Consider the following 56,057-nt stretch of genomic DNA (forward strand, 5'->3'; position numbering starts at 1 on the left):
AGTGGAACGTCTTCTTCATCTTCTCGGCGCTGTTCCTCTTCGGGCACTACGCGGAGATCGGGGTGTCCTCCCTGGACTCTCCGTTCCTGGCCGTCCTGTTGCTGGTGTGCCTGGTCGCCGTGCCGGCGCTGGGGAACGCCAAGCCGCACCTGGTGTCGTTCCTGCCCGCGATGCGCTATTACGCCGGGAACTGGGCTACCAGCACCTGGTGCTTTCGCAGGGGGACAGAGGAGAAGCTGAACGCGCACATCACCAAGGCCGCCGGTATGGCCAAGGATCAGCTCGTCACAATCTACGGAGAGGATCTCGCCGAGCTGATGCTGCACAAGGGCATGGCCTGGCGTTCGATGCACACACACGGCCGGGCGCTCAACGGCCTGCTTCCCCGCGCCCTGGACGACACGGAGGCCTACGACCTGCGCGACGGCGAGTATGTGGCGGGCGGGATCCTGGGCTGGAACTTTGGCGAAGGCCACCTGCACAACGAACAACTCCTGGAGGCGGTACAGGAGCGTTGCGGTTTCGAGAAGGGCGAGCTGCGCGTCATCATTCTTGAATCACAGCCCCTGCACAGGCAGCGCCAGCATTACCGCATCGTGGATGCCGCAACCGGCCGGATCGAGGAGGGGTACGTGGACGTCAAGGACATGGTCACCCGGCAGCCGTGGCTTGCCGACGACGATGCCTCGATACCCGTGCGCACCGTCGACGCCGGCGCGCGGCCCGTGGACGCACAGGCGGAGACCGTGCATGAGTGACGCGATCGTGGTGGGGGCCGGCCCGAACGGGCTGGCCGCCGCCGTGGCCCTCGCCCAGCAGGGGATGGCGGTCACGGTTGTGGAGGCCGCCGAGGAGATCGGCGGCGGAGCCAGGAGCAGCGAGCTGACCGTGCCCGGCGTGCTGCACGACCACTGCTCCGCCGTACACCCGATGGCTGTCGCCTCCCCGTATCTGCAGTCTCTTGCTCTGGAGCGGTACGGCCTTCAGTGGCTGTGGCCCGAGGTGGATCTCGCGCATCCCCTGGCCTCGGGGCGGGCGGGGGTGATGGTCCGCTCGATCGAGGAGACCGTCGGCTCGCTCGGCGCGGACGGCGCGGCCTGGCGCAGCCTGTTCGGCCCGCTGGCGTCGGGGTTCGACGCGCTGGCCGAGGACCTCTTCAGGCCGATCGTGCATGTGCCCGCGCACCCGGCTCACCTCCTACGGTTCGGCCTGCGGGCGCTGTTGCCCGCTACCGCCATCGCTCGCCGCTGGCGGAGCGAGGAGGCGCGTGCCCTGTTCGCCGGGGTGGCGGCGCACGCCTTTCACCCGCTGACCCGACCCACCAGCGCTGCTGTGGGACTGATGCTCACCGCCGCCGGGCACCGGTACGGCTGGCCGGTGGTCCGTGGGGGCTCCCGCAACCTTGCCCAGGCGCTGGCCGCACTGCTCAAGGAGCGCGGCGGCACGATCGAGACCGGGGTGCGGGTGCGTTCCCTCGACGAGCTGCCCCCGGCGAGGGCGGTTGTGCTCGACGTCGCTCCGGGTGCCGCCGCCGACATCTGCGGGGACCGCATGCCCTCCCGCGTGGGGCGCGCCTACCGGAAGTGGCGCCACGGCCCGGGGGCGTTCAAGGTCGACCTTGCCGTCGAGGGCGGGGTGCCGTGGAGCAACGAGGCTTGCCGCCGGGCCGGTACCGTGCACCTGGGCGGCACCCTGGAGGAGGTCGTCCACGCCGAGCGGGAGGTCGGCCTGGGCCGCATGCCGCAGCGCCCGTTCGTGCTGCTCTCCCAGCAGTACCTCGCCGACCCCGGCCGCTCGGCCGGAAACGTCCACCCCATCTATGCGTACGCGCATGTGCCGCACGGCTACACAGGCGACGCAACGGAAGCCATCCTGGACCGCATTGAGCAGTTCGCCCCGGGATTCCGCGAGCGTATCGTCGGCCGCTTCGTCCGCCAGACCGCCGAACTGCCGCTCTACAATCCGAACTACGTCGGGGGCGACATCGTGACCGGCGCCAACACAGCCCTGCAGGTGGCGCTGCGGCCCCGCGTGGCCCTCGACCCGTACAGCACCGGCATCCCCGGCGTCTTCCTGTGCTCGGCGGCCACCCCGCCCGGCCCCGGAACCCACGGCATGGGAGGCTTCAACGCCGCAAAGTCCGCCTTGCGGTTTCTCACCCGGTGAGCGGGCAGGAAAGGAGCGCCGACGTGAGCACGCCTTCGGACCCGGTCGCGCGGGTGGCGCTCGCCGTACTGCCCCAGCGCGAGGAACTCATTGCCACGCTCATCGCCATCATCGAGCGGGAAATCGCGGTCCTCGACCACGACGAGCGGCTGCACAGCCTGCTCGAAGCGAGCGTCACGGAGAATGTCGTCACCGCCCTGCACGTCATGAGCAACGGCATCGACCCGCGGACGGTGGACGCACCGCCCTCGGCCGTCTCCTACGCCCGCCGGCTCGCACAGCGCGACGTCCCCATGTCGGCGCTGCTGCGCGCCTACCGGCTGGGCCAGGCGCGCTCCCTCGACCTTGTTCTCGACAAGGCCATGAGTCTGCCGGGCGCGAACACCGCGAGCACGGTCATCTCGCTGGTCGGCATAGCCGCGGCGTACGTCGACAGGGTGTCCGAACAGGTCGCCCGGGCCTACGAGGACGAACGCGAACGCTGGGTGAGCAGCAGAGGTGCGCTACGCCAGCACTGGGTCGGTCAGCTGTTGCACGCTGCGTCTCCCAACGTCGAACAGGCCGAGGCCGCCCTCGGCTACCGGATGGCCGGGACCCACCTCGCGGTGGAAGGGTGGGTCAACCGCGGGGCTGGGCCGGTCGATGCCATGGGCATCCTGGAGCGCCTGAGTTCCCTCCTGCAGCGGGAGTTCCACGCGCGGGACGAACCTCTGCTTGTGCCGACTGACGAGATGGACGTGCGCATCTGGTTCCCGGTGAAGGCCGCCTGCCCGGCTGTCGACCCCGACGCGGTGGCGATGGCACTGGGGCGGGCGAAGCTGCCGGTGCGCGTTGCCATCGGCAACGCCCGCCCCGGCCTGGAGGGCTTTCGCCGCAGTGCCCGCAGCGCCTCGCGGGCCAAGGCGGTCGCGCTGGCAGCGGGCGACGCCGCGCCCCGTGCGGTCTCCTTCGCTCAGGTGGCTCCACTGGCCCTGCTGGCCGACGAGCCTGACGAGCTGGCGGACTTCGTCGCCGACACCCTCGGCGGCCTGTCGGTGGACGATCCGTGGCGAAATTCCCTGCGCGAGACTCTGCGGGTCTTTCTTGCGACCAACCGCAGCTACGCCGCCACGGCCGAGCAGTTGACGGTGCATCGCAACACGGTTCACTACCGCGTCCAGCAGGCCGTCGAGAAGTACGGCGTTCTTGTGGAGGACAACGCGTTCGAGCTCCAGCTCGCCCTGGCCATCTGCCACTGGCACGGTGCCACCGTCCTGCGCCCGGCTGTCCAGTGAAGCGCCACGAGCCTGGCATCCTCCTGGGGGTTACCAGGCGCGTTGCGCCCTCCGGTCTGCGGTGCCTCACCACCGGCGCCGCGGTCGCATACGGCTCAGACGAAGGCGCTTTCGCCGGTGATCGCCTTGCCGACGATGAGGGTGTTCATCTCGCGGGTCCCCTCGAAGGAGTAGATCGCCTCGGCGTCGGCGAAGAACCGCGCGACGTCGTAGTCCAGCACGATGCCGTTACCGCCGAAGATCTCCCTGCTCCACGACACGACCTCCCGCATCCGTGAGGTCACGAACGCCTTGGCGAGCGCGGAGTGCTCGTCGCGGAAGATACCGGCGTCCTGCAGACGGGCCAGCTGCACGAGCATGCCCCAGCAGGCTGTGACGTTGCCCAGGCTCTTGACCAGGAGATCCTGCACCATCTGGAACCGTGCGATCGGTCGGCCGAACTGCCGCCGCTCCTTGGCGTACTCCAGCGCCAGCTCGTAGGCGCCGATCATCACACCGAGAGCCTGCCACGCCACCCCGCTGCGGGTCGCGCTGAGGATCTCCGCCACGTCCCGGAAGGAGTTGATCCGCTGGAGGCGGTTGGCCTCCGGCACTTTGACCTCGGTCAGGGTGATCTCCGCGTTCTCCACGATCCGGAACGCGATCTTGTTCTCGATCTTGACGGGGGAGAACCCTGGGGTGCCCTTCTCCACGACGAATCCTTTGACCTTGCCGTCGTCCTCGTCGCGCGCCCAGACCACGACCAGGTCGGCGAAGGTCGCATTGCCGATCCACTTCTTGGCACCGTTCAGGACCCAGTTCTCGCCGTCCCACTTGGCGGTGGTGCGCATTCCGCCGGCCACATCGGAGCCGCCGAGCGGTTCGGTCATCGCGAAGGCTCCGATCTTGTCCAGTGCGGCCATCGCGGGCAGCCAACGGTCCTGCTGCTGCTGATCGCCGCCCCGGTAGATGCTGTACATCCCCAGACCGTTGTGCACGCCGAAGAAGGTCGCGGACGAGGCGTCGGTGCGGGTGTACTCCATCGAGAGCATGCCGATCAGGAGGTTGCTCCCGGCGGGCAGCGGGCTCCCGTACCCCTCGTAGGGCACGCCCGCGAGCCCCAGTCCGCGGAACTTGTCCACCAGTTGATGAGGGAACTCTCCCTTGGCCCAGTACTCGTTGACCAGGGGCTTGACCTCGGTACGCATGAAGGCCCTCGCCTTGAGGAGTAACTTGCGCTCTTCCGGCGGCAGCAGGTCCTCGTAGCGGTAGAAGTCGGCGCTGAGGGCGTCGTCGGAGCGTTCCTTCTCGGCGGGCTCGGCAAGCGGGGTGGTCATGACCTGTTCTCCTCAACGTTCCTGGATGTGTTGTCCAGGGCGGACAGCACGGCGAGCTGCTTGCGGTCGCGCTCCTGGGCGAGTTCGGCGTACGAGCGGGAGCCGTAGGAGTTCTCCACGGCTTGGATCAGCCTTTCCCTCTGCTCGGGTCCCTGCTCGGGGTGGCCCAGCACGTCCCACATCGTCTGCATCGACATGCCGATGTGCTCGGCCATGTGCCGGTAGCCGCCGGGGCCTCCCCCCAGATGGGCCCCGAGGAAGGGGCCCACCGTCGCCCACCGCAGCCCGAGCGAGTTCACCACCACGGTGTCCAGCTCGTCCGGCCCGATGACACCCTGCTCGACCAGGTAGATGGCCTCCCGGCTCAGCGCGTTCTGCAGGCGGTTGCCGACGAAGCCTGGAATCTCCTTGCGTTCCACCACCGGAACCCGGCCGACGAAACGGTAGAAGTCCACCGCCCGGGCCACCGAGTCCGCACCGGTGCGCTCGCCGGGCACCACTTCCACCAGCGGAACCAGGTGCGGCGGGTTGAACGGGTGACCGATCAGGATGCGCGCGGCGTCCTCGAGTTCCTCGGTGAACGCCGTGGCGCAGATGGCCGAAGACGAACTCAGCAGCAAAGCGTGGGCCGGAGCCTCGCGCACCAGGGTGGTGAACAGCTCGCGTTTGAAGGCGACGTTCTCCGGACCGTTCTCCTGCACGATGTCGGCGCCGCGTACGGCGTCAGCGACGTCGGATGCCAGGTGGACCCGGCCGGCCATGTCCCGCACGTCCAGCCCTTGCTGGGCCAGCTGCGGGGCCGACTCGGCCAGTGCTGTGTCGACGGCCTCGGCGAGGTCGGGACGCGGGTCGCTGACCCGTACGCTCAGGCCGTGGGCGGCGAACAGGGCGGTCCATGACAGCCCGATGGTTCCGGCGCCGACCACCGCCGCGGTGGTGAACGACTCAGTCATCAAAGGTCTTCTTTCTGCGTCGTCGGATCACTGCTCATCGGTTCAGCGCGCGAGGTAGTCGTGCACCGGCTTGACCGGAGCGAGCGTGAGGTCGGTGAGGATGTGACTCGCGGAGACGATCTCGCGCACCGGCAGGTCGGCCATCGGGGCGAGCACGTGCGCGAACAGCTGGAGTCGCGCCGGGCCGGTCCAGGCCCCCTTCACTACGACGTCGGTGATCTCGGTGCGTACCAGCTGCGCCACCTGCGGCGCGCCGTCGAAGCCGGGGACCATCTTGAGCATGTACGTCGGGACGGTGATCTGCGCCGTCGCCTCGTCCGGGTCCAGGTCGTGGTGCTTGTAGCCCATCGTCGCGGTCGCCACGCGCTGCGTGCCGAAGTCGAGAACGCCGACGAGGGCGCCGTGGTCCACATACAGGGCGGGCGATCCGACCGTCTTCGGGAACGCGCCGGCCTCCCGACCGGAGGCGGTGGCCGGGAAGTTGTCCAGGTACATGGCGTGCAGGTACTCGCCCCGCTCGCCTTCATACCGGACCTCGATGGCCTGACCGGACTCGGTGTAGGGCCCGTACCCGGTGACGTCGCCCATCCGCATGATCTCGAAGCGCACCAGCGGATCGTCGATCTCCAGTGGCTCGGGTACCACGGCGCGCAGCGCTTCGGCGTCGGTGCGGTAGACGATGTTGAGGTACTCGCGGTCGGTGAACCGTGGAACGACCGGCGGGTATGCCGGGTTCACCAGCGGGGTGGCGATGCGCCGGGATACGTCCTGCTGCTTCATGATCTTGTCCTTCCTGAAGCTAGTTGCCCTGCCAGACCGGGGTACGGTGCTCCGCGAACGCGGTCATGCCCTCCCGCACATCGGCGGAGGCCATGAGGCCGGTCAGCTCACGGGCCTGTGCGGCGAACGCGTCGGACTCGGGTGCGCCGTCGGCGGCACGGACGATCTTCTTGACGGCGGCGAGCGCTAGCGGGGCGTTCTCCGCGAGCTGCTCCGCCCACTGCAGCGCGGCTGCGGCGGCGTCGCCGGCGGGCACGACCCGGTTGACGATGCCGAGCCGTGCGGCCCTTTCCCCGGAAATCGGCTCGCCGCTCAGCAGCAGTTCCATGGCGAGGTGGTGCGGGACCCGTTTGGGCAGCCGGATCACACCGCCACCGGCCGCGATCAGACCCCGCTTGACCTCCGGCAGGCCGAACTTCGCGTCTGCCGCCGCGACGATGAGGTCGCAGCCAAGGGCCAGCTCGAAGCCGCCGCCCATCGCCCAGCCCTCCACGGCGGCGATCAACGGCTTGGTGGTCTCGGCCTGGGTCAGGCCGCCGAACCCGCGCCCCGGAACCTCCGGTGATTCCCCGGCCAGTGCGGCCTTGAGGTCCATTCCGGCGCTGAACACGCCCTGGGCGCCGGTCAGCACACCGATCCGCAGATCGGGCACGGCCTCCAACTCATCCAGCGCAGCGGCGAGTCCGGTGGCCACGGCCGCGTTGACCGCATTGCGCGCGGTGGGCCGGTCGATGGTGATGAGCAGGCACGCGCCGATGGTCTCGGTGCGCACCTGAGCGGTGGGATTCATGTGCGGCTCCTTTCTTTCAAGTCGGTGGGTGTCAGCGCCGCGTGGCGAGCTCACGGAAGACCTCGTCGGTGTGCTGGCCGGGAAGCGGGGCGAGGCGGCGGATCGAGCCGGGAGTGGCGGAGAAACGCACCGGGATGCCGACCGTGTGGATGGCGCCCTCGCTCGGGTGCTCGACGACATCGAGCAAATGGCCTTCCCTCACGTACGGGTCCTCACCCGCACGGTCCAGTTCCAGCACCGGTGCCATCGGGATGCTGTGCTTGGCGCAGATGCGCTCCCACTCCTCGCTGGTGAAGACGGGCGAGCACTCCTCGACGAGATCCATGAGCGCGTCGATATCGGCATCGGCGATCGCCTCGCCGTTCACCCGCGGGTCCTTGGCGAGGTCGGTACGGCCTGCGGAGGTGAAGAAGTCGCGGAAGTTCTGCGGACCGTAGGGGATCACACAGGCAAGGCCGTCCCTGGTGGGCACCGCCCGGTGGCCCTTGGCCATCGAGAGTGGGAACCCGGTGGAGCCCACCGGCGGCTCGAAGACATGGCCCGCGAGGTGCTCCACGAGGTTGAACGCGAGGACTGTGTCGGTCATTGGGATCTCGACGTGCTGGCCGGTACCCGCCTTGCTCTGGTGAAGCAGCGCGGCGAGCACCGAGTAGACGATGGTCAGTGCCGAAACCTTGTCGCCGAGAATCGTCGGCAGGTAGACCGGCCTGCCGATCGCCCGGTTCGCCACGTCCACCAGGCCGGAGGCAGCCTGCACCGTCTCGTCGTAGGCGGCGTTGCCGGCGCGCTCGGAGTCGCTGCGGAAACCCTGCGCGTGCGCGTAGACCAGGCGCGGGTTGCGTGCGGCGATCTCGGAGTATGCGAGACCGAGGCGGTCCAGCGCGCCGTGGCGCATGTTGGTGATCAGCACGTCCGCGGTGTCGATGAGCTTGAGCGCCTGCTCGCGACCGGCCTCGTCCTTCAGATTCAGCGACACGCTTCGCTTGTTGCGGTTGACGTTGAGGTTAAGCGGCGTCATCCCGCGGGTGTTGCGGTACTCACCCAGCCGTATGGTGTCCGACGGTGACTCGATCTTGATCACGTCCGCGCCGAGATCGCCCAGGATCTGCGCGGCGTAGGGCCCCATCACCACAGTCGACAGGTCGATCACCCGGACTCCGTCCAGGGGGCCGGTGGTCTTCTCGGCCGTGCTGTCCATCATTACTCCTGCTCTCGCGGCACTGCATTTTGACCGTTCGTCATCGACGTTAGCGTCGAAATGGAGAGCAGGGAATGATCATGTAAAGAACAATGGCATGACCGCAGCGGTCATGCCATTGTCGTTATGGTGGAAGGGTATTGACGGCTTGCTCAGATGGAAATCGCGTCGCCGAAAATCTGCCGGGCGCTGGTGATGAGGCCTTCGAGGTCTGCGCCCTCGGCTGCCCGGTCCTTACGGAACAACAGCCCGGTGACCAGGTCAGGTTGGAAGTCCTCGACTGGCATGACGACCACGTTGTCCAACCGGTAGAGGTGCATAGGGCTTTCCGGGGAAAGCATCGTCATCGAGAACGCGATGCCACTGGAGATCAATTCGGAAGTGCCAGAATAGTCGGCCATGTTGATTCGGATTCTCTTCTTGACTCCAGCGGAATGCAGTCGGGTGTCGATCTCCTCGAAGTATGCCGGCGTGGCGTCATAAGGTGTGGCCACATATGACAGATCCACCAGATCATCCAGTGTGACTGAATTCCGGCCGAGGAACCGGTCGGCCGGGACTGCGGCGCCAAGTTGTTCCCTCATGACCTCGATGATCTCGAGCGCGGGTTCGGCGACCGGCAGTCGCGCCAGAGCGAGCGCCAGCCTGCCCTCACGGACGGCGGTCACCAGGCTCGCTGTGGTGCCGGGCCAGCGCTTGACCTCGGACATCTCCCGGCAGGCATCCTCGAGCAGACGGACGCGGCTGCGCAGAATGGGGTGCACCCCGGGCGGCATACCCATGAACACCGTGCGGCGCTGGCGCCGGACGGCCTCGCGCAGCCGCCATGGTATCGAGTTGACTCGTTCGAGAACGTCGCGCGCCATCGGCAGCAATGCAGCGCCGGCGGGCGTCAGTTCAACCCGGTGCGTGGTGCGCTCGAACAGCACTTGGTCGAGCTCGCGCTCAAGATCTTTGATCCGCTGGCTCAGGGGAGAGGGTGCCATGTGCAGCTTGCGCGCCGCCTGTGAAAAGTTGAGCTCTTCGGCGACGGCCACGAAATAGCGCAGGTGCAGCATCTCCACGCGGTAACACTACCTGCGGCCCCGCCCGGACAACTCAGGCGGCTTCGCAACCACTTGTGGCCAGCCTCTCCCCGCATCGGCGTCCGCGTACCGAAGGACTTGCTCAGCGGTATTCACCGCCCGACGCGGCGCCGGCGGGCCTGCCCCTCCCGCGTGGAGAGCAGGGCGGCCGGCATCGGGGGGGGCACACGTCCGGGAAACGATAAGGCCGGTCTGCGGAACCGAACCCGACGGAGGTCGAGCTGCGGTCTGGCTGCACCTGGGACCTGCGTAGGCTCGGCCACCACGGCGGCGGCGACCTGGGGACACGCATCGGCTCGGCGGCTGACGTCCACGCTGCGAGCGAACTCTTCCGCGAGAGCTTCGATGCTGTGTAGGTCAACGTGGCGCTGCCGCGTCACGTGGCAGCGGTGCTCTCCGGGGTCGCCCGGGCGAGGGTGACGTTCGCCGTCGAATGACCTCGCTGCGAGACCGCTCATCACCGCTCGGTATGTATCGCGTGACCGACGATTCACCGGTCGTGTCGAACGGATGTGCTGAAGCGGCCTCGTGGCCACGGTCATCTCACGATCACGCCGCCCTGGCCGCGAAACCCGGCCCGGTAAAGTCGGATCGTCGGCAGATGACGGGAAAAGTACAGGTGAACCGCCCTTGGTCACGGGTGGGAGTGCGCCTGTAAACGAGCACATCTGGCCCACAAGGCGTATATGTGAAGCCATTGGAAGTGCAAACATGGTGCGGTAAGGCAAACCGTGTGGGTGCTCCGTTCCTTCCGGGCCGTGAGCACGGCCCGGCAGCAGGAGATGCACTGTGAAAGTCCTGCAACCCACGCTGGCGAAGGTGCCGTGGATGCTCGCGGCGCTGGCCCTCGTGGCTGGCGTCCTGCTGGACCTTTTCGCGCCCCAGCCGTACACGGGACTCCCGCTGCTGGCCGCCGCACCGCTCGTCGCGGGCGCCACGCTCTCCTTCCGCTCCGCCCTCGCCGTCGTGTGTGTCACGTGCGTGGTCTCGGTGGCGGTGGATATCGAACGCGGACGTCCGGCGACGCCATTGTTTGTCGATCTGGCCGTGGTCGGCTTGATCGGCGTGCTGGCTCTCGCGGTCAACCGGCTCATTGTGCGGCAAGGGCGCGATCTGGCGATGGCCAGGGATGTCGCGGAGGCAGTCCAGCGGGCGGTGCTCCCGGACCCGCCGAGGGAGGTCGGGCCGCTGGCCGTGGCTGCGGGGTATACGGCGGCGCAGGCCGAGGCGCGGATCGGCGGTGATCTCTTCGCGGTGCAGGAGACGCCGTTCGGGGTACGGATGATCATCGGAGATGTGCGGGGCAAAGGTATTGCGGCCGTCGCCGCCGTGTCGGTCGCGATCGGAGCGTTCCGTCAGGAGGCCGAGTACGCTCCCACCTTGGTCACGTTGGGACAGCGGATGGACGAGGCGCTGGCCAGGGCAGCGGCCCGGAGCGGCCCGGTGATCTCCACGGAGGGCTTCACCACCGCTGTGCTGGCCGAGGTCTCCGCCGACGGCGAGGTGCTGAGCCTGGTGAACCGCGGACATCCGCCCCCGTACCTGGTTCACGACGGACAGTTCGTACGGCTCGACCCGACCACCCCACAGCTGCCGCTCGGGGTGGGGCTGGGCGATATCACTCCTGTCGGCTCCGTGCCCGTCGATGTGGTGCGGCTGCCCCCGGGGGCCTCGCTGCTGCTGGTGACTGACGGTGTCACCGAGGCGCGGGACAAGCGGGGGACTTTCTATGATCCGGTCTCCTCAGGGCGCATGCGCAGGCGGTTCAGGGACCCCGATGCACTGGTGGATGCGCTCACCAAAGACGTCGGCCGCTGGACCGAGGGCGAACACGAGGACGACATGGCCATCCTGGTGGTTACCCGACGCCGCCCTCCCCGCGCCGCCTGATCAGGAAGCGAGCCCCCACGGCGCTGCCTCGCCCACGGCTCCGCTACGGGAACATGACTGCGAGGGGCGTGCTGCGGCAGGGGCGCGATGGTCAGCGGCTGGTCCGGTGGGCGGTGCGAGGATTCCCCCAGCAAGTGGCGCGGATGTACGCGGCGCGTTCAATCTGGCTGCCGAGCCGACCGTGGTCGCCACGGTGCTCGGTGAGCTCCTGGGCGCCAGGGTCGTACGCCTCAGTGGCCTGGCAGATGCGGCTGGTCCCGGCCTCACCGCATCAGGGCAGTGGCGAAGCTACCCCACTGCTCGCGGGCATCTGCTGGACATCGTCAGGGCCGAGCTTCAAAAAAGAGAGGTAGGTGCCACGCCCCGGGGGGTGGGCGTGGCACCTGCCTTCCTGTTGTTGAACGTGCTGCTGGACGGGACGGTCAGCTACCGCCGAGCACGTTCTGATGGTTCGTCATCAGTGTGTGGGCGTGGCGGAGTTCGGGCGAGGTGGAGGCGTCTTGGCTGGACATTCTCGGTGCGGGGTAAGCAATGGTCTTGGTCATATGGCCTTGAGGGTGCGTCTGATGACATGCACACGGCAACGAACCCGGAGCACCGGCTCCGTGTGGAGCACGACCAGCTCACTCTTCTGATCCACCTCAGCGACGAGGACGGTCACGGGTGGACGACCATCGCGGTCGATCACGGGACGCGCCAGTGGGCTGTCGCCCGCACACCTGCCAATCGGAGACGGGCCGCATCGCCTACGAGAGCGTGTACGGCACGGAGGCCGGATGAGACCGGGCTCGCCCAGCCTGCGTGTCAGCCTGCGCCGCCCGGGGTGACCAGGCCTGTCTCGTACGCCACCACCACGGCCTGCGCCCTGCTACCCAGGTCCAGCTTGGTCATGGTGCGGTTGAGGTGCGTCTTGACGGTCGCCTCGCTGATGAACAGCTCTCCGGCGATCTCCAGATTGGACAGGCCACGCGCGGTCAGCCTCGGCACCTCTACCTCCCGGGACGTCAACGCTCCCAGATCGGGCGGCGGTTCGTCCGTCGCTGGGAGAACCAGTCCCGCACATCGTCGTCGCTGTGCGCACGGTGCACGGTCGGCAGCGCAGCGGCGAAAGAACGCAGCCACACGTCGGCTATGTCGGCCGCGTCAGAGCCATCCGCACGCCGAAAGATAAGCTCAGCAGTGTTCCCGGCGCGCGCCTATCGGAGATCGGTGATCCTGACGCATCCGGATTCGTGATCGCTGTCCATCAACGATCATCATCCGAGCCGATTGCCTCCGCTGAGCCAGCTCGGACTGAGTTTTCGCGCGGCACCATGTCCAGGGGGGAGGGACGGAAACGTCCCCTGCCCAAGAGAGAGTGGTGCGCGATGAGATTGGTACTGCAGGAGTTCCTGTCGCTGGACGGCGTCTGCCAGGGCCCGGGGTCCCCGGACGAGGACACCAGTGACGGGTTCACCCAGGGCGGCTGGTTCGTGCCGCACATGGACGAGGAGCTCGAACGGCAGGCCGGCATCTGGCTCGGCACGGCGGACGCGTTCCTGTTCGGCCGCCGTACCTACATGAACTTCGCGCGGGACTGGCCGAAGATGACCGAACATCCGTTCGCCAGCGTCTTGAACGGCCTGCCGAAGTACGTCGCCTCCCACAGCCTGGCCAAGGCCGAGTGGGACCCGACCACGATCCTGTCCGGCGACATCCCCGCCCAGGTCGCCGAACTGAAGCGGCAGCCCGGCCGCGAGCTGCAGATCCACGGCAGCGCCCGGCTGACCCAGTCCCTGCTGGCCGCCGGCCTGATCGACGAACTGCGCCTCGTGATCGCCCCGGTGGTCGTGGGCAGGGGGCGCCGCCTGTTCCCGGACGGCGGTGCCCCAGCTGGCCTGCGGCTCCTGAGCAATGAGACGACATCGGGCGGACTGGCGATTCACGTATACGAATCGACAGGACTTCCGGAGTACGGGACGTACGGGGTCGACGCGTAGGCACTCCGGGCCGAACTGATCCCGACGGCCTGCAGCGATCGCCGGTCGTGCCCTGACCACCTCGCCCGGCGATCACGTCTCGTTCTCACGACCGATGATGTCCGGTGCTCAACGCCGTCGAGGGCCGGGAGCGTGGCAGCCATGGAGACGACGTCGCCCATCGGGCCAGGCGGCCGGTTCGTTCAGCCGGTGGCGGCATCTTGCCCGGCTGCGGTCCGGGACCTGGTGCCGGCGAGCCCGTAGGATCCGGTGCCGGTCTCTAGGCCGATGGCGAGCCCACCGCAGTTCCCCAGGAGCCTGCCCCTGCGGCGCAGGCCTCCGTCGAAACCGCCCAGGACCCTGCCCAAGGCGAACCTCTATTCCTCCCCTCTGAGCCGATCCTTGAGGAACGGCTCATCGGCGGATCCAACAGGCTGGAACTGTCCCAGCCGGACTCGTTCCTTCGTTTCCGCCCCCTCTTCGGCCACTCCGGCGCGGACAACGCGGTGCGGCTGTGGGACCCCGCCACCCGACAGCGCACCCAGCTGAAAAGGCGTGATGGTGGGTTGCCCTCGGGATGCTCGGTCGGCGCGATGTGACCGTCACGGTTCGCGCGACCCCTGGGCGGCGGCTGCCGGGCTCGCCGGGGTCCTCCATGCGGTGTGGAGGCAGGGGGTCAGCAGCTGCTCGGCGCCGGCCCTTCGGCGGCTGGCCCGACACGAAAGAGGACCAGGCCCAGGGCGACGACACCGACCGGCACGAGTAGTCGCTGGTGGGCGTTCCTGGGGACGTGGCCCAACGGGCATCAATGGGTGCCCGGCCGCGGCCTGACGCGGCGTGAGGCACGGCGGTCACTCCGGAGGCAGGTAGGCCGCCGAAGTGACCGCAGCGCACGAAATTGTTGGCGTCAGCGGGCGAGCCGCTCCACGATCCAGTCGGCCAGCGTCTCGGTGACCTGGCTGTGCTCGGTGTTCTTGGTGTCGCACTTGAACTCGTCGAGCATGCTCTTCTCGGCGGGCAGCGACTCGATGTCCTCGTAAGGGTTCACGTTCCATGTGACCGGGTCGAAGTCCAGCGCTACCGCGCTCACCGCCGGGACGAAGCAGCCGCTGCGGTATTCCTGCGGGATCTCGGCCTTGAGCGCGTCGGCGGTCATGCCGAAGGAGGCGAGGCTGCCGCCGGGCGCGCCGTCGAGGGCGGGTACGTGGGAGGTGTTGCCGCGGCGCACCTGGCCCAGTGCCTTCATTTCGCCGATCGGCTGGTGCTCGCCGCCGTTGGGCTGGAAGCGGGCCGTTGCAGCGGCGACCAGCGGCAGCCGCCAGTCGAACACCGTCTTGCCGGGCGGCAGGTCGCGGCCGGTGCCGGTTCCGGTGCCGTTGGCCACACCTAGCTTGCGGGGCCGCATCGGGAACTGGCCGTACTGCTCCAGCTCCGCCAGGAACTGCTTGCGCAGTTCGCTGGTGGTGGCGACCGGGCCGGAGTATTTGGCATTTTCGACCCAGGCCCACAGCAGCTGCTGGGCTGCGGGGCTCCTGATCAGGTCGGCCTGCTTGGGCGCGTCGGGGTTGCCGGTGGGGAAGGACTCGAAGAAGTAGGCCATCTGCTGGAGCACCAGCGGGATCCACGCCCCGTTGTGGGGGGTGTCCCAGGAGATGTAGGTCTCCGTCTGGTGGTCCATGCTGTGGTGTTCCATCTCGGCGAGGGCATAGCGGGTGATCATGCCGCCCATGCTCACTCCGCCCACGATCAGCGGGTTGTTGCCCTGCCGCTCCTCGATGGCCTGCTGGATGGCGCTGATCACCACACCGGCGTTCGCCTGGATGTAGGTGTGACGCTGATCGAAGCCCACCAGGACGACGTCGATGCCTGCGGCGAGCAGCTGGTCGAGGAAGCCGGGCTTGCCCTTCTTGTAGGGCGCGTTGAAGTGCTCCCACAGGCCCGGCAGATCACTGGGGCCGTAGTTGAAGCCGTCCGCGAAGATGAACGGCCGCTCCAGGCTGTTGTGCCCGTCGGCCAAGTAGACCGCCGCCGTGCCGGTCGCCACCTCGCGGCGGTACGGCCGGGCGGACCGCAGCTCCCAGATCCTTGGCTTCCGGTCCTCGGCGCGTGCCGTCCGCGCCGGGCTCGCGAACCATACGCCTGGCTCCAGCGCCCCGGCGAGCGTCGCCGACGCCTCGGCCGGGGGCTTTCCTTCATCCTGCTTCGCCGTCAACTCGACGTCGATCCTGGCTTCCTGCGCCATGACTACCGCCTCTGCTTGGGTGCTTCTCATGGACGTGCCAATGGACGTGCACAGCGGTTGCACCGCGCCCACATGCGATTGGGCAGGGCAGTGCATTGGAGTTGCCGCCAACCGCGGCACGTACTCAGGGCTCCATCCCCGTATGGTGACTGAGTGTAACAGTTTTGTAACTCAGCGTGCCATCAGGCGGGTGTGTCGTCGGGAGTCCCCGGGCGGACACCGGTTCGGTCTCGCCCGGGACTGCCGACTCCGAACGCCGGCGTCATCGCCACCGCCCACGGCACCGTCGCCGGAGTCGGCGTCACGGGCGCTGAGTGCTCCGCTGTTCTGGAACCTGTGGACGGCAGCCGTGTCGCCGTGTGCTGGCCGTCGCCGGACACCGACGACCCCGCTATGCCGGTACGAGGCGAGCAGGTCCTGGTGGTCGGCCTGATCTGGCCCCGCACCGACGACCGGTTGTGCTCACCGCGTGAGCCCGCCCCTACGCACGGGATCGCGACAGCCGAGCCCGCCGGCTGGGTGTGAACCTGCGGAGCCTGCAGAGCTTCCCCAACCTGCACGGCCTGGCCCCCACATCCATCCCACCACCGGGATGCGGGGGAGGGGGTACCGCTTGTGGGTGCCCCGTCCTGCGCGCGTAGACGGCGCGGCAACCAACCCCTAAAAGATCTTTACGAGGGGCGTAAGTTTCCCTATCGCCACTCCCTCGGAAACGACAGCGACCCGGCACTCTGACGCGTACGGGGCCACCGCTTGGGCCGGGCCGCCTGCCGGCCTCAGTCCTGGCGCCAGACGTCGTCGATGGCCTCTTGGACATCCTCGGTGCGGGTGACCTTGAAGACGGACGCCATCAGGTTCTCTTTGCCGTAGATGGAGTGCAGGCCGCAGGCGAGGAGGTTGAGGTACTCGACGCCGATGAAGGGCTCGTCCTGGTCGGTGTTGAGGTGCTCGGCCCCGGAGTCGCCGGGGTTGACGCCGACCGCCCGCAGGAGCTGCGCGGGGTTGCCGGTGACGTACTGGTCGTCCCAGCCGTCAGCGGAGAGGTGGGACTGCCCAGGGACATGGGCGAGGTACTTGCCGTAGTTCTCAGCCGAATGCATCTCACAGACGGCGGTGATGCGGGCCTCGGGGTGAGCCTTGACCTGGGCATCAAGCACGGCGTCGAGGTTGGTGGAGAGGATGCCGTCCTCACCGAAGGCCGGGTCGCTGATCTGGACGATGTTGCCCCAGCATCCGACGGTGACGTAGTCGAGGTCAACCATGTGCCGGGGGTGGCCCATGTCCCGACGGAGCGTGGGCTCGAGTTCTTCGGCGACGGTGGCGACGGTGGAGAGTTCGGCGACGACAGCGCGGGCGCGGACCGGGTCGTGGGCCGGCGCGTGGCGGATGGTGTGCTGGTCGTAGGGGGCGCGGTAGGGCGGGTGGACGCGGGTGATCTGGAGGGTGGCCTGCCGCCAGGCGATAGGGGGGTTCGGGCTCATGGGGGGGGGAGCCTAGGCCGGGACACCGTCAGGCAACGATCGGCGTGTCGATCCCCAAAGTCCTTGGTTCATCGAGGAGTTGCAGCCCTTGGGTTGGGTTTGGCGGTGTCATGTCACGGGGACTCACACCGCCCCGTACCTGTCCCATGGCCGCCACGAGCAGGGACAAAGGGTTTGAAAGCGATACGTTTACGCGTCAGGGCGCGTCTGGCTTCCGCTGCGGATGTCGTCGCGGCAGTGGGCCTTGTCCTCACCGGGGTTCCCGGCCTGACCGGCGAGGCGGGCGCGGCTCCCAGGCCGCCGAAGCCGCTGGACCCGGGCATGCCGTGCAAGGACTATTACGACCTTGCCGACGACATCCAGGCCATCGCCGAACTCCCGGAGTTCGACGCCTCCCGGGCCAAGTCCCAGTGGGACACGTACGAGTACGAGAATCCGGGTAAGAAGTGGGACGGCCTCGGCCCGCCCAGCCAGGCCGACATCGACCGGCTGGAGAACCTGGAGAAGCAGCCGCCGAAGTCCAAGCCGATCGACCGCGTCTACTGGACGTGGCTCCAGGCACGCAAGTCCAACGCGAACGCGTGGGGTGACTGGTCCCACTGGCGCGATATCCGTCTGATCCGCAACGCCGGCAACGACCCGCGCGGCAAGGCGTTCGAGAAGAAGGTCATCAAGGACCACGGGCTGACCGGCCCGGAGTGGATCTGCCAGAAGGAGGTGGAATTCAAGGCCGGACACCGGCATAACCCACCGCAGGTAGCTCGACGCCTACAACACCAAGACCGGGCAGATCCTGGAGATCAAGACCAACGGGAAGCCCGAGCGCACGCAGATCCCCAAGGACAGCGCGTGGTCCAAGGCCAAGAACTGGCGCCATACGTCCATGAAGTACATCTACGCCGAGAAGCAGGAAAAATCGGCGATCGACCTGAAGGAAGAGCTGCGTAAGAACGCGGGCGCCAACCGGGTCACGGAGTACAACTACCGCTCCGACAAGGTCGAGAAGGCCCCGAGCGGCGGCGTGCGTGCGAAGTCGACCAACATGCAGCTCCCCGGCAGGCCCGCCACCACGGGCGGCGGCGCGAACGACCTGATCCGCGAGTCCCGCCCCAATCCCAAGAGCATGGGCGAGTTCCTGAACCGGAAGAACGCCGACGCCCCCAACCGGCTCTCCCCGCGGGGTCCGGGCGGCGTGGACTTCACCACCCTCGAACTTCGCTACGTCGGCAAGCCCGTCAAGGGCAAGGGCCTGGACTACGGCTTCTCCGCCAAGGAAGACCCCGAGGAGAAGTCCGGCTGGGGCGGCAAGGAGAAGGCGCAGCTCATCTCGGACGCCTTCCTGACGTGGCTGGCGCTGACTCCGGACAAGTTCTGGGTGAACCTCAACCCGGACGAGCCCAACAGGGTCATGGACGCCCAGTTCGGGAAGACGGACGCCGGCCGGGTCCTCCTCGAAGCCGATCTCCAGATGAAGCACGACTTCTTCAAGACGGTGGACCCCAAGACCGATCTCGGCAAGCGGTTCTGGGCGTCCCTGCCCAAGGTGAACGGCCGCCCGTGCTTCACCGGGATCCGCAACTGGATCGAGCCGGAGACCGCGACGGTACTCGAGCAGGACGGCGGCATCTACATCCTTGACGCCCCCCTGAAGCTGAAGTCCACCCCACAGGACTTCGCCACCGACCCCGGCGGGGGAGCGGATCTGCAACCCGACCGAGGTCGAAAGGGATGAGGCACAGCGGGTCATCGACCGGATGATCGTCCCCGAGGTCGAGAAGACCATCAACACCGCCCCGCAGTACGCGGATCTGCGTCGCGTGTACACCGCCCGCGTGGCTGCCGACTGGATCCGCCTCCAGGACGCGAAGACGCCCACCGACTACCGCAAGATCATCAACAGCAACGACAGCAGCCCAAGCGCAACATCACCAAGACCCGGTTCACCGTCGAGCACCGTCACCTTCCCCGCCAGAGCCAGAGCCAGACCCAGACCCAGACCTCGGTGAAGACCCTCACCGACAACGCCAAGGACAACGACAGCAACCTGCTGCTCCTGGGCGGCAACACCGCCTCCACCGACACCGGCGGAGGCGGTGACGCGCCGGGACCGGACCCGACGCCGACCAAGCAGGGCGAGCCGACCGACAAGCCGACCACCCCCGAGCCTGACCCGTCCACGCCGCCGGCCACGGGCGGCAACACCGGCGGCCAGAACGACCCGGATCCGGACGGCGATCTCGCCGACACTGGCTCCGACACCCCCATCGGCCTGATCGCGGGCATCGCCGCGCTCGCGGCCCTGGGCGGCGGACTGATCTGGTGGAAGCGCCGCCAGACGGCCGCACAGGAATAGCCTGACCGATCCCGCAAAATGCTCCGGCCCCGCACCCGATGGTGCGGAGTGCTGCCGCCCGAAACCACCTGAGCCCGGAAGGGCCGCGGCGCGCCGCCTTCGGTGAAGGGTGCTCTCCGCCGATCTCTACCCGTAGCGATCTGGCCATGAGCGACATAGTGGGTAGATGTCAGATCGCCGCGGTAGGGCGGATTGCCGCGCCTCGTGAGACGACGCGCCGAACCCTCATGCTGTATTGGTCCCTTGGTGCCCGGGCGGATCAGCGTCTGCGGCTCCGGCCGGACCAGCCGCTCCCAATTCCCGCGACGTGCAGGGCCAGCAGTGTCAGCCCGATCAGCATGACGTTGCTGGAAGTGAAGACGTCGTTGGTCGAGATGTCCGCGGCGTTGATGAGGAACGCGATGAAAAACAGCACGGCTGCTGCGATGCCAAGCATGAGATTCTCCCCTCGATCAGGTGAGGACCTTGTGCCCTGCACCGCGCGGTTGAGACATGCCGACGGCCGGAGAATTCGACCCATCGGGAGTTGGGCCTCGGCTGCACCAGCGGCTACATCAGGGATGGGAGAGTTCGGCGGCGCCGCACTTCGTGCACACCCTCGTGCCTGGCTGCCTGACCACGGTCAGCGCTTGGTCGAGGTCGAGGATGTCGCCGTCGTCCGCGTCTTCGCAGTCATGGACGTGCACCACGTTCCATCCAGGCCGGCCACGCTCACGCGGGAGCCGCTCGATTCTCCACGCTCCCGCGCCCTCCACGGCCTCCACGACGGGGGTGGCAGCGGGCACCGGCTCCAGCCGCTGCGTCGGCGCGTCGACGGCCGGCGCCAACCCCTGTGCCGGAACGGCGTCGTAGACGATGCCTTCCAGCAGGCGGACATAGTCGGCCGGCACCCAGACCATGTACTGGGCGGGCTCCACCCATTCGTCCGCCGTCGCCTGCCACGTCGGCAGGCTGACCTGGTACATCCACGCCCGCTGCGTCTGCAGCCGTGCGTGGAGGAGGCCGTTGAGCTCCTGGCCGTCGGGGAGAACCACCAGAACCGGCGGAAGCGGGGTTGTATTCATCTCACCACCACAAGACGTCGCCTCGGTCGGCGAGCCGGAGGTCCCTGCTCCGACCCGTGCTTCCCCGTCTGCTCCGGGTTCAGACCCTCAACCCCTTCGCCACGGTGGCGTTCACGACAGCTCGATGCCCGAGGAGGGCCCCGCCCCCACCGTCTCGCCGCGACGAGGCTGTTCAACGACCAATTCGGCGGACGCGTCCAGAAGCAGCCGCGGACGGCTTCCCAGTCTGTCGTCCGCGCCTCCTCCAGGCCACCTGAGGCGGAAGGAGTCGCTTGCTTATCGATCAACCCGCGCTCTGATTAAGGTCATTCTCCTCAGGATCAGGGGCGGCGGGCGAAGCGCGCGCCAGGAACGATCCAAAGTGGTGTGGTAGGCGACTCAACTGACCAGAAGTGGTCAGTTCGAGCGTTTTGCTGATTTGTCGACAACATTGCGAGATGCTAATGGAGAGCTAATTTTTTGTGATGAACCCTTTCTTCAGCTAGAGGATCACCGAGTTCGCTAACTCCGGCCGAGCAGGTGGTGGTTGCTGCGCTAAGCTCACGCCACATGAATTCGTTATATGCCGCCCTGTGGGGGCTTGGTGGCAGTGCAGCGGCTGAAGCACTGCAGATCTACCTTGCGATGAGGGTTCCAGGTGACTCGCGCGGATTCCGCGCTCCTTGGTCAAACCGGAGACAGCGCAAGTATTTCATCGGAGCTTTTGCTCTGAGGCTCTTTCTTGGCGTTCTGCCACCGGCAGCGATCACTGCCTCGTCCGGTGTCTTCACGCCCCTGAACGCGATGGTGACGGGAATGACGGCGCCATTGCTTATCGCCCGGTTGGCGCAGACCCAGGCCTCCGCTCCTAATGAGGCGAGCGAGTCTAAGGAGGGTGTACGGAAATCGACTGAGCCGGTACGCGGGAGTCAAGGCGGGGCGGGCACACCCGCCCTGAACGGGCGTACGGACGGTCCGAGACAGGTCCCTGGCGCTCGACGGGCAATGCCCACTCCGCCGGCCGTCACGATTCCTTCGATACCTATCCCGCCCATGGAACAGCACCGCCCTGTACCGGACAGTGCTCCGGCCGGTGAGGCACTCGTGGGTGTCGGGGAACCCTCGGCGGCCGTCGCCGAGCCAGGTGAGACAGCCGAGGAAGGTGCAGAGGAGAATCTGCCGACATCCAACGGCGCGGGTGAACGCCTGAGAGGTGAACCCGAGGCGCACGACCAAGACCTTCCCGCCGATCCGGCCAACCGCTCCTGAAGATCGTGAGGAGATCCATGTTCTACAAGAATTTCCGTGAACGATTTGTCGATGCCCTCGCGCTCTATCAAAATCCCTGTAGCGATCAGTTCTCTGCGGATGCCACCTTCGTCGAGTATCTGGCACTCACCCCCAACCGGACGGGAGCCCGTGCCACTCAACGGCGCAAACGCTCCTACCGGCCACGGCTGCACCAGCCGACGCCTGCATTCGTGCTGCCGCTCGTCATAATCTTCACCGCGGCAGCTGCGTTCACAGCTGGATGGACACTGCGCATCCCTGCGGACGTACATCGGGAATCTCCGCTCGAGCCGGTCACCGCAGAGGCCAACATTAAGCGGACCTACGACGTAGGATCCAGCCCTGTACTGGGCATCGCATACAGCCCAAACGGTCACTGGCTGGCGGCTACTACCTCTGACGGCGCGGTCGTTGTTAAGGACGCCGAGCGCGGAGTCGAGTTGAACAAGCGCTTCACACCTGAAGCTACTGGAGCGGCGACCGGCGTCGTGTTCGCACCCGACGGAAATTCCTTGGCCGTCAGCACGAGTAGCGGCTCAGTCCTGCTGTGGGACGTGCACGGCAAGAGCCATCCCGCCACGCTCTCGCCGCCAGTCGGAAGGAAGAGCGCCGTGACCGGAACCACCTACCGTCACGACGGGAAGGTCCTCGCCGTTGCCAATTCCCAAGGCATCGTGAAACTGTGGGACGTCTCCCGCCCCCAGGAACCCGTCGTCCTGGCAGCACCGGGCCGTCTCCACTCGGTAACCGGCATCGACTTCAATCCGCAAGGCACCACCCTGGCCGTGGGGAGCATCGACGGGACCGTCCAGTTATGGGACGTGATAGATCCCAAACGTCCCGAGGTTCTTTCAACGTCCGATCGCGGAAAATCTGTCACAACGGTGGTCTACAACCCGGACGGATCCGCGTTGGCTGTTGGCAGCAGTGACGGGACGACTCAGCTGTGGAACGTCGAGCGACCCAATGCCCCGCGGGTGGTATTCACCCCAAGCCAGCGCATAATCCCTGCCGACGTCGGATCCATCACGGGGCTGGCCTTCAAAGACAGCCGACACCTAGCAGCCAGTACAGCGGGCGGGTACGTGCAACTGTGGGACACCGTATACCCCAAACGTCCAAGGGTGTTGCAACCTCGAACACAGACGCAAGCCTTCACCAGCCTGTCCTACAGCAGAGGACGTGACACCCTCGCCATCGGCGTCACCAACGGCACGGTCCAGGTCTGGGAGACCGATACCCCCTGACGGTGTGCTGCCACTGCGGACCATCCCGGCGAAGCGATCCGCGCGTCGACGGTCGCCCAGCTCACGCACACCGCAGTGCCGGCCAACCACGTCCTGGAGGTGTTCGAAGACCTGGAGGTCTTCCTCGACGACCGACCGGACTCACTCCAGGTCTGGTGCGACACGCCACCTTGCCATCCTCGCGCCGGGCGTCCGCGTGGAGTTGAACGCGTGGATCACGGTCCTGCGGCACGGCACACCACGTCGACGCCCCCGGGCCCGATCGACGATGATCACCAACCTCAGTGCAATCCTGCCGTTCCTGACCGAGTACGCGACGAAGCACACAACTCTGAGACAGGTCGCCCGCGTTGGCGTCATCGACTGGCTCGCAGACCGCCCCTTTCGGACGCGGGACGCCAGTGCCTCGCGGAGCCTATTCCGCACGCTCAAGTTGAGACCACGGTGGCATGATCACCGCCATGGTGAACACCAGCTTGCAAGCCGTCGACGGCGTCGAGGCACACGTCCGGGCGTTCTTTGCCGGTCACACGGTCGAAGCGATCAACCACGACCTGGGTCCCGGCCGACGTGAAGCCGTGCCGGACCTACGGATCCTGGTCGTTGGACCGGGGCCGCGCGCTGGATGCTGGGCCTATGTGACGGCCGGCTGCTGGCCCGTGACCCAGAAGGCTGGGCACGGTCTCGAATTCGTGATGACCGCTCAGGTCCGCGACCAGCAATTCATCGACTGGACAGCCATGGTCGCCCACTACCACCGCGGGCACCAGCTAGATCTTGAGCACAGCATGCCGCTTGGGGAACCTTGGGTACCGAACTCCACTTGCGATCACCTACTGGTCAGCCTGCCCTACCTGCACGGTCCCGACCTTGAGCACTGCCCGCTGCCCGCTGCCCGATGGCCATGCCCGCTTGTTGTGGACCCTTCCTGTGACCTCCGCCGAGATCGCGTTCCGCCGTCAAAACGGCCACGAAGCACTTGAGCGACTCTTCGACGAGGCCGAGATCGACCCCACTGACCCCTTCCGGGCCTCAGTCGTCTAGAGCGCCCGCAGCGCGTTGCCGAGGTCAGGGCCGTAGTTGCCCCAGCACTGGATGTCCCCGGCATCGGAGACAAGGTCGCCGAGATACCAGTCGCCGTCGTCGTCCTGCACCGCGCAGAGCCCCTTCAGATTGATCGCGTAGGCGGCTTGGAGGTGCTCGCCGTGCAGGGTCACTTTGCCGAGGGTAGTGAGCAGCTGGGCCTGTGGGCAGCCGGTGACGTGCAGGATGTCGGCCAGGGTCCAGGGCTCGGGCAGGCGCTCGTCGCGGGGCTCGGTGGCGGGGAGCGGTTCCGCCACGGCGTGGCCGATGCGCGGCCGGATCCATTCACCGTCGCGTTCTATGCCGAGCACTCCGCCGAGGAAAGCCATCTCGAATGTGCCGGTGGGCGTCTCCCAGCGGAACGGGACGCGGGAGACGTGCGAGGGGAAGTCGCCCTCGTCGGTTGTTCCCGGGCCGAACAACTGCTTGGGGGACGGTCCGTCGTCGGTGTATCGGTGGGCGAAGAAAGCGGTGATCCAGCCCGTGACCCGATCGCCGCCGGACGCCGACTCCCACTTGTAGAGCGAACGCCAAAACTCCTGGTCGATACCCCACCCCGAGGCCGTCGCGCTGATCGCGTCCAGCACCGGGTGCAGTGCTGCGAACCACGGCCGTAGGCCTTCGAACCACCCTTCCAGCTCCCGCACCCGGGCCGCCAGCAGGCGCCAGTCCCGGTCCGTGCCCTCCAGCCGGATCCGGGGAATGCCGCAGAGCGAGATCCATCGGAAGCGGTAGTACGGGCTGACCACGTCCATCAGCGCAACCAGCGCGGCTGTGGCGTCGGTGGGGGTGGTGGTCGAGAAGGCGGGCTGGAACAGGTCGGCCACCTCTTCGCCGATACGGGCGCGCAGGGGCTGTTGGACCAGGTTGATCGAGCGCTCCCAGTCCAGCGGGGCCAGGTCGTCGCGGACGGCGATGGTCTGCCGGTGCCCGGGCGTTTCGGTGAAGAGTCCCGCGTATATGCCGGAGTTCAGGCGGACGTGGACGGCTACCTCGTGCACGACGGCGTACCAGAGCAGGTCGGGTGAGAGGCTCAATGGCAGGTGGGCCGTGAAGCACAGGTGGATGGCGCGCAGCAGGAGGCTGGAGGTGGGCTCGGTGATCTCCGGAGCGTCGGTGGACCAGCCGACGAGGCGGTCGGTGCTGCGGTGGTGGACGCGCGCCTGGTCGCGGAGTACCGCCCGCAGGAAGCGCTCGTTGCCGAGTTCGGTGAGCTCGGAAGCGAGCCGAGCGGCGTCGGCGTCTTCGCCGAGCGGCAGGACTACCTCGAAATCCATCCGTATCCCCCAGAAACAGTGATCGGCTCCGATCCTAGGAGACCGATGAGATCTTGGGTTCTGTCCCACTGCTCGGACGACGAGCCCAGCACCCAAGAGGCAAGCCGCGTCTGTCAGCTTTCCTCACTCCCCACCACAAGATCAATTGTGAGACACGGCGAAGCGCAGACGAGATCACGTCCGTCAGCTCACGGAACCCGTCCCTGTCTTGCAGCAGAGCGGAGCGAGCCTTGTGGGTTCGCTCTACTGACCCTTCAGTTTTCCTGAACCCGCGGAGGTTCGGATTCACTCCGTTCTACTGCGAGCGGGGCCTGCGCGGCGCCCACGAGAAGGGTGGAGTCGAAGGTCAGGTCGGCTACTTCCGCCGCAACTACCTCACTCCGGTGCCACAGGTGGACAGCCTGGACGAACTCAACGGCCGGTTAGCCGAGTTCGAGTCGAAGGAGAACGAGCGGCGGATCGGGCCGAGGATGCGGACCATCGCGCAGGAATTCGCCCGCGAGGCCGGCCATCTGCTGCCCCTGCCGGACGATCCGTTCGCCACCGGGATCAGCCTCACTCCACGCGTCGACCAACGAGGCATTCACCGGCTGGAGCAGGACCTTCACCGATCCGCGGCTCTGCGCAGCGATCGTGGACCGGCTCACCTTCAACGCCTCCATCATCGAGACCGGCACTGAGTCATATCGCCTGGCTCGCTCCAAAGCCCAGAAGAACACAGCCGCAGGGTGACACGCTCTGGTCAGTCTTCCAGGCGAAGCTCCGCCTGGTTCAAGCGGAGGCTGAGCCGGCCTCCCAGCTCGCGAAACCCCAGCGCCCGTGCGACGTTACGGGAGGCCATCGGGCGGGCACGCCATTGCGGGAGCAGACCGTCGGCGAGTGCCTGCGCCACCGCCGCAGAAGCGACCTGCCGCGCCAACCCGCGGCCTCTTTCCCCTGGTGCGGTGAGCACGCACAGATGGGCGGTTGCCGCGGGCCAGGCTTGAAACCCCGCCGCGGCCACCACGTCCGCGCCTTTGCGCACCACGAACGCAGTGGAGGCGATCTCGTCCATCCCGCTCTCACCGGCGTCCTCTGGCGGCACCGACTTCACCAACGTCATCAGATCCTGATGTCCGGGGGCAAGCCGTTCAACGGAACGGTCAGCCGGCACCGGGCGGAAGCCGTCACGTGACACGTATCCCAAGACCGCCGGACCCAGCACCTCATTCACGGGCAATACGGCCCGAACCGCTTCTGGAGACGTGAGTGAGCTGGTCGGCATCCTGACCAGGGTCCGATGCAGAACCTTCGCAGCTCTGTCGGTCGGTGCCGTGATGATCGCCGAGTTACCCAGCACCACAATCCCGGCCCACGACGGCGGAGCCATCTGCGAGGCGGGCGACGTGACCACGTTCAAGCCCCCCGCCGGGGGAAACGACACCGGCACAGCAGCCAGCGTTTCCCATACGCCTTGGGCCTGCTTCAGCAACGGATCAACAGCCATCAGCCGATCCTGCCACCCCGAGATCACAGACGCCGAGGGATTCCGCTGGCCGCCACAGTGACAAGACGCCTCAGGTGGTCCCAACGCAAGCCATTCCCCGGGGCCACTTCAGGACGTCCGCAAGCCTCGAAGTCCCCACCAACTGGGGCCGCTCGAAGCCAACATGCTGGGGCCGCTGAACAACGTCACAGCCAGTTCCGGTCCGTGATCAGGTGAGTCTTCGATCCAAACTTGCTGCGGTCGGTCGGATTCGGTCCTGTCAGTGGCCCCCTGTTGCGGCCCGGAGGTTGACGGAGTCGATCGCGCACCGCGACCAGTCCCGCTCACCGCGGGCACCGAGTTCGTCGAGGATGACGCGGTGGAACCGGGCCCAGACACGCTGCCGGCTCCACCGGGCAAAGTGCCGGTAGACCGTCTGCCAGCTCGGGCCGAACACCGGCGGGAGCTGCCGCCACGTGCAGCCCGAGGTGGCCACGAGGATGATCGCGGCCAGGGCCTCGCGGTCACCCGCCCGCCGCCGGCCTCCGCCTTGGGGACGCTTCACCTCCGTGGGCGGCACTCCCCCCCCCGGAACAGCACCCACAACTCGTCCGGCACCAACCGCTCAACCAGATCAGCCATGAACTGGTCAACGGCCGCCAGCCCCAATAGAAACGACGCCCAAGTCACCGGTGTACCCGGCGTTCTCCCTCTCGAGGGAGACTTTCGGCCTCAGGAAACCCGTTTGATCGTCCAGGTGTTGGGGTCGTGGCTGGGCACTGCTGAGTACTGGCAGGCGCCGCTGTAGAAGCGGTTCACCTGCACCCAGCCCGCCGGGGGCAGTGTGGAGGAGCAGGCGTTCACGGTGGAACCGATGGGCATGCCGGAGACCTGCTGGATTTTCTTCATATTGGGGTTGAACGTGATGCCGCACGCCCAGCTGTTCCACCACTGCACATCGACCCAGCCGGACGGCGTCAAGGAGCTCGAGCACATGGTCGCGGTGTCGCCGGGGGAGGCCGAGGCCGATGACCCGGGGAGCGCGACGCATGCGGCAGCGGTCAGCAGGGCCAGCGAGGCCGAACGGAGACGGACCATGGTGGGACCTCCAGATTCATCGTTCTCTCTGCGTGAACTCCACAATTCATACCGTTCCTCCATACATGAACGTAGTCAGTTATCGGACTGAGCTCATCGTGACCGAATAATGAGTGCCGCCCACGATTTCTGGCTCCGCCTCCTCCCGCGCCAGGTGTGCAGCCTCACGAGGTATGCGTGGTCTGCGAGATGGGCATTCCTCCTGGGCTGCAGGGATGCAGTGGGACTGTTGATGGTCGCCGACGTCCTCGACATCGCCGTCGGCGTGCTGGCGGTCCTCGTCGTGCGCAGCCTCACCGGGATGCGGATGCGGATGCGGATGCGGATGCGGAGGGCGGCTTGGACTGGGCCCGGCCATGACAGCCCGGCCGAGGCTTCCGGACAGCCCGCGTGAGGTGCTCGGCGCACCGTGACCGGCGAACGCCCGCTTGTTGCTTCCCGGTGGTGGATGTGACGCAGCGTTCCGCTCACGCCGTCAGGTCGTGGCAGACCGGCGCGAGCGCGCCGTGTACTCACCGGCGTCTGAGTACGGGAGCGGTGCTGCCCGGCGCCATCCGCCTGCTGGGATGGGCCCATGACGTCGACCTCCTCTCCCGCCACGCACTCCCCGGACCCCGCGCCGCTCCGCCGACGCCGCACAGGGGCACTGATCGTGGGCGGTGCGGCGACGGTGCTGCTCGTCGCGGCACTCGCTCAGGGCTGCGCGTGGGTGGCGGGCGGCCGGGTGATGTCGGAAGCGGCGTTCCGCGAGCACCTGAGGCTCACGCAGGAGGCGGGTGAGGACGCGGTGCGGCGGCTGGGGATGGACCCCGCGTCGCTGGTGGACCAGCAGGAGATGGCCAACGCCTCCTGCAAGGACGACCTCGGCCTCGACTCCGAGGGCGTCATCCGTGACCAGCCGTCCGTCACTTGGGCGCCCGACTTCGCGAGCCGCGCCGCATACGAGGCAGCGGTCGACACGCTCCGCGAGGAATGGTCCGCGCAGGGCCTGACGGTGGAGGACGTCCCCGCCCCCGGACGGGGCAAGCCGGGAGCCGGCCTGCCGGGGGTGCGGGCGAAGGATGACCACGGCATCGAGTTGTCGCTGCGTCCCGACTGGTACTCGGGGAAGCCGACGCTGGTCGCCGACGGGGGATGCGTACGGCACCGGGGGTACCTGGTCGGGTGGGAGTAGGACGTCGTTTCTTTTGGGGTTGGCGGCCGTTGAACCGTTCATGGCTGATCTGGTTGAGCGGCTGTTGCCGGACGAGTTGTGGGTGCTGTTCCGTCGGGTGGTGCCGCCCACGGAGGTGAAGCCGCAGCACTCACCGGCTACCGTCGACTCATCAAATGAAACGACGCCTTGCTGTGGTGAGGGGACGTGCGCGGAGGCAATCGGCTGCCGAGGTACACAAGTCAAGGGGCAGCCGTTGTGTCTGGCGCACCTCGCACCCGCCGGCCGACAAGACCTCACCAGCTCGGGCACGTACTGTGGACGGTCGCGTAATTCCCCTGCCTGAAGATCACGGAATGCGAAACAGCACCCGCCCCACCGAGGGCGCTGAATCTGCTGTCGGTTGGGCCCCGAACGGCATAGGGAGGGCCGGTAGCGTTAAGCCTCCCAGATGGTCTCAGGGCCTGATCGGCTCGGGGGCCGGGAAGTTCATCACGGGCTGGCCCTTGAGCGCTTCCGACATGTAGGTCTGCCAGATCTCGGACGGGAACGACGCACCGTGGATCTTGTCCTGGCCACCGGTGCCGTACATCTCCAGGAATTCGTGCTTCTTGCTCTTCTCGTTGTCGTCGAGCCGGTACATGTCGATGGCGGTCGACAGCTGGGGCGTGTAGCCGACGAACCAGGCCGACTTGTTGCCGTCGGTCGTACCGGTCTTTCCGGCGACCTGCCGGCCGGGGAGCCGGACGTTCTTGCCGGTGCCCTCCGGCTCGTCCACAACCGAGCGGAGCACATCGGTCACATTGCTCGCGACGGCGCTGGAGAAGGCCTGCTCGGGCTTGTCCTCGTGCGCGAAGACCTTCCGGCCCGCGTACGTGACCTCCCTGACGGAGAACGGGTCACGCTGCTTGCCGTTCGCCGCGAACGTCCCATAGGCGGCGGCCATGCGGATGGCGCTGGGGGAAGAAATACCGATCGAGAAGGACGGAACGTTCGACTTGTTCAGGCTGGATTCCAGCAGACCGGCGTCGATGGCCGACTGCCTGACCTCCGGGATGCCGATGTCCATGCCCAGCTGCACGAAGGGCGAGTTGGCGGAGTGGACCATGGCTTCACGCAAGGTGATGTCCTTGAACGACTCGCCGCCGTCGTTGCTCTGCAGCCACTCCTCTCCCTTCTCGTTCTGCCAGACGGAGCCGTCGTAGTTTTTGATCTTCAGCTTGTTCTCGCCGCTGTACCGGCTCTTGTCCGGGTCGACGATCTTGCGCTCGGTCTTGTCCTGCTCCGGCCCGAGCTTGGGGTCGCGCACGCCGTCCCGCACGGCCGCGGCCAGGACGAACGGCTTGAAGGCCGACCCCACCTGGGCGCCGGTCTCATCGGCGCCGTTGGTGAAGTGCTTGGTCGAGTCCTCGCCGCCGTAGATGGCGACAATCTCTCCGGTTTCCGGATTGACCGAGGCACCACCGAACTGGACGTGCGTGTCCGTGTCAGGACGCTTCTTCGGATCGATTCTCACATCTTTGATGCGGTTGACCGCGGCCGTCAGCTTCTGGATCTTCCTCCTGTCAAAGGTCGTGTGGATCTCGTAGCCGCCATGCGCGAGATCGTCGGCGCCGATGCCCTTGTCGTTGGTGCTGAGGAAGTAGGACTTGGCGAGGTCTACCAGATAGCCGATCTGCCCGCTGAGCTGCCCGTTCTTGGCGGCGCTTCTCGGCATCGGGAAATTCTTGTACTTGACCCGCTCCGCGGCAGGGAGGTGACCGTCTTTGAGCATCTCGTCGAGGATCCAGTTCCAGCGCTCGGTGACACGGGCGGTGTTGGCCTCGGGCGTTGCGGCGGGATCGATGTCGACCGACCCGGCCGGGTCGAAGTGCACGGTGTCCTTCAGGAGCGAGGCCAGGAATGCACACTGCCCCGTGTTGAGGTTCTTGGCGTCGATTCCGTAGTACGTGCGGGCCGCCGCCTGGAGACCGTACGCGTCACGTCCGTAGTACGAGGTGTTCAGATAGCCGGCCATGATCTCCGGCTTGCCCATATTGGCGCCTACCTTGACGGAGACAATCAGCTCCTTGAACTTGCCGCTGAAGGTCTGCGACTGGTCGCCCAGCCGTGCGTTCTTCACATACTGCTGGGTGATCGTGGAGCCACCCTGGGGCTGCCCACCCTTGGCCATGTTCACCAGAGCCCGGCCGATACCCATCGGGTCGACACCCGAGTCCGTCCTGAACGTCTTGTTCTCTGCCGAGATCACCGCGTTCTGCATGTCCTCGGGGATCTGCGAGATCGGGATAATCTGCCGGTTGATCTCGCCACCGGTGGCGGCCATCTGCGTGCCGTCCGCCCAGTAGTAGACGTTGTTCTGCGCCTCGGCCGTTTTGATCGGGTCCGGGACCTCCACCATCGCGTAGGCAATGGTGGCAGCCGCCATCAGGCTGCCGATGAAGCCCAGACAGAGGCCGGTGACCAGCTTCCACGACGGCACCCCGCGCCGCCATCCGTACTTGTTGTGACGCGGATAGTCGATGCGACGGGCTCTGCCAGGGTCTCCGTCGCGGCCGTTGCCCGAGCCCTTGCCTCCGTCGCCTCCCCGGCCACCATCACTTCCGTCGTCGCCGGTGTTCGCCTCCTCGTGCAGGCCGTGACCGCCACGCTGGGTGGTACGACCGTCCTCGGCGTCTTCGCCGTTCGGATGCCGGCCCTCGTGCGAATCGGAAGGAGTCTGCGGGGTGGTGTCCCGGGAAGGGGCTGAGCGGTTGGACTGCTCGGCGGCACTGCTTGCCGCGGAAGGCTCGTCGCCCTGGGAATGCGGTGGCTTGGGACGGTGCTCGCTCATCGAACGACAACTCCTCGGGCAGGCAGGACGTCCGGAGGCGGCCGTCGCGCAACGGTCAGTTACTGCAATGCTGTTGGGCGCCAGGACATCGAAGATTGACGCGGCACAGCGTAACCGCTGGCCAAGGGGTCTGGATCTTGTATCGATGCGCGGGGCTTGCTCGTCGACGGGCGGGCCTCTGGCAGTTGGCGCCGGCAATGTCAGGATCAAACAGTGACGCGAACACGTCAAAACGGTGCAGAGTGGACACTGATCCGATCCGGGTTCGATGGAGACTCTAGGGTGTGACTGTGACCTGGTGTTCTGTGTTCTGCTGGTGGTAGGTGGCTTCGTATTCGGCGGGCGGGACGGGGCCGATCTCACCGGGTAGTCGGGCGAGGCGCGCGAGATGCACATCAGGGCCCCGGTGAAAGAGCTCTACAAGGCGGGCAAGACAAGCTGCAACCGGTGTTGGCACCGTTCGCAAACTCCGTATCGCCGCAGCCGTCGGCGGACAGAGTCGGCAACTCCTTGCAGCACTTCCAGGGAGAGCTTCAGCATCAACCCACGGACTATTGAGCTGCCGACGGACTTGGCGACGTCAGTACGGCCGCGGAATCTCGTGCGCTTCCAAGGCGGCGACGTAGCGCGTCAGCAGCGCGTCGAGGTCGGCCAGGAGGAGGACGGCGGTTTCCCGCGCCACGGCCAGGTCACCCTGGTCGAAGGCTTCCACCGCTTCAGCAAGGTCGCTGCGGAGGATGGAGAGGGAGTCACCCTGGATCAGAACGCCGGGGAACCGGCGGCCCGGCAGGCGCACCACTGCGTCGTTCCCGCCCTCGGTGAACAGCTCAGCCTCGACACGTTCCATGGAGCCATCCAACCTGACATCGCCATCTGACCTCAACGGCAGCAGACAGTACCGGCGTTGAGTGGTCGAGAGCAGGCGGGTCTCGCACGGCCAGGTGCTCTGCAAGGCACGAACGGCCAACCGGGAAGTTAGGGCGGTGGCCAACGACGGGGACAGTTCATGAGGCTCGTTGAATCTGGCTCTGATCGGGTCATGGATCTACCACGGAGCTGGTCACAAGCCGCGTGGAGAAACCTGGTTGCGAGGCAGGTGACCGGCCTCGAGATACGCGACCCATGGTTCTTGCGAGAGATGCCGAGGAGGTGACGCAACCGCTAACCCTCCCCGACGACGGCAAACCGACGGAATTCGCTGACCTGCAAGGACACGCGCGCTGCCTGGTGAGGGTCCCGCCTAGAGGTGTGGAGATTCCCGGTGAACTTCCGTACGCAGAGGTCGTCGGTCTCGGGGGTCCGGGCGGGTTCCAGATGGGGAACCGGCTGATGGCGAAGACTTCGAGAGTGGTGAGGAAGACCGCAAAGGGCGCCGGGACGCCCCGTCCGAAGCGCCCGCCGATCCGGCTCGGGGGATCAAGGCCGGTCGGATCGTGAATCGTCTTCGAGAGCTGCACCACCTGGGCGGAGACCCGGCGTACGAGCGGTTCCCAGGATCGGAGGAGCTGTTCCTCGTACGGAGCACGCGCAGACGTGGGCCGGGAAGCTGAAGCAGCCGAAGGACAGCCCGGTCAACGTGGTTGGCGAGGCCGCGGTGCTGCGGGCGACGTTGTGGCAGTGCCTGGGCGAGCAGGCTGACGCCGGACAGTTGGCAGCGATCGAGGACGGCCGGGCAGTTGGCAGCGATCGAGGACGGCCGGGCAGTCGGCGTGCCGTGGCACCACTTCGCCGAAGCGCTGTGTGTGACCAGCAGGGCACGTACCAGAAGGTCGGCGGCTGAAGGCCGAGCAGGTCCGCGAGCTCGGCGAGCGTCACCTACGCCTACAGCAAGACCAACGGCAGCGTCGGACACAAGACAAACGTGACCACCGCGGTCACCCTCTTGACCGGCCCCGCCAGACCCCAACTTCCCGGTCTTGGGATAAAGCCAGCCGGAGCGTCGGGCGGCATCTGCCGGTAACGCTGTGCTGATTCTCCCGGGCAGCCCGCTCGCCGCCTTGCTGGCTGTCCCATCTCATCGAACCTTGACCGACGTCACCGAACTCTGACCGAGTCTGATCATCTTGTCAGTGAGGCCGGGTGCTCTGCTCAGAAGACCAGCTCGCCGACACCCAGCAGGTTCCCCTCACTGTCACGGAACCAGGCGGCGCGTTCACCCCGTGCGCCCTTGCTCGGATAGTTCCCGTCGATCTCTGCGATCCCATCCCTCGTCCGGAGCCCAGGCACTTCGACCTCCTCGAACACCACGCCGCGCTGCTTGAGCTCCGCCACAACTGCCTCGATGCCGTCGACCTCCCACCCCATCTGAGTGAAGGTGCCGGGAGAGGCTCCCGTCGACATGAACAGCGCGAACTCCACACCCCCACACCGGTACAACAGCCCGCCGGGCCGCTCATCGACGGGTTCCAGACCGAGCAGCTCGGAGTAGAAACGCCGTGCCCGGTCCAGGTCCTGCGCGGGAAGCCTGGTCGCCACGCGTCCCCGGGCCAGAAGGTTCCTCTCGTCTGCGTTCATGCCTCCACTGTGCCGTGAGCAGTGGCCAGAGTGCGCGAAACCGGTGCGTAAAGCGCTCGAGTGGCTCTCCCGATGCCGCAGTGGCATCCGCGCATCCGCCACTCAAACTTCCCTACGTTCTTCCCCGGGACCGGGCGAGCCCTTCGTATGGTTGGCCCACCCAGGGGGCGTCGGGTGTGGCTTTCAACCTTCTGCCGCTTGTGGCTGGCATCGATTGGCCGCCCGACGCCCCACGACGACTCGGCTGCCAGTTAGGAATTGCGAATGATCGCTCCGTAGGGAATCGACAGCGAGGTCGTCCGTCGGGAGGCATCAGCACACCGCACCGCACGGAGGCACCATGGCCGCGATCTGGGCCGGCATCGACGCAGGCAAGACCCATCACCATTGCGTCGCGATCGACGAGAGCGGCCACCGGCTGCTGTCACGACGCGTCGCCAACGACGAGCCCGAGCTCCTCGAACTCCTCGCCGACGTCATGGCCCTGGGCGACGGGGTGACCTGGGGCATCGACCTGGCCGACGGCGGAGCCGCCCTGGCCATCGCGGTCCTCCTCAACCACGACCAGCCGCTGAACTACATCTCCGGCCGGGCCATCCACCGTGCCTCCGAGAGCTACCGCGGCGAGGCTGCTGCTGGAGAAGATGGAGCTGATGGGGGGACCGTTGCCCCTGCTGCCCGCTGGTGACCGGCCGAGTGAGGGGCGCGTACGCGTTGAGGCTCTGACCGTCTCACTGATCTGCTTCCGGCGTAGACGTCTCCAGATACTTGATCGCGGAGCGCAACCGTTCGGGGTCGTCCTTGAAGTGCCCGATGCCGAGATTGCAGGCGTGGCAGAGCAGACCCCTGACCTGCCCAGTCGAGTGGGAGTGGTCGACGCACGGGGTGAGGTCGCGTACGTCCGGATCGAAGGTCACCGCGCAGATCTCACAAGCGAAGTTCTGTGCTGTCAGCAGGGCCTCGAAGTCCTCCAGAGCCATCCCGTAGCTCACCCGCAGCCACCGTTTACGCTCCTTCTCCGCGAAGCATTTCCGGCAGACCCGCGCTTCTCCGTTGAAGTACCAGCCGACCCCGGCGTATAGGTGGCCGTTCACACACTTCAGGGTGTCCTCCCAGGACTTACGGCGTCTCCACTCATGCTCGCTGGGATCCTTGCCCTGCCGCCGCATGTGCGACGCGGCTTGACAGATGCGGCAGCTGCGGCGGCGGTTGGGGTCGATGTACAGGTTCTCGTCGGTCCACTCGTGCCCGTTCGCGCAGCGTTCGAGATCATCCTCTCGCCGTTGCCTCCCCTTGTACTGCCCCGCCTCACCGAGGGGCGCACGTCCTGGGCGCGGTTGGGATGTGGAGAGGTGCGCTGGAGACAGGCAGCGCTTGTTCCGGCACGTCTGCTTGACCTGCTGTCCCTTGCGCAGTGCCTCCCCGACATGGTGCTCGTACATCCAGCGGTGCAGCAGGATCTGCCGCGCTTTCCCTTCTTCCCGCCAGAGTTTGCGGTCCGTGGTCTGTGGCCGCCCCTCCTTGTTCACGGTGCCGGTCCACAGCAGACATTCCCCGGATTCGGTGCACTTCTTGAGCACGAAGGCGAGGGTGATGTCTTCGACCTCCTCGCGCTTGTACTCGGTCGACCCGTAGCGCGCGTTCCGCCGGTAGCAGGGCTGGCACTTGCCGTAACGCAGCGGGGAGTACTTCTTGCCGCATGCCTCGCACGTCTTCTCCACCGTGGCAGGGATATGACTCTGACGGACCATTCGCGAACCGTAGTCGTCGGCACTGACAGCCGTGGCCGCGGCAATGAAGTCAGGAACCCGCTGATGATCTCCCCTGACGCCGACCAAGGGCCAGAGCTGCACCCACGGCCATACCGACCGTGACGGTGTTGAGCACCACCCACTCCGCCAAGCCGAACCCATCACCGATCGGCAGCACGCCCATCAGCGCGCCGACCACCCACGAGACTTTGATCAGCAAGTACGGCGACAACGCCAGCCGCCCCATACGCCGCGCTCCGCCCGACCCGATCCCAGCGCTCCACCCGAACTCTCCTTCCATCAGCAGGAATCCAAGCCTCCGGCCTTACCCGCCCGGCCACATCCCCCGCCGGACGCATCCACCTCCCCCCACCCGGGGGAGGCGACGGGCGGCAACTGAGTACCGAAAGACCACCACGACGAGTCCTCCCGCACAGTGCGGTGAGCGAGCACTACGAGGAGTGCAGCCTCGCCATGTGAAGGGACTGAGCGCACGACTCGCCAACTCGGGGGGCACTCAGCCACCTCACCCGTAACCATCAGTTACCGGACAGCTCTTACGACCTTCCCCGCGATTGGGGTCGGGGCATGCTGGCGTGATGTGGGTCGGACGGTTCAGTAGTCTGCGGGGAAGGCGGGTACGAGTTCGGTGCCGGGCCGGTGGCGGGCGGCTCGTTTGGCGGCGCGATCGGAGACCAGGCCGGGGATCGCGCAGTGAGTCTCGGCGTAGTCCTGGCGGCGTCCTGTCCAGCGCTGCAGGGGGCGCCATTGACGCAGTTCGGCGTTTGCGTGTTCGACGTGGATCCGCTGGGAGGACTGGCGGCGCTTGGCCTGCCGCCAGCCGTACTGTTCGGTGATCGCTCCTTCGCCGAGGTTCTTCGGCTTGCCGGGCGGAGCGCTCGCCTGGTCGGGGAACTCGTTGGTAGGTCCCCGGTAGCCTTCGTCGACCTCGGCTTTCACGCGTGGGTAGAGCCGGAGCTGTTCAGCGATGCCCTCGGTGCGCATCGCAGTCTGGTCGTGCATCCGGCCCGGCCGCACCGCCCCGCACCACAGGGTGCGACCTTGGCCGTCGCTTATGGTGGTGGTCTTGATCGTGTTCTGCTTGTGCCTGCCGGAGACGAAGGCGGCCCGTCCCGGGCGTCCGGCCTTCGGCCGACGGACCTGGGTTTCGGTGCCGTTGATGCGCAGTGTGACGTTTTCGGCCTCGGCGTAGGCGAACATGTCGCCCAGGGTGGGCAGGCGCAGACCTGGTCGTTGCGGGGCGGCGAACCCGCGTTCGGCCAGCAGGCCTGATCTCGCCGATTGCCCGGCCGATCGTGGAGGACCCGACCTGGTAGATCACGCCGAGGGCCTCGTGGGTCAAACCGGTGCGCAAGTGGACCAGGGTGACCAGCAGTCGGTCGGTGAAGACCAACTCGTATTTTGGCCCAGCGCCGGCCTGGCGCCTCCGGTCGCCGCGGCGCCGCTGGCGGCGTCCGGACTCGCATTGCGCCTCCCACCGCGGCGCGAGTTCGGTGACAAGCTCGCCAAGGTGTGCCCGTGACAGCCCGCGGAAGGCGTAAATGGGACATGGCCGCGCGGGCCTGACCAAGGTTCACGCCTCGACAACCTAGTGGGCCACCAGCACGTCACTGCCTGCGTGAAGACGCGGTCAGGCGGGCTGCCACAGCTCGACCCGATTGCCCTCAGGATCGGTGACCCAGCCGAATCGACCGACACCCTCCATGTCCTGCGTTTCTTTGGCCACGTCCGCTCCCTTGGCGCGCAATTGCGCGAGCATCGCATCCAGGTCGCGGACCCGGAAGTTGAGCATGGTCTGCTGGGTGCGGGACCCGAAGTAGTCGGTCTCGGACTCGAACGTCGCGAACACCGTCAGCCCGGCTCCCTGACGCCACAGGCCGTTCTCATCGGCGTCCAGGCCTAGGCAATCGCGATACCACGCGCCCAGGGCCGTCGGGTCGGCGGCTCGCATGAAGTATCCACCGATTCCAAGCACACGTTCCATGCCGCTATCTTGCCAGGACGGCGATCGGGCGTGGTGGCACCACACCATCGCCCGCTTCACCCCCCGTCTCAATCGCGGGGGAACTCGTTAGTGGTGCTTCGTGAGGTCTACCGGTCTTGGCTGGTCGGGGGCATCGTGGAGGGATGATTCTTGGGGAGGTGGAACGGCTCCGGGTTGAGTTATCGGAGTTCGTTGCTGGTGTTCGCGCCGCTTCCGCGGCGGGATCAGCGTCGGTGGGGTGGGTGTTATCTGCGGGGTCTGATGCTGGATGGGCGGCATAAGTCGATCCAGCCGATGACGGAACGGTTGCCGGACGGGAACATGCAGGCCCTGCAGCAGTCCGTGAACCAGTCTCCGTGGGATCCGCTGCCGGTGCGGCGGCGGATCGCTGATGGCCCGCCCGGCAGCGGGCCCGCCACCGACCCAACGAAGCACAATTAGATGATGGCCCATCAAGTTACTGCTGTCTCCCCCGCACATGGCGGCGGAGCCCGTCCACGGACATAGCTGTTCCCAGTACGAGTGGCAGCGAGCATCAGGGGGTGCCCATGACGCGCTGTATCGAGTGCGAGGACACCGCCACGAAGCGCGGACGCTGCGAGACGCACCACGCCGAGTACGAGAACCGTCCGGCGGTACGTGCTCGGCGCAAGCGCCGCGCGATCCTCGCTCGAGGGGACTCGGCTGCTGCTCGGCTCCGCGGTCTCGTCCGCTCGGCAGGTGGGGCACGGTGTGCCCGGTGCGGGTCGCTCGCCTTCGCGGACGTGGACCACATGTAGCAGCTCGCACTCGGGGGCGAGGACACAGACGGAAGCGTTCAACCGCTCTGCCATGCGTGTCACCACGGGAAGACCAGCGAGGACTTTGGGGACACTCCGTCCGCGTTCTGACGTGCGTTCATCGCGTTGTGATCCACGCCGTGAACGCTGATCCGCCGCAGGTCACCAGGACCGTTAAGAGGCGCATTGGGACACGCTGAACAGTCATGCGGAACCCACCGATACGGATGTCCACTGCGAGGCTGTTGTGACTGGTCTTCATGGGCTGACCCTCCCTCAAGGTTTCCATGTTCCGTGCGAGCCGTCGCGGAGCGTAACGCGGGTGGTGGGCTGCCCGTCCACCACGATGCCGCTGGTAGACCCGAGATCCTGGATCGTCGAGCCTGGGACTCAGTCTGCATGACGCTCACGGAAATGCCGCAATACGGACATTGCGTTGTGGGAGCCCGCACACTCTGGTCCTGAGGAACCTCTAGCGCTGTGCCCACCCACGTGCTGTCCTTGCGGAACTCGACTGGGTCGAAGTGTTCAAGTCCTCACCGCTCGCTGAGGTGGAAGCGGAGAACGTGTGCTGCCGGGATTCGCATTCTTGGAATGGCGACGAGCGGTGCCTGTGCTCAAACTCCCCGCCGGTATCGGCAAGGTGGGCCACGCCACCGTGGAAGACCTGTGCGTGGCGTGGCCCGGATCGACCAGGTGGAACGGGACCTTTCGGAGCGCGGGCTCATGGTGGCTGCCGAGCGTGGCCCCGTGGAAAACGGAGCGGCCACCATTGCGGCGCAGTACCGGACTCAACTCGCCCGGTACATTCGCGAACTTGGTCTCTCCCCGTCCACGCGCACGGCGATTGCGGCGCCCGAGCCTGATGACAGCGACATCTGGGACTTCTGATCAACACCCCTCTACCCGCTTCCATTCACGGGGGCCCGGTAGAGGGGGCTTTGTCGTCTGCGCTGCCTGATGCTCGGCGAGGAGCGCAGCCCCGGCATCGTTCAGCGCTGCCTGAGTAAGCGTGAAGCCATCGGACTCCCTTCCTGTATTGCTGAATTGGTAGAAGAGCGAATGGGCGATGTTCCCGGCAAGCGTGTGGTCTTCAGCTTGCCCAAGGGCTGTCCCGTAAACTGCCTGCTCGGGGGCCTGATGGCATGATCAAGGGGTGATCGGTGAACCTGCTCCGCCCGGAGCCAAGAAGTATGTCCTGTTTGATGTCGATGGCACCTTGATCGATGCCGTGGACAACCAGCGCCGGGTTTGGCGAGTGTGGGCCGAGCGATACGGGCTGGATCCCGATGAGGTCTACCAAGTGGCGCTGCGGACGAGGCCGATGGAGACCTTCGCGCATGTCGTTCCGAACCGTGACCCGCGGGAGTGCCTGGCCGCGCTGCATGAACTCGAGGACGAGGACGTGCGGTCCGGCGTGTATACAGCTTTCGACGGTGCGTCTGAGCTGCTGGATGCTCTGCCCCCGGGGGCGTGGGCGCTGGTGACGTCGAATTACGAGCACCGGGTGCGCGGACGCTTCGCCCGGACCGGCTTGTCGGTCCCGGACGTCATCGTGGATGCTGCCTCCGTCGAGGAAGGCAAGCCCTCACCTGTCCCTTATCTGTTGGCTGCCAAGCGGCTCGGTGCCGAGCCGGAGGACTGTCTGGTTATCGAGGATGCCCCCTCCGGGGTGCAGTCCGGGCTGCGTGCCGGCATGACGGTGTGGGGGGTCAACGCTCCTGTGGCGGTGGATGGCGTGCATCGTCACTTCGGGAGCCTGGGCGAAGCGGTCTGCGACATTCTCGCCTTCACGTCCGGAACTCACCCTCACCATCCGGAGGGATCAGCGGCAGCGGAATGATCTTGCTGTGGCTGGTGTGATCACGGCGTCGGAGCCGTCTTGGACAGCCCCGTTCACCGGGCTGAGCCCGCGCCAGTTCGCGAAGCTGGTGACGGTGCTGCGTCGCGCCGGTGTCGATACTGTCCACCGGGGCCGGCCGTGGGGCTGGTCGCTGGATGACCGGACGCTGTTGGTCACGGCCTACTGGCGCACGAACTTGACGATGCGCCGGCTCCCCTCGCTGTTCGGCGTCTCGACGTCCGCGGTCGACCGCATCATCGATCGCCATGGCCCGCTGCTGGCACTGCAGCCCCGGCGCCGCTTCGCGAAGAACACCGTGCTCATCGTCGACGGCACCCTGGTCCCAACCCGCGATCACACAATCGCCGAACAGTCAAAGAACTACCGCTACTCCACCAACCACCAGGTCGTCATTGACGCCGACACCCGTCTGGTCGTCGTGGTCGGACCCCCACTGCCGGGCAACCGCAACGACTGCAAGGCATGGGGTGAGTTCGGCGCCAAGGCCGCCGTCGGCCACACCACGACGATCGCCGACGGCGGTTACCCCGGGACCGTACTCGTGATGCCGCACCGTCGCCGGGCCGGCGAGGAACTGGCCCGAGTGGAAACAGGCATGCGGCGGAGCTGGTCAGCGGTCGGGCGGAACTGGTCACCGAACATTGGCAGGCCGCAGACGGACTCAGCGTGGGTCGCCTCATCCTGTAGGTCTTCGGCGGCGACGTAGTCACGCTGGTTGAACAGCGTGTCGAACGCTTCCAGCACCAGTGTCTTGTTCTGTTCCGGAGTAGTCATGTGGTCCTCCACGAGGTAGCCGCTGCATCACCTCGCCCATCACCATGTCGATTGACATGGCTTCCACGCACACCGTGCCGCAAAGCGCACGCGGCGGATCCTAGCGCCACCGTCACCGGCGGGCGTGCGAGACCGGCACTGCCGACCGGCGTGGATGAACGGTTCCACTCACAACCGGGCCAATCGGGCGCGGAGCGAACCTCTGCGCCTGGACAGGTCAGTTGGCGGTGTGACCGCCATCGACGTTGAGGACATGGCCGGTGATGTATGAAGCTTCGTCCGATGACATGAAGACGACTGCATCGGCAAGCTCCTCCGGGAGGCCAAGGCGACCCAGCGGAACGTCCGACATCAGAGCCGCCTTGTTCTCCGGCGTGTCGGTGAAACGGGTCAGCATGCCAGTATCTGTGGGGCCAGGCGCCACGCCGTTTACGCGGATTCCCGACTTGGCGACCTCCAGAGCCACCGACTTGGTGATGCCTTCGACGGAATGTTTGCTGCCGACATAGACGGAGGCCCCGGCCGCACCCTCGTGCCCGTAGGTCGAGGAGATGTTGTTGTTGATGCTGCCGCCGCCCTGTCCCTGCATGACGCGCACCTGGGCCTGGCCCACTTCGAGGGCCGCACCTGGAACGGCTGGCACCACTACGTCACCCTTGTCTCCGCCGCCCATGCCTTCTGCACACTCCAGCGACTGGCCCGGACCCCAAAAGAAGCGGCGTCGGCCTGACCCTCTACCAGGTCGTCCGCGAGATGCAGTTACTCCTCGCCGTCTGGACCGGCGCCTGCCCCACCTGTCACCGCGACATACCCACGGCGATACCCACCTGATCCAAGCCCTACCAGGGCTGGCCGGTCCGACCCTCGGCACGTTGACAGGCGTCTGTCGACATGCTGCTATGAGGCGCTGCTCAGCCGGACCTGCGCCGCGTCGCATGCCGCTCGGGCACCGGATCGACGGCCACTTGACCGGGGGCGGCGCCCCCGAACCCAGAGCGAGGACCCATGCCACAGCGCGCCGCGACCATCGTCGGCGGCGGGATCGGCGGCCTCGCGGCGGCCATCGCCCTGCACCGCCGGGGCTGGCGCGTCGAGGTGCTGGAACGGGCCCCGGAGTTCACTGAGATCGGCGCCGGCATCTCCCTGTGGCCGAACGCGCTGCACGCGCTCGAAGTGCTCGGCCTGGCCGGCGCCGTCCGGGCACTCGGCGCCGTCGAGGCCACAGGCGGCGTACGCGACCGCCAGGGCCGCTGGCTGTCCCGTACGGACAACGCGGAGCTGGCGCGCCGCTTCGGCCATCCCTTGGTGGTCCTGCACCGCGCGGACCTGTTGCGGGTGCTCACCGAGGCGCTGCCCGCTGACAGCCTGCGGTCGGGCAGCGAGGTGTCCGCGGTCCGCGACGACGGCCACTGCCTGGTCGTCGATCACCATAGGGGCGAGTCCCGGCCCGACCTCGTGGTCGGCGCCGACGGGCTGCGCAGTGCGGTCCGCCGCGCCCTGTGGCCCGACGCGGCCGGCCCCCGGTACGCCGGTTACACCGCCTGGCGGATGGTCACCGAGCCCCTCGCCGAGCCGCCCTCCGAGGGCGCAGCGACCTGGGGCCGCGGGGCGAGGCTCGGCTACACGGCGCTGCCGGGCGGGCGGATGTACTGCTTCGCGACCGCGTCGCTGCCGGCGGGAGCGGCCTCCGGCTCGTCCGAGTACGCCGAACTGCTGCGCCGGTTCGGGTCCTGGCCGGATCCCATCCCCGCCCTCCTGGCCGCCGTCCCCGCGGACGGGGTGCTCCGACACGACCTGTACGACCTGCCGCCGCTGCCCTCCTTCGTCCGCGGCCGGGTCGCGCTGCTGGGCGACGCGGCCCATGCCATGACCCCTAATCTGGGCCAGGGCGCGTGCCAGGCGCTGGAGGACGCGGTCACCCTCGCCCACTGCCTTGACGGCCCCCCGGACGTGGCCGCCGCGCTCCGCTCGTACGACCTGCTGCGCCGCCCGCGGACCCAGGCCATCACGCGCCGCTCCGCCCGGCTCGGCGCAGTCGGCCAGCTGTCGTGGCCGCCCGCGGTGCTGCTGCGCGACACGGCCGCCCGGCTGACGCCGACGCGGGCGACACTGCGTTCCATGACGCCGGTGCTCGGCTGGACCGCGCCCGGTGACCGGGTGACCGCGACGGAGAGCGAGAGCCACTGATGCCGGACTGGACGTATCACCCGCTGCGCGGCTTGGCCGCTGCCGTCCTCGGCCGGCGCCGTTCGCAGCGCACCGCGCTGCGGCTGTTGGCCTCGATCGGCTCCCGTCCCGCTGGCGCGCGGCTGATCGCCCGGGGGTTCGGCCACCGCCATCCGCCCAAGCGGCTCGCCGGCGAGATCGCCGGCGTGCCCGTGACCGTCCGCCTCGGCATATCTGTCCCGCCCTCGCTCGCCCGCGACGCGATACGCGCCATGCCCCCCCTCGGGGCTGGTGTCGTCGAGGTGGCGCCGGTCTCGGCGGCCGACGCGGAGACCGTACGCGAGGCCGCTGCCGGCCGCTCGATTCCGCTGGTTGTCCGTGCCTACGACCCGGAGGCCGAGGCCGCCCTCAAGCCCCATGTCGACGGGTTCACCAGCAGCGACGACCCGCACGTCGTCCATGTGTCCCACCCGTCGGTCACCGCCGCGGCCGCCGCGCTCGAGGAGCCAGGCGCCGTCGTGCTCGCCCGGCCCGGGGTGCTCGTCGCGGCCGGACCCGGCTGGTTCGCACGGGTCACCGAGGCAGCCACGCCCACCGCGCCCGCTCCGGTGCTACGGGATGTCGGCCGCGATCCCCGCCGCTGGCCCGCCTGGTGGTGGGCGCTGCTCGTCGGGCTCGGTATGACGGGCGCCGGACTCGGCGCCGCTGCGATCACGCTTGGGCCGGTGCTGCTCTGGTACGACCGCGACTACCTCGGCATGACGCTGCACGAACTGCATGCCGCCAACCACCACCTCGTGCACTTCCTCCAGCACGACCGGATCACCATGGCCGGCACGATGGTAGCGATCGGCGCCCTCTACACCGGCCTGGCCGTGGGCGGGATCAGACGCGGCTGGCCCTGGGCCCGCGAGGTGTATCTGCTCTCGGGGGCGATCGGCTTCCCCACCTTGTTCTACTTCCTGGCCACCGGCTTCGTGGAACCCCTGCACACGGCCACCACCATCGTGCTGTTCCCGATGTTCGTGGCCGCGGTCCGTCGGACCCCGCACGCACCGCGGTGGCGCCTGGCATCCGAGGGGCCAGAGCCGGAGCGCCGACGGGCGCTGGCTGGCCAGCTGCTGCTGATCCTCACAGGAGCGGGGCTGTTCGTCGGCGGAGCGGTGATCTCGGTGGTCGGTCTGACCGGTGTCTTCGTGCCGACCGACTTGGCCTTCCTGGGCACCAGCACGCAGACGCTGGAAGCCGTGAACCCCCGGCTTGTGCCGTTCGTCGCCCATGACCGCGCGGGGTTCGGGGGCGCCCTGATGGCCGCCGCGGTGGCGATCATTCTGCTCAGCGCGTGGGGCTGGCGGCGGGGTGAGGCCTGGATGTTCTGGACCCTGGCCGCGGCGGCGGCCGCCGGCTTCCTGCCGGCTGTCGTGGTGCACGGCGCGATCCACTACACGGACTTCATCCACCTCGCGCCGGTCTACTTCGGCATCGCCATGACCGGCATCGGCCTGCTGCTCGCGCGTCCGTACCTCTGCGCCAAGGCGTCGGCGAGGCCGAAAGACTGACGGGCCGCCCCGGCGAGCGCTCCACCACGAGCGCATGGACGACTCGGACGCCCCCGATCCACCGGACTGGCAGCTGTACGCGGTTGGGTTTCTGGGCCCGGCGAAGGCTCGATCGTCGGCGAGAGCGGGCGGGCGGCGTCGTACATCCGCCGCGAAGTCCTCCAGACGACACCGGACTTCATCCAACTCCCCAGGTGTCACATCGGTGCGCCGCCGGGCCGGGCGGCGCGGGCAAGCGTTTTCCCGGCGCCCTTCTTGCGGCGGTTGACGCCCCACAGGCGGTCGTCGCCGACCGAGTAGCAGCCGTGGAAGTGCCGGACTCCGTGGGTGCGGTGGTAGGTGGCGGGCAACCTGTCGGGACGTCGTTGTTCAGCCCAGCCCGAGCCCGCGGTGGGGCGGATGCCGAGCGGGCCGAACTCGTCGAACGCGAAGACCCGGTTCGGGAAGCGGTCCAGGACGTGCTCGTGGCTCCTGACGCAAGCTCTCGCTGGTACAACAGCGGTCGCGGACTTCGAGGAGATACCCAGCCACAAGGATCTGGCGGCCGATCCCTGGACAACCACTGCCAGCCGCTGGGGCACCGCCCACCAGGCGGGGAGTGACCAGTGCGACTGGTTCGAGGAGCTCATCAGGCGAGCATCCGAGCTCAGGCACGCGACTGTACCGCGGCCGTACTGGCCGCAGCGGCACGGCAGCGGAATCTTCCCATGACGACCGCACTGCACGAGACGCCCGACGGGACTTCGCGCGGCTCATCGGTGAGTTCGTCGGCAGCGCCTACCTGGCCGAGGTGTTCGGCCCGTCACCGCCCTCATGCTCGCCGCCCGCGACCTGGAGGGTTAGCTGGTGGGACCGCCTGTCTGGGATGGCGAGGGCCAGGGATAGGTCGGATCCCCGGTGATCTTCACCTGCTGGGGGGTGTTTCTGGGGAAGGTCCAGATACGGCCCAGGGTGCTGGTGGCGGTCACCGTGGTTTCGTCCAAGGTGACTTCGGTGAACGGATTGGACGAGCAGGAGACCGCGATCCATTCCAAGGTGTTGTGGTCATCGTCCCGAGTCAGGGCGACCCAGCCGATACTGCCGTGGTCCGATGATTCACCTGCCAGGGCACGGCTTCCGGCGTAGGTGCATGAGGCAAACGTCGTATCGACGTCCATCCAGTCGCTGGGGGTCCACGCGGTGGCTCGTAGGACCTCCCACCACTGCCAGTCCTCGGCCCGCATGTCATGGAGCCGGCCTGCGGGGGAGAACCGAACGAGTTCCATTACCGACAGGGATCCGTCGGAGAACACGATGAAGTCTCCGTGGGGCGCCTCCCGGGCACGCCAACGGTCATGCACCAGATCAGCGTTGGGTGTCGCGTCGGGGGAGCTCACACCCGCAATGATGACATCGAGGAACAGCGCGAGGAGAGGGCTGCATCGGTCAACCATCCCGTCGGCCCACCAGAACTGGAACCAGAGGCCCGCCAGGCGGGGCAGGCGGCCACCGTCTCTGCCCCCCTCACCCCGTGCGCTGAGCGCATGACCCGCCAACCGGAGCGCCCATCCGCCACTGAGTCACACCCACTACGCAAGATCACGATCTACGGCTGGAGTACTAGTAGTGCTTCGTTACCTCTCCCGATCTTGGCTGGTCGGGGGCATCGTGGAGGGATGAGGCTTGGGGAGGTGGAACGGCTCCGGGGTGAGTTATCGGAGTTCGTTGCCGATGTGTTCGCCTCGCTCCCGCGGCGGGATCAGCGTCGGAGAGGCGGGTGTTATCTGCGGGGGCTGATGCTGGATGGCCGGCGCAAGTCGATCCAGCCGATGGCTGAGCGGCTGCCGGACGGGAACATGCAGGCCCTGCAGCAGTTCGTGAACCAGTCGCCGTGGGATCCGCTGCCGGTGCGGCGGCGGATCGCCGAGCGTCTGACCGAGGTGATCACGCCCGAGGTTTGGGTGGTCGACGATGTGTCGTTCCCCAAATGCGGCACTGCTTCGGTCGGGGTGGCCCGCCAGTACTGCGGCGCAGTGGGCAAGCGGGCCAACTGCCAGGTCGCCGTCAGCGTCCACGCTGCCACCGACACCGCCTCCTGCCCATTGGACTGGGAGTTGTTCCTGCCGGAGGAGTGGGCGCACGACCACCGGCGGCGACGAGCCGCCGGGGTCCCCGACGAGGTCGCTCACGTGTCCAAGGCCTGGCTGTCCATGCGTATCCTCGACCGGCTCGCCGCGGACGGGCAGGTCGTGCCGGTGATCGTGGCGGATGCTGGTTATGGCCGCAGCGTCACCTTCCGGCTGGCGCTGGAAGAGCGGGGCTGGTCGTATGTGGTGGCCGTCCAGCCCAAAGAGGTCGCCCGGCCGGCTGATGCCGAGCCGTATCTGCCGGCCTATGGCGGGCTGGGGCCGCCCACCCTGCCCCGCTACCGCACCCCGGCCCGGCCCCTGCCCGAGCTCATCGACGCCGGTGCCTCTTTCCAGGAGGTCACCTGGCGCGAAGACAGCAAGGGGGTGATGACCTCGCGTTTCGCTGTGCTCGAAGTGAGGCCGTCGGGCAAGGAAGCCTGCCGCACCGCCCAGGAACAGGGCGGCGGCCGCAGCCGGTGGGACGGTGTGCTGCCACTGCGGACCCTGCTCGTCGAACAACCAGACGCGGCAGCCGAACCCACCGGCTACTGGATGTCCAACCTGCCCGCCGCCACCCCGATCGAGGACCTGGTGCGGTGGGCCAAAATGCGCTGGCGCATCGAGCACGACTACCGCGAACTCGTCGTGATCATCGGGTGGTCCTTGAGGTCTTTGATCCAGATCATCGAGGCGTGCAGGTGGAGACTGGCGAGGTAGCTGTCGGGAGTCTTGTCGTATCGGGTGTCTCACCGTCCCAGTTCCGGCCTCCTGGTACGTCACGCTCTGGGGCGGGTGAGGCACGTGGAGCCGACGTGAGCCGACCGGTGCACTGATGTCCGGGCGGGGACTCATGGGACATGGCCCGGCACCCGGCTCAGGTTCCGGGGAGGATACGGCGCGTTTCGTAGGCCCACATCGCGATCTCGACCCGGTTGCGGGCGCCGAGTTTGGCCATCAGGCTGGCCAGATGCGTCTTCACCGTGCTGAGGCTTATGTGCAGTGCATCGGCGATCTCGGTGTTGGTCAGCCCGCGGGCGACGGCGAGGAGCACCTGCTCCTCGCGGGCGGTGACGGGTGAGACCGGCTGGGCCGCGGGCCGGCCGGCGGGCAGGTCCGCGAATGCCTGGAGCAGGCGGACGGTGACGCTGGGCGCGATGAGCGCCTCACCGTCGGACGCCGACCGTACGGCCTGCGCCAGAAGGTCCGGTCCCGTGTCCTTGAGGAGGAATCCGCGGGCGCCGGCACGCAGTGAGCCGTAGACGTACTCGTCGAGGTCGAACGTGGTGATGACGACCACGGCCAGCGGGTCGGCGACGCCCGGGCCGGCGACCAGCCGGGTGGCCTCGAGCCCGTCGAGTACGGGCATGCGGATGTCGAACAGGCAGACGTCGGGGCGTAGTTCGCGGGCCAGACGTACCGCTTCCCGCCCGTCGGCGGCCTCGCCGACCACCTCGATGCCGGGCTGGGCGTTCAGCATGATCCGCAACCCGGTGCGGATGATCGTCTGGTCGTCAGCGACGAGGACGCGAATGGACACCGCTCTCGCTCCTCGCTCTCGGCAGTTCGGCTTCGACATGCCAGCCCCGGTCGGTACCCGGGCCGGCTCGTAGTGTGCCGCCGAGCAGGGTCGCGCGCTCGCGCAGTCCGGTAAGTCCGTATCCGTCGCGACCCCGGCCGGTGCGCCGGCCGTTGTCGCGCACGCTCACCCGTACCGTGTGCCGTTCCGCGGCGACCCGAACGACGAGCTCGGTCGCGTCGACCGCATGGCGCAGCGCGTTGGTCACCGACTCCTGCACGATCCGGTAGACGGCCGCGTCCACGGCCGGGGGCAGCGCGTCCAGTTCGCCGTCGAGCCCCAGGTCGACCCTGAGGCGACCACCCGGGGTGCGCACCAGGCGCTCCAGATCCGCGACTCCGGCAGGGGGCGCCAGCTCGGCGCCGACCCCGCGGTCGCGCAGCGCGGCGACCATGGCGCGCATTTCCTCCAGCGTGCGCGCCCCTTCCTCCTCGACCCCCTCCAGCGCCTCGACGGCGGCGGACGGGTCGGTGCCCGCGAGCACCCGGCCCGCCTGGGCGATGATCACCATGGCCGACACGTGGTGGGCCACCGTGTCGTGCAGTTCCCGGGCGAGCTGCTCGCGCTCGCGGGAGCGCACCTGCTCCAACTGCCGCTCGCGAGCGGTCACCCGGAACCGCACGGCAGCCCCGACCACGCCGGGCAGCAGCAGGAAGACGAAGCCCACGACATTTTCGACGACCGGGGTCTCGTCCGTGACGGAACACAGCGCGCCGGCCGCGAGGATCACCGCGCCGCCCAGCACGATCTCGCGTCCCGATCCCCACCGGGGCAGCGCGTACACCAGCACGAGCACGACCGCGCCGGTGTACAGGCCGACGGGCTCGCGCGGTGCGGCGACGAGCGAGGCCACCTGAAGCAGGATCACCGAGCCGAACGCCAGCGTCACCATCGCCAGCGGGCGGGTCCGGCGCCACAGGGGCAGCAGGCACAGCCATACGGCGAACACCACCGCCACCGGCCGCCACACGACGTTCTCGCGCAGGGTGGCCTCCAGCGCCACACCGGCAACGCCCGCGGCGAGCAGCGCCCAGTCCCGCCGCACCCGGGCGGGCGCGTCGGGCGGCCGGGGTTCGGTCCACAGGGTTCGCAGGTCGTCTCGGAGCACGGTTCTCAGCCTAGGGACCGCGGCGTGCCGCGCATCGGCCGAAAGGACGGGTCGTCACTCCGCCCCGGGGCCGACGGATCCGCGGCCCGCGGGCCGATGCCGCGGAGCGCCGTGGCGACGAGCCTCGGCATCGGCGGCCGTACAAGGACGGCCGACGAGGTGGTTGGAGGACCCGATGCTCTCGAAAGCCCTGTTGCGCCTGGGCGCAAGCGCCGCCCGCCATCCCTGGCGGGTGATCGCGGCATGGCTGATCGCCGCCACGCTCGCCGTCCTCGCCGCCGTCGCCTTCGGCGGGCGGACCGCGGACTCGATGACCGCTCCGGGACTGGACTCCCAACGGGCCGCGCAACTGATCGAGCGGGCAGGCACCGGCCAGGAGGGGATGACCGCCCAAGTGGTCGTCACCCCCCTCGACGACGGTGCGACGTTCTTCGACGACGACGGCGCGCGCACCGCTCTCACGCGGCTGCAGACCGAGGTGAAGCGGCTGCCGCACGTGCTCGGCACGAGCGACCCGGCGGGGGCACTCGACGCAGGCGGGGGAAAGGCCGTGCGCGGCGGCCTCGTCTCGGCCGACGGGCGGATCGCGGTCGTCCGGGTGCAGTACCCCGACCAGAGCCGGCTGTCGACCGAAGACCTCGACGCCCTCGTCGATCTCGGCGACCGGCTGCGCGCCGAACTGCCCCTGCGCATCGAGATGGGCGGGAACCTCTTCTACGCCTTCTCCGACCCCGACGGCGGCGCGAGCGAGCTGATCGGCCTCCTCGCCGCGGCCGCGATCCTGTTCCTGGCGTTCGGTTCGCTCGTCGCCGCCGCGCTGCCGATCGGCATGGCGGTCTTCGGGCTGACCGTCGGGGTCGCCACGATGACGGTACTGGCGGGGGTGACAGAGGTCCCCACCTTCGCACCGGTCCTGGGCAGCATGGTCGGGCTCGGAGTGGGCATCGACTACGCGCTGTTCGTGCTCGCCAGGCACCGGGAGTACCTCGCGCGCGGGCTCGATCCCCGCGAGGCGGCGGGGCGAGCGGTGGCCACGGCGGGGAGGCCCGTGGTCTTCGCCGGCGGCACCGTCGTCGTATCGATCCTCGGCCTGGCGGTCGCGAACGTACCGTTCATGACGGTGGGCGGGCTCGCCGTCTCGATCGTCGTTCTGACGATGGTGGTCGCGTCGGTGACGCTGCTGCCGGCCTTCCTCGGCGCCGCCGGCCCACGCCTGGCCCGGGCCGGCCGGATCGGCCGGGCTCTGCAGACCAGGAAGCTGGGCCGACTCGCACGGCGGCGGGACCCGGCGGCAGGCGCCGCCCACGCCGCCGGGTGGCGTCGCTGGATCGGGCACGTCAGCCAGCACCCGGTGCCGTACGCGGTCGGCGCGGCGGGGCTGCTGCTGACCGCGACGCTGCCCGTGCTCGGCCTGCGCGTCGGCCTGCCCGACGACGGCTCACTGCCCCACAGCCGTACCGAGCGCCGGGCCTACGACCTCGTCGCCGAGGGGTTCGGCCCGGGCACCAACGGTCCCCTCGTCATCGCCGCGGACCCCACCGGTGATCCGGGAGTGCTGGACCGACTCGTCGCAACGGTCGCGGCGGATCCGGGCATCGCATCCGTCGCGCCGACGCACATCGATCGGGCCACCGGCATCGCGACCCTCGTGGTGTTCCCGACCACCAGCCCTCAGGACAAGGCCACGGCCGACACCATCGCCCGGCTGCGCACCGACGTGCTGCCCACGGCGATCGGGCACGGCCCGGCCAGGGCCCACGTCGGCGGCGCCGCCGCGAGCCTGTCCGATGTGGGCCAACGCACCAGCCAACGCCTGCCGGTGTTCGTCGCCGCCGTGCTGGCGATGTCGTTCCTGCTGCTGATGCTGGTCTTCCGCTCGATACTCGTACCGCTCAAGGCGGTACTGCTGAATCTGCTGAGCATCGGCGCGGCCTACGGCATCATGGTCGCGGTCTTCCAGTGGGGCTGGGGAGGCGCACTCATCGGGCTGGAAGCGACGGTTCCGATCGTGTCGTTCATCCCGATGTTCCTCTTCGCCATCCTGTTCGGCCTGTCGATGGACTACGAGGTGTTCCTCCTCTCCCGCGTACGCGAGGAGTACCTGCGCACCGGCGACAACGGCACGGCGATCGTTGAGGGCGTCTCGCGCACCGCCCGGATCATCACCTCGGCCGCCCTCATCATGGTGGCGGTCTTCCTGTCCTTCGCCGTCGCCGAGGACCCCTCCACCAAAATGTTCGGGCTCGGCCTGGCCACCGCGATCTTCATCGACGCCACGGTCGTACGCATGGTGCTGGTACCGGCGACCATGACACTCCTCGGCCGGACCAACTGGTGGCTGCCGAAGTGGCTAGACTGGATGCTTCCCCGCGGCCCGGTCGGCACCGACGACACCGACGCGGAATCCACGGGTGAGGCCCCGCGTCCACGGCTGGTTGACCGTTGACTCAACTCCTGCCCGCCCTTGGCGTCCGGCACCTCAGCGCGTCACCTAGGGGCATATCGAGTCGTGATCATCGGGTGGTCCTGGTGAGGTCCTTGATCCAGATCATCGAGGCGCGCAGGTGGAGACCGGCGAGGTAGCTGTCGGGAGTCTTGTCGTATCGGGTGGCGATGCCTCGCCATGCTTTGAGCTTGTTGATCAGGCGTTCGACGGTGTTCCGCTCCTTGTAGAGATCGGCGTCGTGGCTGACGGGTCGGCCACCTCTGGAGCCCTTCTTCTTCCGGTTGGCGGCCTGGTCCTTCTTCTCCGGGATGACCGCCTTGATACGGCGTTTGCACAGGTGGGAGCGGTTTCCGCGGGACGAGTACGCCTTGTCCCCGGCGACCGCGTCCGGCCGGATGCGGGGTCGGCCGACGGGCCCGCGTACCCGTACCTTCTTCAGGACGGGGATGAACTGCGGGCTGTCCGCTGCCTGGCCTGTGGTCAGGATGAACGCCAGCGGGCGGGTGCGGTCGGCGGCGAGGTGGACCTTGCTGGTCTGCCCGCCTCTGGAACGTCCGAGGAGGGCGGCCTTCAGCCGGAGTTTCCGCCGACGCCGGATGCGTCGTCGTTCTTCCAGCGCGGGATCACTTTCGGTCTCTTGCCCGTTTTGCTCTTCGAGGCCGCCCCCTTTGACCTGGCCTTCTCCTCCTCGGCCGCGGCTTTCTCCAGGGCGGTGACGACGTCCTCGTCGAGGTGCATCCCGGCCGCGTCGTGGTGGGCTCGGGCGGTGGTGGAGTCGATGCTGACCAGGGACAGGTCCACCTCACCCCGCTTCGCGGCTTCCGTGATCAGGCCCTCCAGCAGGGCCTCGAAGACGCCGGCGTCACGCCACTGCCGGAAGCGGTTGTGGACGGTCGACCAGGCGCCGAACTCCGTCGGCATCTCCCGCCACTGCCCGCCCGTCTTGAACCGCCAGATCACGCCCTCGAACTGCTGCCGCAGTCGCTCGGGGTACGGGCCGCACTCGCCGATCGGCAGGTACGGCTCGATGAACTCCCAATCCGGATCGGTCAGTTGCACTCGCGTCACGTAAGACCGTCTATCGGACCGGACCGTGCCACGAAGGCACATCCCGCAAATTGATCACGACTCGATACGCGCCCTAGGTGTATTGACCTGCAGCGTTGTTCACGCGGCTGATGGGTGGCTGGCCTGCGAGTGCGGTGTGGCAGCGGTGGTGGTTGTAGGTGTGCAGGAAGTCTGCCAGGGCTGCGGTCCGCTCGGTGTTGCTGGTGTAGGGCCGCAGGTAGGCCCATTCGTCGAGCAGGGTGCGGTTGAAGCGTTCGACCTTGCCATTGGTCTGGGGCCGGTAGGGCCGGATGCGCTTGTGCGTGATGCTGGCCGTGGCGAGTGCGTCTCGCCAGAGGAACGACTTGTAGCAGGAGCCGTTGTCGGTGAGCACGCGTTCGACGGTGATGCCGTGGCCGGTGAAGAAGGCGTGGGCTCGCTGCCAGAAGGCTGTGGCGGTCTCCTTGCGTTCGTCGGTGAGGACTTCGCTGTAGGCCAGGCGGGAGTGGTCGTCGACGGCGGAGTGGATGTAGCTGTAGCCGATCACCGGCTTGCAGCTTTTGCGCCGGTCGGTGGTGGCCTGGCGGTTGCGGTCGCCGGCCGTCCTGCCGACCGTGCGCCAGCCGCCGCCGTCAGGGATGTTGCCGAGTTTCTTGATGTCGACGTGGACCAGCTCGCCGGGCCGGGCCCGCTCGTAGCGGCGGATGGGCTCGCCGGTCGGCCGGTCCAGCCAGGCCAGCCGGTTCAGGCCGTGGCGGGCGAGGATGCGGTGCACGGTCGAGGCGGGCAGGCCGAGGATCGGGCCGATGCGGGCCGGGCCCAGCTTGCGGGCCTGGCGGAGTTCGCAGACGCGGGCCTCGATCGCGGGGGCCGTGCGGTGCGGGGTCGTGTGCGGCCGGCTGGAGCGGTCCTGCAGGCCCGCATCGCCCTCCGCCCGCCACCGGCGCACCCACTTGTGAGCCGTGGCCCGCGAGATCCCCATCTCGGCGGCCACATGCGCGACCGGCCGTCCGGAACAGACACGTTCAACCAGCAACTGCCTCCCGAAGACGGTCAGCCGGGCATTACGGTGGGACACGAAGACCTCCGTGCGTGGTGTGGAGCCTAGACACCTCCACCACACCGGAGGTCTTCGCCATGATCAAGACCCGCAAGTGTTAACAACGCTCGTGATCAATACACCTAGGCGACACCACCCGGTCTCTACCCGCGCCTGGCGGACAGGCAGCCACCAGCGGTCAGACCTGTTAGGTCAGTCGGGTGCTGGCGCGTTGCCGCGCGGAGAGAATTGAGCCGCCCCTACGCCGGGCCGGTGCGACCGGATCCTGGCGGCGCCCGTTGCGTGAATTGAACGTCTCGGAGGACAGCGGCGGCGAGGACGAGGGGTGAGTGCCACCAGCGCGTGGTCGGAACCGGTGGTCGCGCAGAGGGGTCCTGTGCTACCAGCGAGCCTCCGCCAACTTGAAGTTGCAGGTCAAAGGGCTGGTGTGACGGTCTTCCGGGGTCCTCGTGCTGGTCGTGGGCGGCAGTCTGCGGAGTAGATCGTCCGCCGGAGCGGTCGGCTCACCGGTGTCCGGCGTCATTTAACTCTGAGTGTGTGCCATCGAACCTCGGCGGACGCGAGTTCGTGCCAGCGAGGGTTGACCGCCGGGTCACGGCCCCTCAAAAGTGGCCGGACCGCCCCCTGCATACGCCGGCGCGCACCGGAGCGGGTCCTGATCCACGACACCTTCGTCCGGCCGGTGATCAACCTTCCGCCCGCTGGTGCTCTGACCGCATTGGTTCGCCGGGTTGGTCTTGCAGAATTGGCGCCGCGTCCTGGTGGGCGTGAGGGCGCATCGGTTGCGGTGGGTGGCTAACGGATCCGGAATCCGAAATGTTCTGGTCAGACGTATTGCTCGACCCATGCTTGGCCGTCGATGGCTGCGGCGGCGAGGCGCATGGCACCTCGGGCAACGACGTGGCGCGGGTCACCCACGGAGGGACGGCTGCGAGCCGCGAACAGGCTTGGTGCACGGCGAGCCCCGGACCAGACTGGTCCGGGGCTTCGGGCGATTTCACCCGGGCCGTCTGCGGGCCGTCGAAGGCCGCCAGCGGCAATCAACAATGACCATCAACCACCACCCGGCCGCGCGTCGGGCGCAGGCAGGGCCGCAAGACCCCGGGTGGGGCAGAATGCTCGACAGTCCTGCCCCGTCAGTCCATGCTCGGGAATGAATGGTGTTCGTGCGCCACAACCCAGCGTCCGCGTTCCTTGCGCAGCCCGACCGTCAGGCGTAGCCGGTTTTCGGGGTCTTCTCGCAGCTCCTTTTGAGTTCCGCAGCGCAGCAGTGCGTGCGCGAAGGCGACATCGTCGCCCGCCGTGATGTCGATCGAGACGATCTC

47 protein-coding genes and 12 pseudogenes (2 of these 59 cut by a window edge) are annotated in these 56,057 nt (G+C 67.7%); 27 read left to right on the forward strand and 32 right to left on the reverse strand.

What is annotated here, in order from left to right; genetic code table 11:
- The 3 genes in view from ACFYXH_RS22260 to ACFYXH_RS22270 are tightly spaced (at most 23 nt apart) and all read left to right on the forward strand, a layout consistent with a single transcriptional unit that may run on beyond the window.
- Positions 1–758: the 3' end of a DUF3556 domain-containing protein gene (locus ACFYXH_RS22260; protein ID WP_389565563.1), read on the forward strand. Its footprint begins 1,012 nt before the window's first position; only the last 758 of its 1,770 coding nucleotides appear in the window; its start codon lies beyond the left edge, outside the window; it ends in the stop codon at positions 756–758.
- Positions 751–2,166: a phytoene desaturase family protein gene (locus tag ACFYXH_RS22265; RefSeq protein ID WP_389565565.1), complete on the forward strand. Its 1,416-nt coding sequence runs from the start codon at positions 751–753 to the stop codon at positions 2,164–2,166. The genes ACFYXH_RS22260 and ACFYXH_RS22265 overlap by 8 nt, the downstream gene beginning before the upstream one ends.
- A gap of 23 nt (positions 2,167–2,189) precedes the next feature.
- Positions 2,190–3,440: a PucR family transcriptional regulator gene (locus ACFYXH_RS22270; protein WP_389565567.1), complete on the forward strand. Its 1,251-nt coding sequence runs from the start codon at positions 2,190–2,192 to the stop codon at positions 3,438–3,440.
- A gap of 95 nt (positions 3,441–3,535) precedes the next feature.
- Here ACFYXH_RS22270 and ACFYXH_RS22275 read toward each other — a convergent pair whose 3' ends face one another.
- The 6 genes from ACFYXH_RS22275 to ACFYXH_RS22300 form a co-directional block, all read right to left on the reverse strand.
- Positions 3,536–4,756, reverse strand: a complete 1,221-nt coding sequence (locus tag ACFYXH_RS22275) for an acyl-CoA dehydrogenase family protein (protein ID WP_389565570.1) — start codon at positions 4,754–4,756, stop codon at positions 3,536–3,538.
- Positions 4,753–5,709: a 3-hydroxyacyl-CoA dehydrogenase NAD-binding domain-containing protein gene (locus ACFYXH_RS22280; protein ID WP_389565573.1), complete on the reverse strand. Its 957-nt coding sequence runs from the start codon at positions 5,707–5,709 to the stop codon at positions 4,753–4,755. Before ACFYXH_RS22280 ends, ACFYXH_RS22275 begins: the two co-directional genes overlap by 4 nt.
- Before the next feature lie 42 nt (positions 5,710–5,751).
- Positions 5,752–6,489: an acetoacetate decarboxylase gene (locus ACFYXH_RS22285; RefSeq protein ID WP_389565576.1), complete on the reverse strand. Its 738-nt coding sequence runs from the start codon at positions 6,487–6,489 to the stop codon at positions 5,752–5,754.
- A gap of 19 nt (positions 6,490–6,508) precedes the next feature.
- The gene (locus ACFYXH_RS22290) at positions 6,509–7,279 is read right to left on the reverse strand and encodes a crotonase/enoyl-CoA hydratase family protein (protein ID WP_389565578.1); all 771 of its coding nucleotides are present in this window, start codon (positions 7,277–7,279) and stop codon (positions 6,509–6,511) included.
- A 31-nt stretch (positions 7,280–7,310) separates the two neighbouring features.
- On the reverse strand, positions 7,311–8,477 hold the full coding sequence (locus ACFYXH_RS22295; protein WP_389565581.1) for a CaiB/BaiF CoA transferase family protein: 1,167 nt from the start codon (positions 8,475–8,477) through the stop codon (positions 7,311–7,313).
- Positions 8,478–8,629: 152 nt separating this feature from the next.
- Positions 8,630–9,535 carry a LysR family transcriptional regulator gene (locus tag ACFYXH_RS22300; RefSeq protein ID WP_389565813.1) on the reverse strand — a complete coding sequence of 302 codons (906 nt, stop codon included), beginning with the start codon at positions 9,533–9,535 and terminating at the stop codon, positions 8,630–8,632.
- An 837-nt stretch (positions 9,536–10,372) separates the two neighbouring features.
- Between ACFYXH_RS22300 and ACFYXH_RS22305 the strand changes: the two genes are divergently transcribed.
- On the forward strand, positions 10,373–11,452 hold the full coding sequence (locus ACFYXH_RS22305) for a PP2C family protein-serine/threonine phosphatase (protein ID WP_389565816.1): 1,080 nt from the start codon (positions 10,373–10,375) through the stop codon (positions 11,450–11,452).
- A gap of 139 nt (positions 11,453–11,591) precedes the next feature.
- Positions 11,592–11,724, forward strand: a pseudogene (locus ACFYXH_RS22310) (NAD-dependent epimerase); the annotation flags it as partial.
- Between the two features lie 532 nt (positions 11,725–12,256).
- Here ACFYXH_RS22310 and ACFYXH_RS22315 read toward each other — a convergent pair.
- A pseudogene (locus ACFYXH_RS22315) lies at positions 12,257–12,484 on the reverse strand (response regulator transcription factor); the annotation flags it as partial.
- A gap of 335 nt (positions 12,485–12,819) precedes the next feature.
- Here ACFYXH_RS22315 and ACFYXH_RS22320 point away from each other — a divergent pair.
- On the forward strand, positions 12,820–13,431 hold the full coding sequence (locus ACFYXH_RS22320; RefSeq protein WP_389565584.1) for a dihydrofolate reductase family protein: 612 nt from the start codon (positions 12,820–12,822) through the stop codon (positions 13,429–13,431).
- 886 nt (positions 13,432–14,317) lie between these two features.
- On the opposite strand, the gene ACFYXH_RS22325 is transcribed toward ACFYXH_RS22320, so the two are convergent.
- Positions 14,318–15,652 carry an esterase/lipase family protein gene (locus ACFYXH_RS22325; protein ID WP_389565587.1) on the reverse strand — a complete coding sequence of 445 codons (1,335 nt, stop codon included), beginning with the start codon at positions 15,650–15,652 and terminating at the stop codon, positions 14,318–14,320.
- Positions 15,653–15,988: 336 nt separating this feature from the next.
- On the opposite strand from ACFYXH_RS22325, the gene ACFYXH_RS22330 reads away from it, so the two are divergent.
- Positions 15,989–16,177 (forward strand): hypothetical protein, encoded by a 189-nt coding sequence (locus tag ACFYXH_RS22330; RefSeq protein WP_389565589.1) that lies wholly within the window; start codon positions 15,989–15,991, stop codon positions 16,175–16,177.
- 251 nt (positions 16,178–16,428) lie between these two features.
- Here the strand turns inward: ACFYXH_RS22330 and ACFYXH_RS22335 are convergent, their stop codons facing one another.
- On the reverse strand, positions 16,429–17,133 hold the full coding sequence (locus ACFYXH_RS22335) for a DUF6333 family protein (RefSeq protein ID WP_389565592.1): 705 nt from the start codon (positions 17,131–17,133) through the stop codon (positions 16,429–16,431).
- Between the two features lie 237 nt (positions 17,134–17,370).
- On the opposite strand from ACFYXH_RS22335, the gene ACFYXH_RS22340 reads away from it, so the two are divergent.
- Genes ACFYXH_RS22340 through ACFYXH_RS22355 form a run of 4 tightly spaced genes read left to right on the forward strand, consistent with a single transcriptional unit; the run spans position 17,371 to position 19,486 of the window.
- Positions 17,371–18,081, forward strand: coding sequence for a hypothetical protein (locus tag ACFYXH_RS22340; RefSeq protein WP_389565595.1), 711 nt, complete (start codon positions 17,371–17,373; stop codon positions 18,079–18,081).
- On the forward strand, positions 18,017–18,865 hold the full coding sequence (locus tag ACFYXH_RS22345) for a hypothetical protein (protein ID WP_389565598.1): 849 nt from the start codon (positions 18,017–18,019) through the stop codon (positions 18,863–18,865). Before ACFYXH_RS22340 ends, ACFYXH_RS22345 begins: the two co-directional genes overlap by 65 nt.
- Before the next feature lie 22 nt (positions 18,866–18,887).
- Positions 18,888–19,139 carry a hypothetical protein gene (locus tag ACFYXH_RS22350; RefSeq protein WP_389565600.1) on the forward strand — a complete coding sequence of 84 codons (252 nt, stop codon included), beginning with the start codon at positions 18,888–18,890 and terminating at the stop codon, positions 19,137–19,139.
- Positions 19,136–19,486 (forward strand): LPXTG cell wall anchor domain-containing protein, encoded by a 351-nt coding sequence (locus tag ACFYXH_RS22355; RefSeq protein ID WP_389565603.1) that lies wholly within the window; start codon positions 19,136–19,138, stop codon positions 19,484–19,486. Before ACFYXH_RS22350 ends, ACFYXH_RS22355 begins: the two co-directional genes overlap by 4 nt.
- Positions 19,487–19,745: 259 nt before the next feature.
- Here ACFYXH_RS22355 and ACFYXH_RS22360 read toward each other — a convergent pair whose 3' ends face one another.
- Entirely contained in the window at positions 19,746–19,922 is a 177-nt protein-coding gene (locus ACFYXH_RS22360) for a hypothetical protein (protein ID WP_389565606.1), read from the reverse strand.
- A 118-nt stretch (positions 19,923–20,040) separates the two neighbouring features.
- A complete protein-coding gene (locus ACFYXH_RS22365; RefSeq protein WP_389565609.1) occupies positions 20,041–20,550 on the reverse strand; it encodes a DUF6233 domain-containing protein in 510 nt (169 codons plus the stop codon).
- A gap of 1,265 nt (positions 20,551–21,815) precedes the next feature.
- Here ACFYXH_RS22365 and ACFYXH_RS22370 point away from each other — a divergent pair.
- From ACFYXH_RS22370 to ACFYXH_RS22380, 3 genes are all read left to right on the forward strand, one after another.
- Complete coding sequence (locus ACFYXH_RS22370; protein ID WP_389565612.1) at positions 21,816–23,066, forward strand: WD40 repeat domain-containing protein; 1,251 nt, start codon at positions 21,816–21,818, stop codon at positions 23,064–23,066.
- Positions 23,067–23,515: 449 nt separating this feature from the next.
- Positions 23,516–24,049 carry a suppressor of fused domain protein gene (locus ACFYXH_RS22375; RefSeq protein WP_389565835.1) on the forward strand — a complete coding sequence of 178 codons (534 nt, stop codon included), beginning with the start codon at positions 23,516–23,518 and terminating at the stop codon, positions 24,047–24,049.
- Positions 23,997–24,110: a hypothetical protein gene (locus ACFYXH_RS22380; RefSeq protein ID WP_389565819.1), complete on the forward strand. Its 114-nt coding sequence runs from the start codon at positions 23,997–23,999 to the stop codon at positions 24,108–24,110. Before ACFYXH_RS22375 ends, ACFYXH_RS22380 begins: the two co-directional genes overlap by 53 nt.
- On the opposite strand, the gene ACFYXH_RS22385 is transcribed toward ACFYXH_RS22380, so the two are convergent.
- Positions 24,107–25,426: a DUF4419 domain-containing protein gene (locus ACFYXH_RS22385; protein WP_389565614.1), complete on the reverse strand. Its 1,320-nt coding sequence runs from the start codon at positions 25,424–25,426 to the stop codon at positions 24,107–24,109. The genes ACFYXH_RS22380 and ACFYXH_RS22385 overlap by 4 nt on opposite strands.
- Before the next feature lie 555 nt (positions 25,427–25,981).
- On the opposite strand from ACFYXH_RS22385, the pseudogene ACFYXH_RS22390 reads away from it, so the two are divergent.
- A pseudogene (locus ACFYXH_RS22390) lies at positions 25,982–26,158 on the forward strand (ATP-binding protein); the annotation flags it as partial.
- A 10-nt stretch (positions 26,159–26,168) separates the two neighbouring features.
- Here ACFYXH_RS22390 and ACFYXH_RS22395 read toward each other — a convergent pair.
- The 3 genes and pseudogenes from ACFYXH_RS22395 to ACFYXH_RS22405 all read right to left on the reverse strand — a co-directional run bounded on the left by ACFYXH_RS22395 (position 26,169) and on the right by ACFYXH_RS22405 (position 27,989).
- Complete coding sequence (locus ACFYXH_RS22395) at positions 26,169–26,912, reverse strand: GNAT family N-acetyltransferase (protein ID WP_389565616.1); 744 nt, start codon at positions 26,910–26,912, stop codon at positions 26,169–26,171.
- 188 nt (positions 26,913–27,100) lie between these two features.
- A pseudogene (locus ACFYXH_RS22400) lies at positions 27,101–27,533 on the reverse strand (transposase); the annotation flags it as partial.
- Positions 27,534–27,623: 90 nt separating this feature from the next.
- The gene (locus ACFYXH_RS22405) at positions 27,624–27,989 is read right to left on the reverse strand and encodes a hypothetical protein (protein WP_389565619.1); all 366 of its coding nucleotides are present in this window, start codon (positions 27,987–27,989) and stop codon (positions 27,624–27,626) included.
- A gap of 220 nt (positions 27,990–28,209) precedes the next feature.
- On the opposite strand from ACFYXH_RS22405, the gene ACFYXH_RS22410 reads away from it, so the two are divergent.
- Together ACFYXH_RS22410 and ACFYXH_RS22415 are read left to right on the forward strand one after the other, a co-directional pair.
- Positions 28,210–28,383 (forward strand): hypothetical protein, encoded by a 174-nt coding sequence (locus ACFYXH_RS22410; protein WP_389565621.1) that lies wholly within the window; start codon positions 28,210–28,212, stop codon positions 28,381–28,383.
- A 180-nt stretch (positions 28,384–28,563) separates the two neighbouring features.
- On the forward strand, positions 28,564–29,163 hold the full coding sequence (locus ACFYXH_RS22415; RefSeq protein WP_389565623.1) for a hypothetical protein: 600 nt from the start codon (positions 28,564–28,566) through the stop codon (positions 29,161–29,163).
- A 436-nt stretch (positions 29,164–29,599) separates the two neighbouring features.
- Here the strand turns inward: ACFYXH_RS22415 and ACFYXH_RS22420 are convergent, their stop codons facing one another.
- The 3 genes from ACFYXH_RS22420 to ACFYXH_RS22430 all read right to left on the reverse strand — a co-directional run bounded on the left by ACFYXH_RS22420 (position 29,600) and on the right by ACFYXH_RS22430 (position 34,489).
- Positions 29,600–31,975 carry a transglycosylase domain-containing protein gene (locus ACFYXH_RS22420; protein ID WP_389565626.1) on the reverse strand — a complete coding sequence of 792 codons (2,376 nt, stop codon included), beginning with the start codon at positions 31,973–31,975 and terminating at the stop codon, positions 29,600–29,602.
- 580 nt (positions 31,976–32,555) lie between these two features.
- A complete protein-coding gene (locus ACFYXH_RS22425) occupies positions 32,556–32,822 on the reverse strand; it encodes a DUF6959 family protein (protein ID WP_389565628.1) in 267 nt (88 codons plus the stop codon).
- Between the two features lie 1,241 nt (positions 32,823–34,063).
- Positions 34,064–34,489 (reverse strand): VOC family protein, encoded by a 426-nt coding sequence (locus ACFYXH_RS22430; RefSeq protein ID WP_389565631.1) that lies wholly within the window; start codon positions 34,487–34,489, stop codon positions 34,064–34,066.
- A 340-nt stretch (positions 34,490–34,829) separates the two neighbouring features.
- Between ACFYXH_RS22430 and ACFYXH_RS22435 the strand changes: the two genes are divergently transcribed.
- The gene (locus ACFYXH_RS22435; protein ID WP_389565634.1) at positions 34,830–35,177 is read left to right on the forward strand and encodes a transposase; all 348 of its coding nucleotides are present in this window, start codon (positions 34,830–34,832) and stop codon (positions 35,175–35,177) included.
- 43 nt (positions 35,178–35,220) lie between these two features.
- Here ACFYXH_RS22435 and ACFYXH_RS22440 read toward each other — a convergent pair whose 3' ends face one another.
- The 5 genes and pseudogenes from ACFYXH_RS22440 to ACFYXH_RS22460 form a co-directional block, all read right to left on the reverse strand.
- Positions 35,221–36,240, reverse strand: a complete 1,020-nt coding sequence (locus tag ACFYXH_RS22440) for an endonuclease VII domain-containing protein (RefSeq protein ID WP_389565637.1) — start codon at positions 36,238–36,240, stop codon at positions 35,221–35,223.
- Positions 36,241–36,289: 49 nt separating this feature from the next.
- Positions 36,290–36,487 (reverse strand): hypothetical protein, encoded by a 198-nt coding sequence (locus ACFYXH_RS22445; protein WP_389565640.1) that lies wholly within the window; start codon positions 36,485–36,487, stop codon positions 36,290–36,292.
- 368 nt (positions 36,488–36,855) lie between these two features.
- Positions 36,856–37,461, reverse strand: a complete 606-nt coding sequence (locus tag ACFYXH_RS22450; RefSeq protein ID WP_389565643.1) for a transposase family protein — start codon at positions 37,459–37,461, stop codon at positions 36,856–36,858.
- 109 nt (positions 37,462–37,570) lie between these two features.
- Positions 37,571–37,831: pseudogene (locus tag ACFYXH_RS22455) on the reverse strand (transposase family protein); the annotation flags it as partial.
- Positions 37,832–37,891: 60 nt separating this feature from the next.
- Positions 37,892–38,245 carry a VOC family protein gene (locus ACFYXH_RS22460; RefSeq protein WP_389565645.1) on the reverse strand — a complete coding sequence of 118 codons (354 nt, stop codon included), beginning with the start codon at positions 38,243–38,245 and terminating at the stop codon, positions 37,892–37,894.
- 143 nt (positions 38,246–38,388) lie between these two features.
- Here ACFYXH_RS22460 and ACFYXH_RS22465 point away from each other — a divergent pair.
- A pseudogene (locus ACFYXH_RS22465) lies at positions 38,389–38,638 on the forward strand (transposase); the annotation flags it as partial.
- 662 nt (positions 38,639–39,300) lie between these two features.
- On the opposite strand, the pseudogene ACFYXH_RS22470 reads toward ACFYXH_RS22465, so the two are convergent.
- Positions 39,301–39,405, reverse strand: a pseudogene (locus ACFYXH_RS22470) (FHA domain-containing protein); the annotation flags it as partial.
- Positions 39,406–39,702: 297 nt separating this feature from the next.
- Between ACFYXH_RS22470 and ACFYXH_RS22475 the strand changes: the two are divergent.
- From ACFYXH_RS22475 to ACFYXH_RS22485, 3 genes and pseudogenes are all read left to right on the forward strand, one after another.
- Entirely contained in the window at positions 39,703–39,915 is a 213-nt protein-coding gene (locus ACFYXH_RS22475) for a P27 family phage terminase small subunit (protein WP_389565648.1), read from the forward strand.
- A gap of 265 nt (positions 39,916–40,180) precedes the next feature.
- Positions 40,181–40,867, forward strand: a complete 687-nt coding sequence (locus tag ACFYXH_RS22480) for an HAD family hydrolase (protein WP_389565651.1) — start codon at positions 40,181–40,183, stop codon at positions 40,865–40,867.
- A 7-nt stretch (positions 40,868–40,874) separates the two neighbouring features.
- A pseudogene (locus ACFYXH_RS22485) lies at positions 40,875–41,481 on the forward strand (transposase); the annotation flags it as partial.
- 398 nt (positions 41,482–41,879) lie between these two features.
- On the opposite strand, the gene ACFYXH_RS22490 reads toward ACFYXH_RS22485, so the two are convergent.
- Positions 41,880–42,251, reverse strand: coding sequence for an SDR family NAD(P)-dependent oxidoreductase (locus tag ACFYXH_RS22490; RefSeq protein ID WP_389565654.1), 372 nt, complete (start codon positions 42,249–42,251; stop codon positions 41,880–41,882).
- Positions 42,252–42,260: 9 nt separating this feature from the next.
- Here ACFYXH_RS22490 and ACFYXH_RS22495 point away from each other — a divergent pair.
- The 3 genes and pseudogenes from ACFYXH_RS22495 to ACFYXH_RS22505 all read left to right on the forward strand — a co-directional run.
- Positions 42,261–42,392 (forward strand): annotated as a pseudogene (locus ACFYXH_RS22495) (IS701 family transposase); the annotation flags it as partial.
- A gap of 275 nt (positions 42,393–42,667) precedes the next feature.
- Entirely contained in the window at positions 42,668–43,849 is a 1,182-nt protein-coding gene (locus ACFYXH_RS22500) for an FAD-dependent monooxygenase (protein WP_389565656.1), read from the forward strand.
- Entirely contained in the window at positions 43,849–45,387 is a 1,539-nt protein-coding gene (locus ACFYXH_RS22505; RefSeq protein ID WP_389565658.1) for a hypothetical protein, read from the forward strand. The genes ACFYXH_RS22500 and ACFYXH_RS22505 overlap by 1 nt, the downstream gene beginning before the upstream one ends.
- Before the next feature lie 200 nt (positions 45,388–45,587).
- Here ACFYXH_RS22505 and ACFYXH_RS22510 read toward each other — a convergent pair.
- Together ACFYXH_RS22510 and ACFYXH_RS22515 are read right to left on the reverse strand one after the other, a co-directional pair.
- Positions 45,588–45,851: pseudogene (locus ACFYXH_RS22510) on the reverse strand (IS630 family transposase); the annotation flags it as partial.
- Between the two features lie 375 nt (positions 45,852–46,226).
- Complete coding sequence (locus ACFYXH_RS22515) at positions 46,227–46,763, reverse strand: hypothetical protein (protein ID WP_389565660.1); 537 nt, start codon at positions 46,761–46,763, stop codon at positions 46,227–46,229.
- Between the two features lie 279 nt (positions 46,764–47,042).
- Between ACFYXH_RS22515 and ACFYXH_RS22520 the strand changes: the two are divergent.
- A pseudogene (locus ACFYXH_RS22520) lies at positions 47,043–48,137 on the forward strand (IS701 family transposase); the annotation flags it as partial.
- Between the two features lie 232 nt (positions 48,138–48,369).
- On the opposite strand, the gene ACFYXH_RS22525 reads toward ACFYXH_RS22520, so the two are convergent.
- Entirely contained in the window at positions 48,370–49,032 is a 663-nt protein-coding gene (locus ACFYXH_RS22525; protein WP_147977719.1) for a response regulator transcription factor, read from the reverse strand.
- Positions 49,007–50,179, reverse strand: a complete 1,173-nt coding sequence (locus ACFYXH_RS22530; protein WP_389565664.1) for a sensor histidine kinase — start codon at positions 50,177–50,179, stop codon at positions 49,007–49,009. The genes ACFYXH_RS22525 and ACFYXH_RS22530 overlap by 26 nt, the downstream gene beginning before the upstream one ends.
- A gap of 175 nt (positions 50,180–50,354) precedes the next feature.
- Here ACFYXH_RS22530 and ACFYXH_RS22535 point away from each other — a divergent pair, with 175 nt between their 5' ends.
- Entirely contained in the window at positions 50,355–52,625 is a 2,271-nt protein-coding gene (locus tag ACFYXH_RS22535) for an MMPL family transporter (protein WP_389565667.1), read from the forward strand.
- A gap of 67 nt (positions 52,626–52,692) precedes the next feature.
- On the opposite strand, the pseudogene ACFYXH_RS22540 reads toward ACFYXH_RS22535, so the two are convergent.
- The 3 genes and pseudogenes from ACFYXH_RS22540 to ACFYXH_RS22550 form a co-directional block, all read right to left on the reverse strand.
- Positions 52,693–53,693, reverse strand: a pseudogene (locus ACFYXH_RS22540) (IS5 family transposase).
- Between the two features lie 73 nt (positions 53,694–53,766).
- Positions 53,767–54,750, reverse strand: a complete 984-nt coding sequence (locus tag ACFYXH_RS22545; protein ID WP_389565670.1) for an IS481 family transposase — start codon at positions 54,748–54,750, stop codon at positions 53,767–53,769.
- Positions 54,751–55,868: 1,118 nt separating this feature from the next.
- Positions 55,869–56,057, reverse strand: partial view of a YybH family protein gene (locus ACFYXH_RS22550; RefSeq protein WP_389565673.1) — the 3' end only. Its footprint extends 207 nt past the window's final position; only the last 189 of its 396 coding nucleotides appear in the window; its start codon lies beyond the right edge, outside the window; the stop codon is at positions 55,869–55,871.

Source organism: Streptomyces sp. NPDC002730, assembly GCF_042888805.1.
Taxonomy (GTDB): Bacteria; Actinomycetota; Actinomycetes; order Streptomycetales; family Streptomycetaceae; genus Streptomyces.

Bases quoted from the DNA above. Each gene is read 5' to 3' on its own strand.
- ACFYXH_RS22265 (WP_389565565.1), top strand. From the start codon at position 751: ATGAGTGACGCGATCGTGGTGGGGGCCGGCCCGAACGGGCTGGCCGCC.
- ACFYXH_RS22275 (WP_389565570.1), bottom strand. From the start codon at position 4,756: ATGACCACCCCGCTTGCCGAGCCCGCCGAGAAGGAACGCTCCGACGAC.
- ACFYXH_RS22280 (WP_389565573.1), bottom strand. From the start codon at position 5,709: ATGACTGAGTCGTTCACCACCGCGGCGGTGGTCGGCGCCGGAACCATC.
- ACFYXH_RS22285 (WP_389565576.1), bottom strand. From the start codon at position 6,489: ATGAAGCAGCAGGACGTATCCCGGCGCATCGCCACCCCGCTGGTGAAC.
- ACFYXH_RS22290 (WP_389565578.1), bottom strand. From the start codon at position 7,279: ATGAATCCCACCGCTCAGGTGCGCACCGAGACCATCGGCGCGTGCCTG.
- ACFYXH_RS22295 (WP_389565581.1), bottom strand. From the start codon at position 8,477: ATGGACAGCACGGCCGAGAAGACCACCGGCCCCCTGGACGGAGTCCGG.
- ACFYXH_RS22300 (WP_389565813.1), bottom strand. From the start codon at position 9,535: ATGCTGCACCTGCGCTATTTCGTGGCCGTCGCCGAAGAGCTCAACTTT.
- ACFYXH_RS22320 (WP_389565584.1), top strand. From the start codon at position 12,820: ATGAGATTGGTACTGCAGGAGTTCCTGTCGCTGGACGGCGTCTGCCAG.
- ACFYXH_RS22325 (WP_389565587.1), bottom strand. From the start codon at position 15,652: ATGGCGCAGGAAGCCAGGATCGACGTCGAGTTGACGGCGAAGCAGGAT.
- ACFYXH_RS22335 (WP_389565592.1), bottom strand. From the start codon at position 17,133: ATGAGCCCGAACCCCCCTATCGCCTGGCGGCAGGCCACCCTCCAGATC.
- ACFYXH_RS22345 (WP_389565598.1), top strand. From the start codon at position 18,017: ATGAAGTACATCTACGCCGAGAAGCAGGAAAAATCGGCGATCGACCTG.
- ACFYXH_RS22350 (WP_389565600.1), top strand. From the start codon at position 18,888: ATGATCGTCCCCGAGGTCGAGAAGACCATCAACACCGCCCCGCAGTAC.
- ACFYXH_RS22360 (WP_389565606.1), bottom strand. From the start codon at position 19,922: ATGCTTGGCATCGCAGCAGCCGTGCTGTTTTTCATCGCGTTCCTCATC.
- ACFYXH_RS22365 (WP_389565609.1), bottom strand. From the start codon at position 20,550: ATGAATACAACCCCGCTTCCGCCGGTTCTGGTGGTTCTCCCCGACGGC.
- ACFYXH_RS22370 (WP_389565612.1), top strand. From the start codon at position 21,816: ATGTTCTACAAGAATTTCCGTGAACGATTTGTCGATGCCCTCGCGCTC.
- ACFYXH_RS22375 (WP_389565835.1), top strand. From the start codon at position 23,516: ATGATCACCGCCATGGTGAACACCAGCTTGCAAGCCGTCGACGGCGTC.
- ACFYXH_RS22385 (WP_389565614.1), bottom strand. From the start codon at position 25,426: ATGGATTTCGAGGTAGTCCTGCCGCTCGGCGAAGACGCCGACGCCGCT.
- ACFYXH_RS22395 (WP_389565616.1), bottom strand. From the start codon at position 26,912: ATGGCTGTTGATCCGTTGCTGAAGCAGGCCCAAGGCGTATGGGAAACG.
- ACFYXH_RS22405 (WP_389565619.1), bottom strand. From the start codon at position 27,989: ATGGTCCGTCTCCGTTCGGCCTCGCTGGCCCTGCTGACCGCTGCCGCA.
- ACFYXH_RS22415 (WP_389565623.1), top strand. From the start codon at position 28,564: ATGACGTCGACCTCCTCTCCCGCCACGCACTCCCCGGACCCCGCGCCG.
- ACFYXH_RS22420 (WP_389565626.1), bottom strand. From the start codon at position 31,975: ATGAGCGAGCACCGTCCCAAGCCACCGCATTCCCAGGGCGACGAGCCT.
- ACFYXH_RS22425 (WP_389565628.1), bottom strand. From the start codon at position 32,822: ATGGAACGTGTCGAGGCTGAGCTGTTCACCGAGGGCGGGAACGACGCA.
- ACFYXH_RS22430 (WP_389565631.1), bottom strand. From the start codon at position 34,489: ATGAACGCAGACGAGAGGAACCTTCTGGCCCGGGGACGCGTGGCGACC.
- ACFYXH_RS22435 (WP_389565634.1), top strand. From the start codon at position 34,830: ATGGCCGCGATCTGGGCCGGCATCGACGCAGGCAAGACCCATCACCAT.
- ACFYXH_RS22440 (WP_389565637.1), bottom strand. From the start codon at position 36,240: ATGGTCCGTCAGAGTCATATCCCTGCCACGGTGGAGAAGACGTGCGAG.
- ACFYXH_RS22445 (WP_389565640.1), bottom strand. From the start codon at position 36,487: ATGGGGCGGCTGGCGTTGTCGCCGTACTTGCTGATCAAAGTCTCGTGG.
- ACFYXH_RS22450 (WP_389565643.1), bottom strand. From the start codon at position 37,461: ATGTTCGCCTACGCCGAGGCCGAAAACGTCACACTGCGCATCAACGGC.
- ACFYXH_RS22460 (WP_389565645.1), bottom strand. From the start codon at position 38,245: ATGGAACGTGTGCTTGGAATCGGTGGATACTTCATGCGAGCCGCCGAC.
- ACFYXH_RS22490 (WP_389565654.1), bottom strand. From the start codon at position 42,251: ATGCAGGGACAGGGCGGCGGCAGCATCAACAACAACATCTCCTCGACC.
- ACFYXH_RS22500 (WP_389565656.1), top strand. From the start codon at position 42,668: ATGCCACAGCGCGCCGCGACCATCGTCGGCGGCGGGATCGGCGGCCTC.
- ACFYXH_RS22505 (WP_389565658.1), top strand. From the start codon at position 43,849: ATGCCGGACTGGACGTATCACCCGCTGCGCGGCTTGGCCGCTGCCGTC.
- ACFYXH_RS22535 (WP_389565667.1), top strand. From the start codon at position 50,355: ATGCTCTCGAAAGCCCTGTTGCGCCTGGGCGCAAGCGCCGCCCGCCAT.